This is a genomic window from Sporosarcina sp. Y1009, assembly GCF_057669865.1.
Genome location: NZ_JBYHFO010000012.1, coordinates 1 through 57,671 on the forward strand (window position 1 = coordinate 1; position 57,671 = coordinate 57,671).

The window sequence follows — 57,671 nt, forward strand, 5'->3', positions numbered from 1 at the left end:
GAACACTTTTGCTGATGTAGTAGGAAACCCCCACTTCAAAACGGTACGTTTTAAGTGGCGGGAGGTTCATTCAAAGGTAATTGTTTGCCAGCAAAAGACCATTACCAGTTAGGTAATGGTCTTTCTTTAGGTGTGCCCGGCATGGGCTATAACTTGGTGGTGAAAGTCCACTACAGACTTGGCAGTAGGAACTGTTAGCTTAAGGCAAGGGTGTCCACCGTGAGGTGGAATCTGAAGGAAAGCCGGCGGCGAAATCCCGAACTGACGGACAGAAACTGTATATAAGGCTGAATTGGAATGGATGAGTTTGCCTAACATAACGAAGTCCAATACTGCACAAGTTCCATACAGTAAATACAGCAGTTACATGGGATGAAGGTTATAGCTCTTACCCGGGGAGGTCTCACGGACGAGTGAAATTCGGTTGAAATAAGATCTATCGTGAGAAGTCAGTAGAAGCCATAGTAGTTTCCTTACGGAAATGAAGGGTGGAACAATCTTAAATCTTGGAAAACAGGGAGGTGTAGACATCACCGCCGAAACGCAGAAAACATCGTGGTAAAAACCCAAAGATGGCTGACTATGGAGAGATAGGTTGAAAACCGAAGGGTATATAGGAGTGCGTAGGGATGTCGACATGGATATGAAAGAACAGGATGGTATCAACTTAATCGATAAAGTTATTGGAGACGGAAATCTTTGGAGTGCATATAGGAAAGTGAGAAGTAACAAAGGTGCCCCTGGGATTGACGCCATTACCGTCTATCAATTAAAAGGACATATGGAAAAAATACTTTCAATCATTAAAAAGAAAGTTGAGGGATGGTACGTACCAACCCCAGCCAGTCAAGCGAGTTGCCATACCTAAATCAGATGGGTCTAAAAGAAACTTGGGACTCCCGACAGTACTGGATAGAGTGGTGCAACAAGCTATTCTACAGGTCATTGAACCAATCATTGACCCGGAATTCTCAAAGAACAGTTTTGGTTTCCGAAAAGGTAGGAGTGCTTATCAAGCCATAAAATTGGCAGAGCAATTCTACCAAGAAGGATACCGAGTTGTGGTGGATTGTGACCTAAAGAGTTATTTCGATACGATACATCATCAAAGAGTACATGCGTACTTGGAGGAGTTCATCTCAGATAAGGTTGTTCTGAAACTGGTCTGGAAATTTCTTTGCTCAGGAATTCTTGATAAAGATATCTCTATCTCCGATGCTTGCAAATGTCTACTTGAATAAGTTAGACAGAGAACTGGAAAAGAGAGAGTATCGTTTTATCCGGTATGCGGATGACTTTGTCATCTATGTCAAAAGTAAACGTGCGGGAGAACGAGTGATGGAAAGCGTCACCCGCTTCATCGAAAACGATTTACAGCTCTCTATTCACCAGGAAAAGAGTAAAGTCCGTGGTGCAACCCTGGCAACGTTTCTAGGGTTCAATATTCAAAACCTCATGGGAAAGTTGAATGCCGACCAAGCAAGTCGGCGAAACAACGTTTTAAAATAAACTGAGGAAATTAACAATCCGCAAACGACCCGGTACAGTCTTGGAAATCATTAAAAAGATTAATCAGGTTACAGTTGGATGGATTAACTATTATGGTGTAAGCAGAATGAAGACTTTCATCCTGAAAACCCAGCAATGGTGATTTTCCAACTGTGCTAACTTGAGAAAGAAAGAGGTGCTTGCGTTGCAAATGGTTTTGATTATTTTTGCGATTAATATTGTCTATGTAACATTTTTTACGGTTCGCATGATTTTAACGTTAAAAGGGTATAGGTATATTGCAGCTAGTGTAAGTATGGTTGAAGTAGTAGTTTATGTAGTCGGTCTTGGTTTAGTCTTAGACAATCTCAACGAGGTTCAAAATCTAATTGCTTATGCCGTCGGTTATGGTTGTGGCGTGATTATTGGAACGAAAATCGAAGAGAAGATGGCATTAGGTTATATAACAGTTAATGTCATTACAAAAGACGTAGATAAACTTCTGCCGAAAATGCTCAGAGAGCAAGGATATGGTGTAACAGACTGGTCAGCAAATGGTTTAGAAGGTAACCGATCTGCCCTTCAAATTTTGACGCCGCGTAAATATGAACTAAAACTTTATACGGTTATTAAAGAATTAGATCCGAAAGCATTTATCATTTCTTATGAACCGAAAGCGATTCACGGCGGATTCTGGGTAAAGTCAATTAAGAGAGGTAAATTGTTTAAATGAAACAACAGAAATTTAAGTGGTTTGAAGTTGCTGAAAATGAGACAATCGATTCATGCCTGAAAAGGATGGAGCAAGAAGGATATACAGTTGTTGCTAAAAAGGAAGAACCTATTTTTACAAATCTAAATGGAGAAATTGTCCCGTATCGTCAGGTAATAAAGTTTAAAGGTGCTTTGAAATGAAAAGGCGAACGATTAACAACTGAACGAATTAAATGTTCGTTTTTACGTTGACGAATACGGGTTTTACTGATAAAATGGTTAAGGTAATAGAGAATCCCCATATATACTGAGGAATTGGCTTCAGTGTTTCTACCAAGACACCTTAATGTCTGGACTATGCGGGAAAGCGACTTTTGAGAAATAGTAGCGAGAGGTGTGTGTCCGTATGAATGAGTACAGTCATCTTAACGCATATTATATATCCTCGAATGAGTCTCTTTTCATGTTTAGTGAAAAGCGGCTTGTTCGAGGTTTTTTTTGAGTAAATTAGCTGAAGTTTTTACTTTTATCTTAAAGGAGCAGATTGATAGTGGATCCTAAAATTGGCGTTATTATGGGCAGTAAAAGTGATTGGGAAACGATGAGACATGCGTGTGAAATTTTAGATGAACTTGAAGTTTCATATGAAAAGAAAGTTGTTTCAGCGCATAGAACTCCAGATTATATGTTTGAATATGCAGAACAAGCTGTAGAAAGAGGATTGTCGGTAATCATTGCTGGTGCAGGCGGAGCTGCGCATTTACCAGGGATGGTCGCAGCTAAAACTTTGCTCCCAGTAATTGGTGTACCGGTACAGTCTAAGGCTCTTAATGGCATGGATTCTCTGCTTTCAATTGTACAAATGCCGGGCGGTGTTCCGGTTGCGACAGTTTCTATCGGAAAAGCAGGTGCAACGAACGCTGGTCTTCTTGCCGCTCAAATACTTGGCATTACAGATGAAGAGTTAATGAAACGTATAGATGAACGTCGATTGAAAATGAAGGAAATGGCACTAGAAAGCAGTGGTGATTTAGTTTGAAAACAATATTACCAGGGAAAGTTATTGGAATTATTGGCGGTGGACAACTTGGGCGCATGATGGGATTAGCCGCTAAAGAGGCGGGTTTCAAAATTGCGGTACTAGATCCAACCGAGGATTCTCCGTGTGGACAAATTGCAGATTTTCGAATTGTTGCCCCGTATAATGATGTAGACGCATTACAAGAACTTGCGCAAGTAAGTGATGTAATTACGTATGAATTTGAAAATATTGATTATGAAGGCTTAAAACAGTTAAGTGAGGCAACCTATGTACCACAAGGGGCTGAACTCGTTCGAATTACACAAAATCGCATAAACGAAAAAGCGGAAATAACAGCATCTGGTGCACCAGTTGCCAACTATATTACAGCTGAAAACTTCGAAGAATTAAAAGCTGAAATTGAAAAAATAGGTTTTCCATGTATTGTTAAAACTGCATTAGGTGGCTATGACGGTAAAGGTCAAGTTAAATTGAATTCACTGGAAGATATAAGTGAAGCAGAGTCTTTATTTCAAAACTCCCCTTGTATAGCGGAGGCATTTGTTCCATTTGAAAAAGAAATTTCAGTTATTATTCAGCGTAATGCCGCTGGCGAATCGTACTGCTTGCCAGTTGCTGAAAATATTCATATGAACCATATCTTGCATGAGTCAATTGTGCCAGCACGGGTAGATGAAAGTGTTTTGGTCAAAGCTGAAGAAGCAGCCACTCAAATTGCGAATCACTTAGATATGATCGGTACGCTAGCGGTAGAGATGTTCGTGTTAAAAGATGGTGAAATTATTATTAATGAATTAGCGCCAAGACCACATAATTCAGGGCACTATTCGATAGAGGCTTGTAATGTATCGCAGTTTCATCAGCATATTCGAGCGATTTGCGGTTGGCCGTTAAGAAAACCAAAGCTATGGGAACCGTGTATCATGGTCAATTTACTTGGAGAGCATGTCGAACCTTTAAATCAGGTTGTTCATAAGTACCCTAATTGGTCAATTCATTTATATGGTAAAGCAGAAGCGAAATTGAGTCGTAAGATGGGGCATATTACGATTATGACGGATAGCATTGAATCAACACTTAAAGAAATAGAAATGGCTGGTATTTGGTCATAAAGAAATTTATCAAAGTAAATTAAACTTCATTCAGGAGGAACTAACATGACAAAAGTAAATGTATATGTAACACTTCGCGAAAGTGTTGTTGATCCACAAGGTATTGCAACTACAGATGCACTAAAATCTATGGGCTTTACTGAGGTAGGAAGTGTTAGAATCGGTAAACTAATCGAACTTAAACTTGATGAGACAACAACTGATATTGATGCGCGTGTGAAAGAGATGTGCGACAAGCTTCTGATTAATAAAGTGATTGAAGATTATCGTTATGAAATTGAGGAGGCTTGAATCCAATGAAGTTTGCTATTCTTGTTTTTCCTGGTTCAAGTTGCGACGTTGATATGCACCACGCGATAAATGAAGTACTCGGTGAAAAAGCAGATTATGTTTGGCATACGGAAGCAGATTTAGGTGGTTATGATGGAGTCATTATTCCGGGTGGCTCATCATATGGAGATTATCTTCGTCCAGGTGCGCTTGCTAAAGGTTCACCTGCCATTAGCAGTTTATTGGAATTTGCTGAAACGAATAAGCCTATTTTGGGTGTAGGGAACGGTTTTCAAATCTTAACAGAACTGCATCTTTTACCTGGTGCCTTTCTTCAAAATAAAGAACTGCTGTTTAAATCGGGTCATGCAAAACTAATTGTACAAAACAACGAAACGGTTTTTACATCAGAATACGAACAAGGTCAAGAAATTACGCTTCCTTTTGCGCAAGCATACGGAAATTACTATGTCGATGATGAAAAATTAGCTGAGCTAAATGAAAATAGACAAGTCGCGTTTACATATCAAGACGACAACGATAGTGGGAGCACGGCAAAAATTGCAGGTGTTTTAAACAAGCGAGGCAATGTGTTTGGAATCCTACCATTACCTGAGCGTGCAATTGAAGAAATTCTCGGTGGTACCGACGGATTACCTCTATTCAAGTCGATTTTGAAAGGGTGGAATGAAAACAATGTCAGCCAATCATGAACCAAGTGCAAAGCAAATTCAAGATGAAAAATTGTATCGTCAAATGGGAATGTCTGATGAAGAATTCGAACTTGCAATAAAAAGCATGGGGCGTTTACCCAACTATACTGAAACAGGGTTGTTTTCGGCTCTCTGGTCCGAACACTGTTCATATAAAAGTTCAAAGCCAGTTCTAAAGAAGTTTCCAACAACAGGCGAACGCGTTCTTCAAGGTCCTGGTGAAGGTGCAGGAATTGTTGATATTGGCGATAACCAAGCAGCAGTCTTTAAAATGGAATCACATAACTCACCGTCCGCGATTGAACCATTTATCGGTGCAGCAACTGGTGCTGGCGGGGTTTTACGTGATGTATTTTCAATGGGTGCACGTCCAGTTGCACTCGTAAATTCACTGCGTTTAGGCGATTTATCAGATGAACGTGATCGTTTCTTATTTAAAGAAGCAGTTGCAGGTATTGCGAGTTACGGAAATGGTATCGGCATTCCAACAATTGCAGGGGAAGTTCAATTTGATAATTGCTATTCAAAACGTCCACTTGTAAATGCAATGGCTGTTGGTCTTTTAAATCATGAAGATATTCAAAAAGGTGTTGCCGCAGGTGTTGGCAATACGGTCATGTACGCAGGGGCGAAGACAGGTCGTGACGGAATTCACGGTGCGACAATGTCCTCTTCCGAATTAACAGTAGAAGAAGACGGCGAGGTACCAGTCATGCAAGCAGGGGATCCGTTCCTTGAGAAACTTGTGATGGACGCATGTCTTGAACTTGTTAAATCAGATGCACTCATCGGAATACAAGATATGGGAGCAGCTGGACTTTCTTCTGCATCCGCTGAAATGGCATCTAGTGCTGGATACGGTGTCGAGATGAATTTGGACCTTATCCCTCAGCGTGAAGAGGGAATGACGGCATATGAAATGATGCTCTCAGAATCTCAAGAACGTATGTTAATGGTTGTGAAAAAAGGTCGCGAACAAGAAGTGATAGATCTCTTTGCTAAATTTGGTGTTGAAGCCGTTTCGGTTGGGACAGTTACGGATGATAAAATGCTCCGATTACTCCATAACGGTGAAGTAGTAGCAGAAGTATCAGCGGACGCCCTTGCTGAAGATGCTCCGGTTTACTATAAAGAATCAGCAGAACCAGATTACTTCAGAGAATTCCAAGCGATGGAAATGTCTGAACCAGTGGTTGACGATTTAGGCGAAACATTAAAAGCACTTTTACAACGTCCAACGATTGCGTCGAAAGAATGGGTTTATAACCAGTTTGATACGCATGTTCGTCGAAACACAGTAGTTGCACCTGGTTCATCTGCAGGCGTAATTCGGGTTGATGGTACAAACAAAGGACTAGCTATGACATCCGATTGCAACTCGCGTTATGTTTATCTTGATCCAGAAACGGGTGGAAAAATTGCAGTGGCTGAAGCAGCTAGAAATATTATTTCATCAGGTGCAGAACCGATTGCGATTACCGATTGCTTGAATTTCGGAAATCCTGATAAGCCTGAAGTATTCTGGCAGTTTGAGCAATCAGCAGCTGGAATATCAGAAGCATGTATTAAGTTAAATGCACCAGTTATCAGTGGGAACGTATCCATGTCAAATGAAGTGAACGGTGTTGCAATTTACCCAACGCCAACAATAGGGATGGTTGGTTTAGTCCATGATCTATCTCACGTTACGACGACTGAATTTAAACAATCGGGTGATGTAATATATGCGATAGGAGAAACTAAGCTTGATTTTGGTGGTAGTGAACTCCAACAAATGCAAGAAGGTAAAATTTCAGGACAAGCTCCTTCCATTGATTTAGATGTTGAAGCTTATCGACAAAAAGAACTTTTATCTGCCATTCAAAGTAATCTCGTTGAATCAGCTACAGACTTGTCAGAAGGTGGATTTGCGATAGCGCTATGTGAAAAAGCATTCGGAGCTGAGGGACTTGGTGTGGATGTAACAATATCTGGGGCGGCTGTCACTGCTTTATTCAGTGAATCACAATCACGTTTCCTTGTTTCAGTTAAGAAAGAAAATATTGAAGCGTTTGAAGCTGCAGTACAAGATTCGGTGAAAATTGGTGTTGTTACTGATACTGATCGAATTGTGATTAACGGAGAAGATACAGTACTAATTGACGGAACGGTTGAAGAGTTCCGATCTGCTTGGAGAGGGGCCATACAATGCTTGCTGAACTCAGAGGTTTAAACGAAGAGTGCGGCGTGTTTGGTGTTTGGGGTCACGAAGATGCAGCGCAGATCAGTTATTATGGTCTACACGCATTGCAACACCGTGGCCAAGAAGGCGCCGGCATTGTTACAAAGGATAGCAAAGGCCTTCATGTTCACAAAGGCGAAGGACTTGTCAATGAAGTGTTTTCCGGCGATGAAATAACCACCTTGACGGGAAACGCAGCAATAGGGCAAGTGCGATATTCATCGGAGAACGGACGTGGAATTGAAAATGTTCAACCACTTGTTTTTCGTTCAACGACGGGCAGTCTATCGGTTGCACATAACGGGAATATTGTGAATGCAGCAGAACTTCGAGAGCATCTGGAACGCCAAGGGAGTATTTTTCAAACGAATTCAGATACAGAAGTACTCGCTCATTTAATTAAAAGAAGTAATGGGTCGCCTAGACAACGGGACCGCGTGAAAAAAGCACTTGCCATGTTAAAAGGTGCCTTTGCGTTTGTCATTTTGACTGAAGATGGATTAATGATTGCACAGGATCCGAATGGTCTTCGTCCTTTGTCACTTGGGAAAATTGGGGATGCGTGGGTAGTTGCGTCTGAAACATGTGCGTTTGATATTATTGGTGCGGAAAGTGTTCGTTCCGTTGAACCAGGAGAACTCATTATTATTAATGATAAGGGTCTTCATTCGGAACGGTTCGCGCCAGCCGCTGATTCAGCGATGTGCTCGATGGAATATGTTTATTTTGCACGGCCGGATTCAGATATTGATGGTATTAATATTCACTCGGCGCGAAAACGTTGTGGTAAACAGCTTGCACGTGAAGTGAAAATTGAAGCGGATGTCGTTACAGGTGTACCAGATTCAAGTATTTCTGCGGCGATTGGTTTTTCTGAGGAAAGTGGAATTCCGTATGAACTTGGATTAATCAAAAGCCGTTATGTAGGTCGTACATTTATTCAACCGTCACAGGAGTTACGCGAACAAGGTGTCAAAATGAAGCTTTCTCCAGTGCGACAAGTTGTGAATGGAAAACGGGTTGTTATGGTAGATGATTCGATTGTACGCGGGACAACATCAAGACGAATTGTGAAGTTATTAAAAGAAGCTGGGGCTACAGAAGTCCATGTTGTGATTGCATCGCCTCCGCTTGTTAGTCCATGTTTTTACGGTGTTGATATTAGTACGGATTCAGAATTGATCGCGACAAATCGTTCGATTGAAGAAATTCGTGAATTAATAGAAGCGGATTCGCTAACATTTTTATCCCCGGAAGGCATGCTCGAATCGATTGGGCGACCGGATAATACGAAAAATTGCGGGCAATGTCTGGCGTGCTTTACGGGCGAGTATCCGACTGAAATATATTCAAATACAGTTTTGCCACACGAAAAAGAATTTGTTAGATAGGGGGCTTTTCCATGTCGAATGCTTATGAAAAAGCGGGAGTCAATATTGAAGCGGGTTATGAATCGGTTGAGCGTATGAAATCCCATGTTGCGCGCACGGGTCGAAAAGGAGTCGCAGGTACTTTTGGCGGCTTCGGCGGAATGTTCGATTTGTCGGCACTTGATTTTAAAGAGCCGGTACTAATCTCCGGTACAGACGGTGTTGGTACGAAATTGAAATTAGCTTTTATGGCTGATAAACACGATACAATCGGTATTGATTGTGTCGCGATGTGTGTGAATGATATCGTGGCACAAGGTGCGGAGCCGTTATACTTCCTTGATTATATTGCGCTTGGAAAAGCAGTACCTGAAAAAGTTGAAGACATTGTAAAAGGGATTGCGGACGGCTGTGTTCAGTCGGGTGCAGCATTGATCGGTGGAGAAACGGCTGAGATGCCTGGACTTTACGACGAAAATGAATACGATCTTGCCGGTTTTGCAGTTGGCGCTTGTGAAAAAAGTGATGTTGTAACAGGCGATAAAGTAGTCGCGGGCGATGTATTAGTTGGGATTGCTTCAAGTGGGATTCACTCGAACGGATTTTCACTCGTTCGTAAAATTGTCCTTGAAGATGAAGGTTATGAAATTGATAGCTTAATCGCAGGGTATGAAGAACTTGGAACGGTTGGGAATGCGCTTCTTGAACCAACGAAAATCTACGCAAAGCCTGTAATGGATATGCATAAACAACTTGAAATCCATTCAATGGGACATATTACGGGCGGTGGGTTCTTTGAAAACCTTCCACGTATGTTACCTGATGGACTTGCAGCAGAGGTTGAACTTGGTTCGTGGGAATCTTTGCCAGTGTTTAAAATGCTAAAAGAAAAAGGCGCTCTTTCTGATAAAGATCTATATAGCGTATTTAATATGGGCATTGGATTTGTCATTGCTTTACCTGCAGAAGATGCTGAAAAGGCATTACAAATCGCAATGGAACATGGTGAAAAAGCGTTCAAAATTGGTCGTGTGATTGCAGGAGAAGGCGTCGTGTTTAACGGCGAGCATGACGGGAGCTTAGCTTAATGACACGGAAAACAAAAATTGCTGTATTCGCTTCTGGGAGCGGAAGTAATTTTGCAGCAATCGAAGAAGCCTGCAGAAACGGTGAATTATCTGCAGAAATTGCTTTAGTTGTGACGAATAAGCCTGAGGCGTATATCGTAGAACGCGCGCAAAAAGCCGGTATTCCAGTGGCAGCGTTTCGTCCTAAAGAATACACGTCTAGAGAATCATATGAAACAGCTATTCTCGACGTACTTCATGAAGCAGGGGCGGAATGGCTTGTGCTAGCAGGCTATATGCGGCTTGTTGGGCACACGCTTCTCGCTGCCTACTCATCGCGAATCGTCAATATTCATCCTTCGCTTCTGCCTTCTTTTCCTGGAAAAGATGCTATCGAACAGGCGATTGAACATGGTGTAAAAGTTACAGGAGTTACCGTTCATCTTGTCGATGAAGGAATGGATACCGGACCGATTCTCGCGCAACATGCAGTGGAAGTTGTTGACGGGGATGTTGAAAAGACGGCCGAAGCCATTCACGCTGTTGAACATTTCTTATATAAAGATACATTGAGTGAATTGTTCAGTCGGTCGTGAAATAGGATGCGTCATAAGTCACGACTTGCAAGCAAATTTTAAAACTACTAATTTTATACAAAACGGAGGGTTTTATTCGTGAAAAAACGTGCACTGCTAAGCGTGTCGGACAAAAGCGGGATTTTGGAATTTGCAAAAGCGCTAGAAAGTCTCGGCTATGAATTATTATCTACAGGTGGAACGATGAAACATTTGGCGGACAACGGCGTTGCAGTAACAGCTGTTGACGAAGTGACGGGATTCCCTGAAATTATGGAAGGACGCGTGAAGACGCTTAACCCACTAATTCACGGTGGATTACTTGCAAAACAAGATGATCCTGCTCATCAAGCACAAATGAAAGAGCACGGAATTCAGCCGATTGATATCGTTTGTGTTAACTTGTATCCGTTCAAAGAAACAATTTCAAAACCAGATGTTTCGACTGAAGATGCAATTGAAAATATCGATATCGGCGGCCCAGCAATGCTGCGCGCATCTGCGAAAAACCATGCATATGTAACGGTGATTGTCGATGCAACTGATTACGAGCAAGTTCTTGAAGAAATAAAGGCAGACGGCAAAACGACGAACGAAACGCGCAGACGTCTTGCGGCGAAAGTTTTCCGTCACACAGCGGCTTATGATGCACTGATTGCAAGTTTCTTAACAGATCTTGCAGGAGAAGAATTCCCGGAACAAGTGACTTATACATACGAATTAAAACAACCACTTCGTTACGGTGAAAATCCGCATCAAAAAGCAGCGTTTTACAGTCGTCCACTTGGTTCGGACTTCTCAATTGCGTATGCAGACCAGTTACACGGTAAAGAACTTTCGTACAATAATATTCAAGATGCGAACGCTGCAATTCAAATTGTTAAAGAATTTGATATTGCCGCGGCAGTAGCTGTTAAACATATGAATCCATGCGGTGTTGGTACTGGTGAAACAATCTTCGACGCTTTTAATAAAGCATACGAAGCAGATCCAATGTCCATTTTCGGTGGTATTATTGCCTTAAACCGTGAAGTAGATGCGACAACTGCGGAGAAATTATCAGGGATATTCCTTGAAATTATCATTGCGCCATCTTTCACAGAAGATGCCATTGAAATTCTAACGAAGAAGAAAAACATTCGTCTTCTCACAATTTCTTTTGAGCAAAACAAAAAGGACAGCTGGAATACAGTTTCTGTTGAAGGCGGATTATTAATGCAAGAACCTGATGCATTCGGATTTGCTGATGCAGATATTCGTGTTGCGACAGACCGTGAGCCGACGGAAGCAGAGTGGGAAGCGATGAAACTTGGCTGGGCAGTTGTGAAACATGTGAAATCTAATGCGATTGTTGTTTCGGATGATCATATGACGCTGGGCGTTGGTGCGGGGCAGATGAACCGTGTTGGTGCAGCGAATATTGCACTTACCCAAGCGGGCGAGCGTGCAAAAGGTGCAGCACTTGCATCCGACGCATTTTTCCCGATGGACGATACAGTCGAAGCGGCAGCAAAAGCAGGCATCACGGCAATTATCCAACCGGGCGGCTCTGTAAAAGATGAAGACTCAATTAAGAAAGCAAACGAATACGGGATTACAATGGTAATGACCGGCGTTCGTCATTTCAAACACTAAGGAGGGATCTGCATTGAAAGTACTCGTTATCGGGAGCGGCGGTCGTGAGCATGCGATTGCCAGACAGTTCAATGTCTCCCCTTCAGTTAATAAAGTATTTGTTGCACCTGGTAATGATGGCATGAAAAGCGATGCTGAATGTGTAAAGATTAGCGCGACAGATTTCGAAGCACTGGCTTCATTTGCGAAGGAAAACGATATTGATTTAACATTTGTCGGTCCTGAACAACCTTTAGCAGAAGGAATCGTTGATTATTTTGCTGAACGTGGATTACAAGCCTTTGGACCGACGAAAGCGGCGGCGCTAATCGAAGGAAGTAAATCATTCGCGAAAGAACTTATGGAGAAATATAATATTCCGACAGCTGGTTACGGAACATTTACAGATGCGGAAGAAGCGAAAACATTCATCCGTGAAAAAGGTGCGCCGATTGTCGTCAAAGCAGACGGTCTGGCAGCTGGAAAAGGTGTAATTGTTGCGATGACGCTTGAAGAAGCGCTGAATGCTGTGGACGACATGATTGGCAATCAAAAATTCGGAGAATCCTCATCGCGTGTTGTTGTCGAGGAGTTCCTAGACGGCGAAGAGTTCTCGTACATGTCGTTTGTCCACGCAGGACAGATTTATCCAATGGTCATTGCGCAAGATCATAAACGTGCATATGACGGCGATAGAGGACCGAATACAGGTGGAATGGGTGCCTATTCACCGGTTCCACAAATTTCACAAGAAGTTGTGGATGAAGCCTATGATAAAGTCGTCGTTCCGACAGTTGAAGCAATGGCAGCGGAAGGGACTCCATTTACAGGGATTTTGTATGCAGGTTTAATCCTCACTGAAGATGGTCCTAAAGTGATTGAGTTTAATGCACGCTTCGGCGACCCAGAAACACAAGTCGTTCTACCACGTATGGCATCTGATTTTGGTGAATTTATGGCAGCACTCATGGCGAGTAAACCATTCGACTTAAAATGGAATAAGGATGCAATGCTAGGCGTTGTTGTTGCTTCCGATGGTTATCCTGAAGACGTTGTTAAAGGCAATGTATTACCAAACTTAGACGTACTTTCCGAACGAGGATTAGATGTTTTCCATGCGGGAACGAAATTGCATGACGGAAACTTTGTCGGAAACGGTGGCCGCGTCATTCTAATTACAGCAAAAGCAAGCACTTTAAAAGAAGCACAGAAAAATGTATATGATGGTTTATCACAGCTGAAATGGGACGGGTTTTTCTACCGTACTGATATTGGCTGGCGAACCTTTGAATAAATCAAAGTCCACTCTCTCGATTATCGAGAGAGTGGATTTTTTTCATTGAAGGAAGGTTTAGAAAATACAGTTGCAGGATTTTCTGGGACATCTATACTTATAGATAATGCGATTATGGAAAGGTGAATAAATAATGGTCTTGAAATTCAATAATGTAGAGAAAAGATTGGGTGACTCACTCATTTTTCCTGCATTTAACCTACATATTAATGGAAGCCAAGTAACAGCCATTCATTCAAGTTTGAATGTACGAAGTACGCTTTTGCAGATGTTAACTCAAAAAATCCCTGTAGTAATGGGTGAAATATTGATAGGCAATATCAAAATGTCAAAAGTAAATCTTTCTGAAATCGGATTTTCATTTCTTGATGAGGGGCTGTATGAACGTTTAACAGTTGAGGAACATCTTAAATTATACCGTGACCTATACAGTTCGAGCGTGTCGATTCCGTCGATACTACGAAACGTTCATCTTGAAGAAAAACGAAGTATTAGGGTGAAAAAACTCTCTTATTCTGAACAAAAACGAATATTATTCGCGAAGCTCCTCATTCAAAATCCAGAATTGTTCATCTTTGAAGAACCTGACCAAAATGTCGATTTTGAAACACAACGTATTTTTATGTTAATCGTTGAACAACTGCGAAATGCAGGAAAAAGCGTGCTGCTCCTCACGAGTAATATGGAGAGCGCAATTACAATAGCAGACCAGGTATTTAAATTGGATGAGAATGGTTTGCAGGAAATACAAATGGCAAATGAATCTGAAAAAGAAGAATCCGAGAATCAGCAAAGTGATGAAATATCTCAAGAAGAGATTCAACCCGTTCGTTTTGAAAAAATCCCGACGAAAGTGAACGATAAAATTGTTCTATTTGATCCACCTGAAATTGATTATATTGAAAGTAACGATGGACAGACATTTTTACATATTAAGGGAGAAGAATTTCCCACGACATTTACATTAAATGAGCTCGAAAACCGCCTTCAGCATTTTGGTTTTTTTCGCTGTCATCGATCGTATATTGTGAACCTCCAAAAAGTTCGGGAGGTCATTACATGGACCAGAAATAGTTATAGTCTTGTTTTGGATGACGAGGAAAAATCGTCAATTCCGCTTTCAAAATCAAAAATGGGCGAATTAAAAGCGATGTTGGGCCTAAAATAAGCACCATTCACCCCTAAAAAGGCTCTTTTCATCGAAAATATGCTGTCATTCCTATAAAAAGAGCTTAATCTGAAGTTGGAAGTAGAAATCAGAAAAAAGCATTTTCAGGAGGAATAGCAATGGAAAATATTATCGAAGTAGAGAATTTAGAAAAAATATTTGCAAATCAAACCGCACTTGAAGACGTAAATTTCCATGTTAAAAAAGGAGAAATTTTCGGCTTCTTAGGTCCGAGTGGTTCTGGAAAAACGACAACAATTAAAATATTGACAGGTCAATTAAACCAAACAAGTGGAAAAGCAACGGTCTTCGGAGAACCTGTTTCAGGAATGAAAAAAGGAGAGTCCAGAAAGAAAATCGGTGTACTCACCGATAATAGTGGTCTATATAGTAGGCTATCAATTTTTGATAACTTGAAACTGTACTGTGAGCTTTATGAAGTACCATTAAAACGGATTGACGAAGTATTAGCGATTGTGAATTTGGAAAATGAAAAGAAAAAGGTTGTTTCAAAATTGTCGAAAGGTATGCTTCAGCGTGTGATCCTTGCACGGACACTGTTACATGAACCTAAGTTGTTATTCTTAGATGAACCAACGTCTGCACTTGATCCTGTAAATTCACAACATATTCATAATGGACTCCGTGAATTGAATGCACGGGGAACAACGATTTTCCTGACGACACATGATATGAATGAAGCAGAGCTGCTCTGTGACCGGGTTGCATTTTTAAATAAAGGACAAATTCGTTTGATGGATGAACCAGGAAAACTTAGAAAACAATATTCAGATTCTACGGTAACTGTTGAACTGAAAAATGAGGAAAAAGTTGTGCTGCAGACAACAGCAGAAGGTGCACAGCAAATGTTTGATTATATGTCATCGAATAACGTTGTAGCCATTCATTCAAACGAACCAACTTTAGGCGATATTTTTGTCGAAGTGACAGGGAGGAAATTATCATGAACTTTTCAATGAAACGTGCAAATGCAATACTTCAAAAGGACTTCAAGGATATATCAAGAAACTCAGCTGTTTCGGTAACAGCACTTATGCCACTCATTTTGGCCTTTATCTATGGGAAAATGGGCGATATGACGATTGATGCACATTATATGATTATTAATTTTACGTTGGTAACAGTTGGTTCATTTGTTCAATGTAGTCTAATTGCAGAAGAGAAAGAGAAAAACACACTTCGTGGATTAATGCTTTCACCTGCTTCGACGTTGGAAATACTCGGTGGAAAAAGTTTATTAAGCATAATCGCTTCTATAATTATTGTCTTATTCGGAATTATGTTGACGGGATACCAGCCAGAGAATGTTGTCGTTATAGCTGTTGCAATCTTATTCACTTCTTTCTTTTTCATAGGTTTGGGGACGCTTCTTGGGTTACTCGCTAAATCAGTGATGGAAGCGTCTGTAATTGTTTTACCCTTTATGTTTATATTCGGCTTTGGCTCGATGTTCTCAATGTTTGCTGACAAATATCCAATTCTAAAAGTGATGGATTATACACCAAACGCACAGCTTGTAATCCTTGCAAAGAAGGTTGAAAGTGGTGTTGGTATAGTTGAGGTATTACCGAGTTTTGGAATTATTGCGCTTTGGATTATCGTAATTGCACTCATAACCATTACTGTTTTTAAAAAGCGAATGACAGACTAACCCTGAAAAACACACCTATGATTATTTTAAGTATTTCATTTGCAAGTCTTATTCAATGTTAAACCCAATTTCGGGATATTTGCGGACCGATTCGTCCATTATATCCTTGCGCGATACTCTTGTCGCACGATAGCTAGTTAAATAAAGAGATTCCACAAACGTTGTGATCAACGTCTGTGGAAACTCTTTTTGTTCAAGCTATTTATTGTTCGTTATCTTATTTTTCCTACTGGATAGTAAATAGCCAACCGAAAATATAATGATCGTCGCTACTAGAAGGAGAATGCTTCCTGTTTGGACCGTGATACTTGGATTATTGAACAATGCGGAAAACTCTCCGTTGGTGACCTTGCTGATATTCAAATACGTAAACGGGGAAAAGTGAACCTTACTGTCCAGCAATTCAGTACTTCCGATATAACCAATAACCGCTAGTAAAATCGTCGTTGCAAAAACACCCATCTGACTTTTTATAAATAACGAGAAAAGGAAAGATAAGCTAATCAAAAACATTAAAATGCAAAGGAACAATGCTATACTTTCCATCAAGTAATCTCCCAATGGAATAAAATGTCCTCCGCCTTCTGATGTTCTTACCCCTGTATACTCTGTAGTTTCCATTAGGTGTTCGCTTACATATCGTAAAACTGGATAGTTCCAATCTCCAAAACGATTGAACACTGTTCCGACGAGGATAACTAGGCCAAATAAACCAATGCTACTTATGAGTGCAAAAATTGTTGCAAAAATTCCTTTACCCAAAAATATTTTTTTCTCGGCAATTGGTTGTGTTTTTAATAATTGAAGCGTCTGCTTTTTTCCTTGTTCACTTGAAAACCCGGCGCCAACTAAAAAGAACAATAATAGTAAAGGAATAAAGTAGAAGTAACCTTTTAAATAGATGTAGAGTGAAAATAATCCACTGCTATCTACTTTTCGATTTCGCGTTTCCCATTCCTTTTTTTCAACAACCAAATCTCCCCAATTATTATGAATTGTGGGGACAAATACTCCAGTGAAAACGGGCCGGATGTTATGTGCCATCAGCCATTCTTTCTCTGCCATACTAATTGCCAAAGTAAACTTCCCAAAAGTATCTGCTGAATGATTAAAAAACGCATTAGAATCAAATTCCCCATTTGCATAACGGTTTTCATATAGTTGATATTCATAAAAAGGAATCCAATCTTGCTGCTTATAGGCTGTGATCGCTGCCTTCTCCTTTTCTGATGTTTCGATAAAAAAATCAATTAAATAATTCACATCTGCTATAGATTCTTCTCTTCGATAATATTCGGCCATCTCTTTTTCCCCGGCTTCCTCCGCAGCCTTTGCCTTCACTGGAAATGAAGCTAGTTCCTCCTCATAATAGGTAACTGCTTCTTCGGATGACTTACTCAATTTATCTAGATTAGCCATATACTCAATTTCTAATTCTTTTGCCTGCTGGTTAATAGCTATAAAACCAAGAATAACAACCAAGCTTAGCATGATGTAAAGTTGCTTCAGCAACCCATTCCGCCACATTTTTCTCCGTTCGAATACACTAATATTCCATATCGTTGTCCTATACTTTTTTGTAGTTCCTTGACGATATGGTTTCTTATTTTCACTGAAGCCAAATAAATTTAAATCTTTCTCCGGCAACAATGTTGCAAAGGCTACAAGTATAAGACTCCAAAATAAAGCTGCGACTGGATACAACAAATCCATACGTTGCGGAATTTCACCAAGAATTTGCGAGAATTGAAAAAAGTAAAATGGATTTAAAGCTGAATGTAAAGAGGCATTTAAATCTGTCGCAAAATAGCCTATCAGCACGGTAAAACCGGTCAGCATGAATGCGCTAAATGAATTTTTCACCCATGTGCTTATTAAAAAGATAAGACTAAACGCAAATAAACTTGCACAAATAAATAACAGGACATTACGGAATAAATAATCCAGTATTGAAATGATTGCAAAATCGTCACCTGTAGTCACCAGTAATGGGTGTTGAAAATTCATTGTTTGGTCTCCGAAAATAACCGGGATGATTAGACCAATACCAACGACCATTGCTATAAAGGTAATGATTATTGCAAGTGAACTAACATATTTACTAACCATTAGTTTCCATTTGGAAATAGGTTGTGTTCTTAGTGTCAGCCAGGTATTTTGTTCTTTTTCAACTGTAATTGTATTTCCAAAGAATAATAATAAAATAAATATCCCAATTATACTAAAAAAGACTTTTGTATTATCTTTTAAAATGAGCGCTGGAGATAGCGAATACTCCTCATCAACATGCGGAAGATTATGTGCAATTAACCAATCGTTTTTCTGAAACGCATAATCCCTTTCAATTCCTTTTAAGGAGTTAAACTCACCGCCAAATTGTTCGAACTGTTGTAAGTTCATTAAAAAATCTGCTTCAAATGCAGGTGTTTTATCCCATTCGTTATTATAGATAGCGCTTTTCCACTGAAATAAAGCTGTTGCCATTTGATTTGAATACTTGAATTGCTCTGCTTGAAAATCGTCAAGATCGTTTTCTCTAGTAAGAGCATTCAACTCCATATATATGTGATCGGACTCATCAACATAGGGTCTAATCTTCTCAAATGCACGATCTTTTATTAAAGATTGTTTGGAAAAGTTTTGCATGAAGATACCAATACTACATAATAGTACGATTAGAAAAATCCAAAGGACCTTTTTCTGACGCCATAATTTTGTTATTTCAAACTTGACTACCTTCATAATGTCGTATCTGCTTTCCTGAAAATCTTTCTGTACCGTTCTTCGGATCCTTGAATCCTTTTCTCAATGTCGAGTAATGCGATGTCATCTTTAGCTAAAATATGTAAAACAGTTTCCAAAGTGGCTTTTTCACTATAAACTCGTAATTTATCGTCCATAATTTCAAATAGGATGTTTTCATGTTTTAAAACAGTTTGCGCTTTTACCAGGTCACTTACAGCAAATTGATATGAAACTTTTTCATGTTGCTGTATGTCTTCTTTAATTAAGCTGCCATCTTTCAAAAACAATACAGTCGAAGTTACCCGGTCGATTTCAGCTAAATTATGCGAAGACAAAAGAATAGTTGTTCCATTTTTATATAAGTCCAATAAAAGTTCACGCACACGGATGGCACTCGTTGGATCTAGTCCATTCAATGGTTCGTCCAAAATTAATAATTTAGGTTGATTGACGATAGCCATTGCTAATAGTAAATGTTGTTTCATTCCGAGTGAATGATTTTTCACTTTTTTATTCAAATAGCCAGTAATTCCGATTCGATCAGCAGTTTCCATGATTTGTTGTTTCGAAATTCCTTGTACATCACCGATGAATTGAAGATGATCATAACCGGTTAAATAATCATAGAGCACCGTATTATCTTGCATATACGACATTTCTTTAAAGATATTTGGATCTTTGTTGTTTTTATTAAGAATTTCAACTTCACCACTATCCGCATGTAGTAGATTCGTTATGATGTTCAGTAAAGTAGATTTTCCGGAACCATTCGGGCCAACCAATGCGATGATTTGCGGTTTCTCAATTTCAAAAGAAATTCCTTTTAACACTTTTTCTTTACCATAGGATTTATGTACGTCTTTGACGGTTAGAATCATTAAATTTCCTCCCCTTTTAGTTAATAAATTAACTCTTCTATATAATATGTCTTTTTTAATTGTAACATACTGGAAACAAGTTAAGAGGGAAACTTCAGAGGATATGAAAAGAAACATATCTATGACATTCCCATATGGACTACTAAATCCAATGGAAAAAACATAAATATGTCCTTAATATAACTTTTTATTTAGCAGACAGCTCTTTTTCTTTATAGTTGTTTATTTTTTTATAAATGATATAGCCTGCTAATCCAAGTTGTAACAATGGAATAAACACGAGTAGTTTTCCAATCGAGGAACCAAAAATGTAACAGATAAAGAGTTCAGCAACGGCTCCTACGATAAGGGGGTATAAATCTTTCTGTAGATATCCGAGAATCCCCCATAGTGCTAAACCAGTAAATAGTACCAGTAATACTGGCCCGATGATGTCCATAAACATATTTTCCCCTCCTCTATTTGGTTTTAAAAATCCATCTGATGAACTTCGTGATACTTCCAAATCCAGCATTAAATTGAAACTTATCTATCATTTTATCAAATCCTATCTTATTCAGTTCTCCTCTATTCGTTATAATTGTATAAAAAACCTTCTTTTTAGGGGCTTCACTCACTACTTTTATCATCTCTGCTGTGCTACGATTAATAAAAGAAATAGTCATAAAAGGAGCGATTTCAATGTGGGGGCATACTGAAATTCAGGAACAACTACATATTATCGACGGTAAAAAAGCACCAAATCTTGTGATTGTTAACGCTACATATTTACATTCCATTTATAAAAAATGGTTGACTGGGAACATCTGGATCACGGGGGACAGGATTGTTTACGTTGGGAAAGAGATGCCTGCCATACTAGAAAACACAGAAATTGTAGATGCGACGGGTAAGAAAATTGTTCCGGGCTATATTGAACCACATGTCCATCCTTTTCAGCTGTATAATCCACGAACATTTGCAGAGTACGCGGGCACTCTCGGAACGACGACGTTTATCGCGGATAATCTTACGCTATTCATGTCGCTGAAGAATGAAACCTCATTCTCACTCCTAGACGAATTAAATAAATTGCCGTTTTCATTCTACTGGTGGGCACGGTTTGATTCGCAAACGGTTCTTCAGAATGAGGCGGAGCTATACAATCTAGCATCGATTAAAGAATGGCTAGAACGGCCTGAAGTGCTGATGGGCGGCGAATTAACGGGGTGGCCTCGGCTCATGGGCGGGGATCCTGCTATGTTCGCTTCTGTTCATGCAGCAAAGGCAGCGGGTAAAAAGATTGAAGGCCATTTACCAGGTGCTTCGGAACGAACGCTAACGCGAATGAAACTACTAGGAATTGACGGCGATCACGAAGCGATGACAATAGAAGAAGTTGAAAACAGATTATTACACGGCTATGCGGTCACGTTGCGTCATTCATCCATCCGACCTGACCTTCCAAACTTATTAAAGGAAATGGTCGAAAAAGAGTTGGATGTTTTCGACCATGTAATGATGACAACAGACGGCTCGACACCAGCTTTTCACAGTGATGGCGTTATGGATAAATGCATTCGCGTGGCGCTAGAATCTGGCGTTCCTCCAATCGATGCGTATTTAATGGCGTCTTATAATGTTGCGCGTTATTACGATATGACAGACCTGCATGGGATTATTGCGACTGGGCGATTTGCGACTTTAAATTTCTTGATGGACGAACAAGATCCAGTACCTACAGATGTTTTATCGAAAGGTGTTTGGTTGAAACGAGATCATGAAGTTACAAAAGCATTTCCACCGATTGATTGGTCTGTCATTCCGTCATTTAAACCCGAATTCAATCTGTCTGAAGTAGATTTTAACTTTGACGTATCAATTGGTATTCAAATGGTAAATGATGTAATTACTAAACCTTATACAATAACCATTGATACTTCGGTTGATTGTCTTGATAGTAGCCACGATGAGAGTTTTCTAATGTTGATCAATAAAAAAGGAAAATGGCGCGTGAATACTTTATTGAAAGGATTCGCTACGCATGTACAAGGGTTTGCAACATCCTATTCCAATACAGGTGATATTATTATCATTGGAAAAGACAAGTCTGCAATGCGAACTGCATACAATGAAATCAGACGGATTGGTGGAGGAATGGTCCTCATTGAAAATGGACAAACCGTTTCTACACTACCGCTCCCAATAGGCGGCGGGTTATCGGCAGAACCGATGGAAAAGCTGATTGAACAAGAGCTAGAACTTAAATCAGCATTAAAAGATCGTGGTTATCATTTTACCGATGCTGTATATACATTTCTATTTCTTCAATCAACCCACCTACCGTTTGTCCGAATTACGCAGGTTGGCGTCTATGATGTGATGAAAAATGAAATACTAATTCCCATGACAGAAAGATAGGTGCAGAGGATGAAAAGTAAACAATATACCCTTATATTTATTTTGCTAGCGCTATTACTAGTATCTGCTTGTAGTAAAAAAGGAGAGCAGCCTACAGAACCTGTAGATGAAAATGATAATCTAGAAGAAGTGGAAGAGCCTGCTGAAGAAGTTTTGTATCAAGCGCCATTTACAGGTCTCATGAGTGAGGAAGAAAGTGTCAGACGTCCAGTAGCAGTGACGATTAATAATCATCCACTTGCAAGACCGCAATCCGGACTAAGTGACGCGGATATTGTATATGAATTTATAACAGAAGGAAATGTGACAAGATTATTGGCGGTTTTCCAAAGTGAACTTCCTGAACAAATCGGACCAATTCGAAGCGCACGAGATTATTTTGTCCATATGGCGAAGGGACTTGACGCATTTTATGTCGCACATGGCTATAGTCCAGATGCACTCGCACTGCTAAATTCAGGCTATGTTGACCATGTGAATGGTATGCGTTATGATGGAACGTTATTCAAAAGGTCAACAGATCGAAAAGCGCCGCATAATTCCTATATTTCAAATGAAAGCATCATAACAGCGGGGGAAACAACAAATTCCTCGATGGAAATAAACAAAATGCCGTCACTTTCTTTCCATGAATCTATTGAGAGTGTTAAAGTAGAAGATAGAACATCATCGGTCGTCATTCAAAACGGTACACATCCAAATTTCACAAGTACGTATACGTATAATGAGGATAATGGCATATACGACCGAACAGTAAACGGCGTTTTAACGATTGATCACACAAATGACGAACAGGTTGCCCTGTCAAATGTACTTGTGTTTGAAGCGGAGCATCAAACAATCGACAATGAAGGTAGACAAGCCATTGATCTCGAATCTGGCGGCAGGGCTCTTCTATTCCAAGCAGGAGTCGTAAAAGAAATTGAATGGGTAAACCTAGACGGCAACTTAACACCATGGGACAATGGCGACCCCGCAAAACTCGTCCCAGGTAAAACATGGATTCACATCGTTAAGACAAATGCAGGTATTGAGACCAATGTTTCGTATACCCTTAGTGAATAGGAGGCCACATAAAATTAAAAGGGCAACTTCCTATTCCTATTAAAATTTTGAGGAATCTCCTCGTATTACTAATAACCAGCGGGAGGCATCCACAAGCGCCGAAGCGTTTTTTATGGCAAGTTCTTAAGTATAGCTTTTTCATTACCCCCTGGCGAATAGATTTGGAAGAGAGGGAAATCGTATGCAATTAAACAAAATACGCGGACATCAAACAGACCAACTATTTAAAGCAATCCTTGAACTAGAAACAATTGAAGAGTGCTATGAGTTTTTTGATGATCTTTGTACAATCAGCGAAATGCAATCACTCTCACAAAGACTTGATGTCGCACAAATGCTCAATATGAAAAAAACGTACGATACAATTCAACAAGACACCGGTGCTAGCACTGCAACCATCTCACGTGTTCGACGATGTGTTGACTACGGCTCTGGTGGCTACAATAAAATACTAAGTCGCCTTTATCCCGCAAAGGATGAAGAAAAAACAAAATAGTAAAACTTAGTCAATTAACCAGACGGAGAAAGAATCTGTCTGGTTTTTTTGCTATACTATAAGAACGAACATTGAAGGTTAGGTGGATAATAATGGACATCACTACATGGCGTCACGCCTTTAAATTAGATCCCGCTAAAACAATTACGAACGAAGAAATAGAACTTCTTGCAGAATCAGGCACAGACGGTATCATCGTCGGTGGATCAGATGGCGTCACAATCGATAATGTACTCGACTTACTCGTGAGAATTAGACGATATTCAGTTCCGCTTGCACTCGAAGTGTCCACTGTAGAATCGGTGACACCTGGTTTTGATTACTATTTTATTCCAACGGTGTTGAACTCGACGAAAACGAAGTGGATTAACGGTCTCCATCACGAAGCGCTTAAGGAATACGGACATATGATGGATTGGGATGAAATCATCACGGAAGGCTATTGTATTTTAAATCCAGATTGCAAAGCAGCGAAATTGACCGGTGTCACAAAAGTTCCTGATGAAGAAGATGTGATTGCCTATGCACGTATGACGGAACATCTTTTTAAACTACCCGTCTTCTATATGGAATACAGTGGAATGTACGGAAATCCAGAACTCATCCGAGCTGCTTCCAGAATTCTTGAAAACACGAAATTATTTTATGGCGGCGGTATTCAAAACGCTAATGATGCAAAAGAAATGGCAGAAATTGCGGATACAGTGATTGTTGGAAATGTGGTCTATGAAAATTTTAAAAATGCACTTTCAACAGTCAAAGCAGTAAAATCAGTTTCCGTCACGCCACAATAAGTGTATAATTAAAGAACGAATGTTCTGGAAGGGCGATGTATGATGAAAACAATTGCAGAGAATCTATTAACGGGTATGAACCCCGAGCAAATAAAAGCTGTTAAAAAAACAGAAGGACCACTATTGATTATGGCGGGTGCTGGTTCGGGAAAAACTCGAGTCTTAACACACCGAATCGCGTATCTCGTCGTGGAAAAAAGTGTCTACCCATCCAATATCCTAGCGATAACCTTTACCAATAAAGCCGCTAGGGAAATGCGGGATCGAATCGATGACTTACTTGGTTCAGGTACGGGTGAACGGATGTGGGTATCGACATTTCACTCTATGTGTGTACGCATACTGCGCCGCAATATTGACCAATTAGGCTATGCAAAATCCTTTACGATTCTCGACTCGTCAGATCAACTAACAGTCGTGAAAAATGTACTCAAAGAACTAAATTTAGATCCAAAACAAAATGATCCGCGCATGTTATTAAACACTATAAGCAATGCGAAAAATGAGTGCATTGACGCAAAATTATACCGCGAGCAAATGAACCAATTTAATCCTTATGAAAAAACCATTGCTGATGTGTATGACAGCTATTCAAGACGTCTACGTCAAAATCAGTCCCTCGATTTTGACGACTTAATCATGTTAACAATTGATTTGTTTAAACGGGTTCCAGATGTGCTGGAATTTTATCAAAATAAATTCCAGTATATTCATGTGGATGAGTATCAAGATACGAACAATGCCCAATATCAACTCGTTAACATGCTAGCAGCTAAATTTAATAATTTATGTGTCGTCGGTGACTCGGATCAGTCTATTTATCGCTGGCGTGGTGCAGATATTGGTAATATTCTTTCCTTCGAAAAGGATTATAAAGATGCAGAAATGATTATGCTTGAACAAAACTACCGTTCAACAAAAAGGGTATTGCAGGCAGCGAACGATGTCATTTCAAACAACACGACACGGTATGATAAAAATCTTCGGACAGATAATACAGAAGGCGATCCGATTTATGTTTACAAAGCAAGTGATGAGAAAGACGAATCCCAATTTGTTGTTGGAAAAATATTAGAATTACAAAAAGAAGAAAATTTGAAACTCGATCAGTTCGCAATCCTATATCGAACGAATGCCCAGTCGAGGGTGATTGAAGAATATCTAGTGAAATCGAATCTTGACTATACGATTGTTGGCGGTACGAAGTTCTATGATCGGAAAGAGATTAAAGACTTACTTTCCTATTTAAGACTGATTTCGAATAATGAAGATGACCTTGCGCTTGCAAGAATCATCAATGAACCGAAACGCGGGATTGGTGCGACATCATTTGAAAAAATGGCAAGCTTTTCAATCATGCATGATCGTTCAATTTTCGACTCGCTACAAGAAGTCGATTTTATGGGAATTACACCACGAACTGCAAACGAAGTGGCGAAGTTCCGCGAAATGATACTCGGCTTTTCGAAGATGGCAGAATTCCTACCCGTATCAGAACTTGTTGAAGAAATCTTAGATAAGTCTGGCTATCGAGACATGCTGAAAAAAGAAAAGACAATTGAATCAGAGAGTCGACTTGAAAATATTGAGGAATTTCTATCCGTTACCAAATCATTTGAAGAACGATCAGATGATGAAGATAAATCACTCGTCGCATTTTTGACCGACCTAGCGTTAATTGCAGATATAGATTCACTTGATAAAGAAGAGAACAAAGATGCCGAAAAAGTTGTGTTAATGACAATGCACGGGGCAAAAGGGCTGGAATATCCAGTTGTGTTTATTATTGGTATGGAAGAAAACGTATTTCCACATTCTCGTTCAATGGCTGACGAAGAGGAAATGGAAGAAGAAAGACGTCTAGCTTATGTAGGAATTACGCGAGCTGAACAGAAGCTATACTTAACGGCGGCACGTTATCGAACGTTATACGGCCGCGCAAGTTATAATCAACCATCTCGTTTTATTGGAGAGATTTCTGCGGAGATTACAGAAGAGTTATCCGAAACGACTGGCTTTTCGATTGGTGGTCGTGCACAAAACCGGACGGCTCCATCAGCAAGGCGCTCTGCTGTGACGAGACCGGCTTATAAGAAAAGTGGCGGCGAGCGAATGGGATGGAATGTTGGTGACAAAGCGAGCCATAAAGTTTGGGGAACCGGTATGGTTGTCAGTGTAAAAGGATCTGCTGAGGATGTAGAACTTGACATCGCATTTCCAAACCCTGTAGGTGTAAAAAGATTGCTCGCAAAATTTGCTCCGATTGAGAAGGTATAATTTTCCGAGGAGGAACGAAATGAAAGATAAGATTGAACTTGAGAAACGAGTGGAAGAGCTAAACAAACTCCTCCATCAATACGGCCATGCATATTATGTACGCGATAAACCGCTCGTATCTGATGCAGTATATGATGAGTATTTTAAAGAATTATTAAAGATAGAAACTGAAAACCCGGATTTACGTTTTCCAGATTCGCCTACACAACGCGTGGGCGGAGAGATTCTATCAGGGTTTGGCAAAGTAGCCCATGAAAATGCCATGCTCAGTTTATCAAATGCGTTTACAGAAGAGGACTTACGTGATTTTGACCGAAGAGTTCGCGGGGCAACTGGCGCAGAAGTCTCCTATATTTGTGAACTCAAAATTGATGGTCTTGCGATTTCACTGCGTTATGTGGATGGCCAATTTACGCAAGGTGCAACCCGTGGTGACGGAACAGTTGGTGAAGATATTACGGCCAACTTACGAACAATTAACGCTGTTCCACTCCGATTACAAGAACCTATTTCCATAGAAGTTCGAGGGGAAGCGTATATGCCCAAAAAATCCTTCGTAAAATTGAACGAAGCACGTGACGAATCGGGCGAAGAACCGTTTGCGAATCCTCGTAATGCAGCTGCAGGCTCGCTTCGTCAACTTGACCCGAAAATTTCAGCTAGCCGAAATCTCTCTATTTTCATTTATGGGATTGGTGGAGACGGTGGCGAATACGGTATTGATGGGCATTCTGATGCACTGAATTATTTAGATACACTCGGCTTTAAAACCAATCATGAACGACGACGCTGCCAATCAATCGACCAAGTCATTGACTATATCAATGAATGGGGTAGTGCCAAAGCGGATTTGGATTATGAAATTGACGGTATTGTTGTGAAAGTCGATTCATTTGAAGACCAAGAACAACTGGGGTTCACAGCCCGCAGTCCAAGATGGGCGACTGCTTTTAAATTCCCGGCCGAAGAAGTTATCACCAAGTTAATCGACATTGAACTCAGTGTAGGGAGAACCGGCGTAGTGACACCAACTGGTATTCTTGAACCTGTCTTAGTTGCTGGATCTACAGTGGGGAGAGCAACACTTCATAATGAGGATTTAATCACAGAAAAAGATATTCGAATCGGGGATACTGTAATCATCCGTAAAGCTGGCGATATCATTCCGGAAGTTGTCGCGCCCATTGTGGAAAAGCGCTCAGGAGATGAATTGCCGTTTAAAATGCCTGATAATTGTCCGGTTTGCGATTCTGAATTAGTTCGACTAGAAGAAGAAGTTGCCCTGCGTTGTGTAAATCCGAAATGTCCGGCGCAAATGAAAGAAGCCATTATTCATTTCGTTTCTAGAAACGCGATGAATATCGAAGGCATTGGTGAGCGTGTCGTTGAACAGTTATACCATGCAGAACTTGTTCGCGATGTTTCTGACTTGTATACCTTAACGCGAGAACAACTGATTGACTTGGAGCGTATGGGTGAAAAATCGGTTTCGAATTTATTGACCGCGATTGAGAGCTCTAAAGAAAATTCTTTGGAAAAAGTTCTATTCGGTCTAGGTATTCGTCATGTTGGGGTCAAGGCGGCGAGTATTCTTGCAGAAGAATTTGAAACGCTGGACAAGCTGATGTTAGCAGATGCGGAGAAACTCGTTACAATTCATGAAATTGGCGATAAAGTCGCAGAATCAATTACGACTTATTTTGCCAATGAAGATGTTCGAGAAGTTTTACGTAAACTAGAACTATATGGGTTAAACCTAACGTATAAAGGACTAAATAAACAGGAAGTCCCGACTGAGGGTCCTTTCGCGGGTAAGACTGTCGTTCTCACAGGGAAGCTATTTGAAATGACGCGCGGGGAAGCAAAAAAAGAAATTGAAGCAATGGGTGGAAAAGTAACGGGAAGTGTGAGTAAAAACACCGATCTTGTCGTTGCTGGAGAAGCTGCGGGTTCCAAACTTATTCGAGCACAAGAGCTTGAAATACTCGTTTGGTCTGAAGCACAGCTAATTGAAGCACTCGGAGCAGAGGAGTAAACCTGATGAAAAAATATTTAGTAATTCCTGGCCTGGTTTTCCTTTTGCTAATCGGAGGATGTATCCCCATACTCGGCGGGGATGAGGAAGATCTAATCCAAGACAATGAAGAGAGCCTTGAGGAAACAGTAATCATACCGGATGTTCAGATAAAAGATGAATATTATCAAACGTTATTGCCGTTTAAGAAAAGCGCAAGTCGTGGCTTAACTGCTGAAAACCGTGCAGCAACAAAATATGATGTTCAAGAAGTCGAGGAAGGGCTCTTAAGGATTTCAACGCAGCATTTTGATACGAAAGATTTTTATTTTCAAGAAGGTCAGTACATTGACGAAGATACTGCGAAAAAGTGGATCCAAAGAGAGAGCGAGAAAAACGAGGAAGGCCTAAATCCGAAGCGACCGGCCGGGGACCCTTCCGATGAAGATATAGCTAAAACTGCCCCAGACTATCTTTCGCATATCGTTGAACAAAACTATTTGGTCATGTCCAAGGATAAAAAAGAAGTACAACTTGCTGGTATATCAATTGGGCTTTCGTTAAAATCCCATTATTATAATGTGGGCGGACGTCAAATTGCTGAAATTCCAGATAAAGATATTGAAGAAGAAGGAATGCGCATGGCTGAAGAAATCGTCAATCGACTGCGTGCTCGTACAGGACTTGAAGATATTCCCATTGCAATCGGTCTTTTCAAAGAAAATAATCGATCGTCGATTTTACCGGGTGCTTATTTTGCAACAGCCTTTGCTGAGAAAGGTAAAGCTTTAACAGGTTGGAAGCGGATTGACGAAAAGTATGTCCTGTTTCCGGCATCATCAAGCGATGAGAATTATCGAGATACAAATACTGCTTTTAAAAACCTTAAACAAGCAATTGATGATTATTTTCCAAGCTTTGTGAATGTGATTGGACGTGGCTATCATAAAGAAGGGAAGCTCCATTCCCTAACGATTGAAATTCCGATACAGTTTTATGGGACTAGTGAAACGATTGGTTTTGTACAATACTTAGTGAGCATCATGCCGCAGTATCTTCCAAATGTTTATACAGAGGTCAGCGTGACGTCAACTAATGGACCAGAAGCATTAATTATAAAGGAACCAGAGAAGGACGAACCATTTGTTCATATATATGCCTATTAATTGAACTGAGCAGAAACCGCTCGTTAATAAATCATGTAAATGGTGTTATGATAAGAGTATGAATGGACTAAAAGGAGGATTATCAATGACGAAATTATCAAAAGAAGAATTACTTGAAGTTGCAGATCGTGCAATGCTTGCCATTACGGAAGAGGAAGCAGAGATTTTAGTTGGGGATTTGGAATCATTCATGGGTTATGCTGAAAAACTAAATGAATTAGACTTTACTGATGTTGTTCCAATGACACACGCACTTCAACAAGTGAACGTTATGCGCGAAGATGTAGAACGGGATGTTTTGGACCGCGAGGAAATGCTGAAAAGCGTAAAAGAACATCAAAACGGAGAGATTTTAGTACCAACAATCCTTTCAGAATAAGGACGAGGAGGAAAACAAATGACATTATTTCAAAAAACGACTGCTGAACTTCAGTCGCTGTTACATAAAAAAGAAGTATCTATAAAAGAACTTACAGAAGCGACATTTGCTCGAGTTGCTGAAACTGATAACGATGTACAAGCTTTTATCTCTACCAACGAAGCAGAAGCATTAAAACGTGCTGAAGCGTTGGATAAGGAGCCGATGGAAAACCGAGGTCCTCTGTTTGGTCTACCAGTCGGGATCAAAGATAATATTGTAACAAAAGGAATTACGACAACAGCAGCAAGTCGTATGTTAGAAGATTTTACGCCTGTATACGATGCAACAGTTGTTGAGAGATTAAATAATGCAGGAATGGTCTCAATCGGGAAATTAAATCTCGATGAATTTGCGATGGGTTCGACAACTGAAACCTCCGCATTTAAAACAACACATAATCCATGGAATTTAGAACATGTACCAGGTGGCTCGTCTGGTGGTTCTGCAGCGGCTGTTGCAGCAGGACAAGTTCCTTTTGCATTAGGTTCAGACACCGGTGGCTCTATTCGCCAACCAGCGTCATTCTGTGGGGTTGTAGGGATGAAGCCAACCTATGGTCGTGTTTCCCGTTCAGGACTTATCGCACTTGCATCGTCACTCGATAACATTGGACCAATTACAAGAACAGTCGAAGATAATGCACTGCTTCTACAAGCGATTGCTGGACTTGATGCCAAGGATTCATCGTCATCTGGGAAAGATGTTCCAAATTACAAAGAGCATTTGACAGGTGATATTAGAGGATTAAAAATAGGCGTTCCAAAAGAATATTTCGGAGAAGGTGTTAGCGAAGAAGCAAAAAATGCTACCCTTGAAGCGCTTAAGGTTCTTGAATCACTCGGTGCAGTGTGGGAAGAAGTTTCCCTTCCCCATACAACATATGCACTTCCAGCTTATTATTTTATCTCTTCTGCCGAAGCATCATCGAATCTATCGAGGTATGACGGCGTACATTATGGCTATCGTTCAGAAGATGCGAAAAACCTTGATGAGATTTACAGAAAGTCACGTGCAGAAAGCTTTGGACTCGATGTAAAACGACGTATTTTGATTGGTACTTATACGCTAAGTGCTGGCCATTACGATGACTATTATAAAAACGCGCAGAAAGCAAGAATGTTAGTGGCTCAAGACTTTGCAAATGTATTTTCGAAATATGATGTTATTATTAGTGCAGCAGCCCCGTCAACCGCTTATGAAATTAATGGGGAACCAGCAGATATTGTCACAAAATATATGAGCGATATTTTGACAACACCAATAAACCTTGCAGGCGTACCAGCAATATCAATTCCATGTGGATTTTCAAACGGACTTCCGTTAGGCTTGCAAATCATCGGAAACCACTTCGATGAAGCAACAATTTATAAAGTGGCACACGCCTACGAACAAGCAACTGATTTCCATAAACGTACTCCAGCCATCTGGGAGGGAAGATAATCATGAATTTTGAAATCGTAATTGGACTTGAAGTTCACGTTGAACTAAAAACAAACACTAAAATATTTTCTTCTGCACCATCCCATTTCGGTGCGGAACCAAATAAAAACATTCATGTAACCGACTTGGCTTATCCAGGCGTTATGCCCGTATTGAACAAAACAGTCGTTGATTTTGGCATGAAAGCAGCAATGGCACTAAATTGTGACATTGCGGATGTTATGCATTTCGATCGAAAACATTATTTCTACCCGGATAATCCGAAAGCTTACCAAATCTCTCAAGAAGATCGTCCTATCGGCGAAGGCGGTTGGGTAGATATTGAAGTGGATGGTAAAAAGAAAAAGATTAGATTGAACCGTATCCATCTTGAAGAAGACGCGGGTAAACTAACACATACAGATTACGGATATTCTCTCGTCGATTTAAACCGACAAGGGACACCACTCATTGAAATCGTATCAGAAGCAGATATCCGTTCAGCAGACGAGGCCTATGCTTTTCTGGAAAAGTTAAAAGCAATCGTTGAATATACTGGCGTATCAGATTGCCGTATGGAGGAAGGTTCACTTCGCTGTGACGCCAATATTTCATTACGTCCAGTGGGCCAAAAAGAATTTGGCACAAAGACAGAATTGAAAAACTTGAACTCCTTTAACTTTGTTCGAAGAGGAATTATTAAAGAAGTTGAACGTCAAAAGAAAATCTTACTTTCAGGCGGTATCATTGAACAAGAAACGCGTCGTTACGATGAGTCGACTGGCGAAACCGTCCTTATGCGTGTAAAAGGATCAGCGAATGATTACCGTTTCATTAATGATCCAGATTTACCTGAAGTGCATATTGATGAAGACTGGAAAACGCGTATTCGTGCAGAAATTCCAGAACTTCCGGATGCGCGTAAAGAACGTTATATCAATGAACTCGACCTACCAGCATACGATGCAATGGTCTTGACATTGACGAAAGAAATGTCTGATTTCTATGAAGCGACAGTTGAAGCGGGTGCAGATCCAAAATTGGCATCTAACTGGCTAATGGGTGAAGTGTCTGCATATCTCAATGCTGAACAAAAAGAGCTTGCAGAAACAAAACTAACGCCAGAAGGGCTTACGAGCATGATCAAGCTCATAAAAGATGGAACGATTTCTTCGAAAATTGCGAAGAAAGTATTTAAGGAGCTAATTGAAAAAGGCGGTAACGCTGATGATATTGTGAAGGCGAAAGGGCTTGTCCAGATTTCGGACGAAGGCACACTTCGCACGATGGTCGCCGAAACGCTAGCAGCAAATCCGCAATCAATTGTTGATTATAAAGACGGAAAAGGCCGCGCACTCGGCTTCCTAGTGGGTCAAATTATGAAGGCATCAAAAGGACAAGCGAATCCACAACTTGTCAATAAAATCCTTCTTGAGGAAATTGAGAAACATTAATTTAAATAAAACGTCCTAAAAATGACTGGTTCAGTCCTTTCTTAGGACGTTTTTTTATTCTTAGCCTTCTAAACCGAACCTTGGAAGTTGAATCACACTTGTGGAAAACGTACAATTGATGGAAGGGAGTGTGTTGTCAATGAAAACTGAAAAACAATATTTCGACGAAGCAATTTCACTCAAAGCGTATATGGATAAAATGGAGAGTCATAAAGAAAATTCACATCGGATTTATGAGCAATTCGAATGCCCGAAAGACGATGAATTTATCAAACTATTGAAGACAGTAAAACCTGATATACTTGTTATTACTGAGGACTGGTGCGGAGACGCCATGATGAATAATGCGATTCTACGAAAAATTGCGGAAGCAGCAGATTTAGATGTTCGCGTAGTCTATCGAGACGAGGATACGACGTTAATCGATCGACATTTAACGAACGGCGGTAGATCAATTCCAATTTACTTACTACTGGGAAATAATGAGAAAGTACAGGCGAAATGGGGCCCTCGCGCTAGCCAACTTCAAGACTATGTATTAAAGCTTAGAGAATCATTGCCATCGAAGGATGCGCCTGATTATCAAGAAAAACAAAATGAGTTTATTGCTCGAATTACTGCAGAATACACGACAAAACAAGAATATTGGCTAGCTGTTTACGAGGATATTCGTAAAACTTTCTTACCAGTATTACAAAACGTGTAAATTAAAATGTAAAGAAAGAAAGGGAATTCGGATGAAACGTGCCCGTATAATCTATAATCCAACAGCTGGTCGTGAAGTTTTTCGAAAACATCTAGGTGATGTGCTTGAACAGCTTGAAATGGCCGGTTATGAAACATCCTGTCATGCAACAACAGGAGAAGGCGATGCAACAGAGGCAGCCAAAATAGCTGTAGAACGAGGCTTCGACTTGATTGTTTGTGCAGGCGGCGATGGAACGCTTAACGAAGTCGTAGCAGGCATTGGCCCATTTGAAAAACGCCCGAGAATTGGACTTATTCCAATGGGCACAACAAATGACTTTGCGCGCGCTTTGCGAATTCCTCGCGATATTAAAGGTGCACTCGAAATCATTCTCGAAGGAGATACAATTCCCGTCGATGTAGGGTTAATGAACGAACGCCATTTTATTAACATTGCTGGTGGCGGTAGAATGACCGAGCTTACCTATGATGTCCCAAGCCGTTTAAAAACGGTACTCGGCCAATTAGCCTATTATTTAAAAGGCATTGAAATGTTGCCGTCGATTAAATCTACACACGTAAGAATTGAATACGACGGAGAAGTCTTTGATGATGAAGCGATGTTGTTCCTAGTGGGGCTAACAAACTCAGTTGGCGGCTTTGAAAAGCTTGCCCCTGAATCGAGTTTGAATGACGGTAAATTTACATTGCTTATTTTAAAGAAATGTAATATTGCCGAATTTATACGAATTGTCTCACTTGCGTTACGTGGTGAGCATATAGGTGATCCGCTTGTTATTTCAAGCAAAGCAGAAAAAATTGTCGTGACGTCACACGAAGAAGAAGTTCTCCTTAATTTGGACGGAGAACATGGTGGCGCATTACCTGCAACATTCGAAAACCTCTACCGCCATATTGAGATGTTCGCGCCATTAAGTGAATTAAGAGAACAAGATTTAGTATGAATGGCTCAATAATAAAAAAGTTGTCTGCACGTCAATGAATTGACGTGCAGACAACTTTTTACGTTAAGTAGGTAATGGCTTCATCTTGATTTCCCGCGAGTTCAGGAACTTCGCTTACAGGCACAAAGCGATGACAAAATGTCATGCCCTTATCTTTTCCATCTCCTCGGACAATAAATTCCCATTGCTCATCGTTATCACCAATATAGGAGAGATGAAAAATCGTCCGTTCATAAATCTTATTTTTATGTTCAGGAAAATAATTATTCTTCGTTATTTTCCCTTTAAGTTCTAAGTTTTCTCGGGTAATCCCTGTTTCTTCCTCGATTTCGCGGTATAACGCATCGATAATTAGTTCATCACTTTCAATTGTTCCACCGGGAACTTGCATGCCAGCATCAGGGTTATCTTTTTGAGTGAAAACAAGGATTTCCCAATCTGGTTCTTCGCCTCGAGTAATGTACGCAAGTACTTTTCTACTAGTTTTCATTCCTATCACCTCTCGTGCTTATTGTTCCATTATAGCAAGTATTCATACTGTTCTCAAGTCATTGTAACTGGAATATTGAGCGTAATTAATGTTCTGCTCTGCAGATTATATTGCTTTTTGTCAAGTAATAATTGTAATGGCTAGTCCTTAAGTAACGTTGTGAAGATAACTTTATAAAAGGTGTAGATAAACGCAGGGATTTGTCGGATATAGTCATTATATCTACGGATTTCCACCGTTAAACGTCGGATATATTTCGCGACGCCCTATCTTCGTGGTAAACTAAAAGCATATGAATTTTGGAGGAATAGCAATGTCTTTTACTGTAAATAGAAATGATCGCCTCAACGTCTATGTGGAAGATTTAACGCATGATGGGTCCGGTGTAGCAAAAGTGGATGGCTATCCACTTTTCATTCCCGGCGCACTTCCAGGTGAAGAGGCTGAAATACAAGTGATGAAAACGATGAAACGATACGGTTTCGCAAAATTGCTTAACGTAACAAAAGAGTCGCCAGACCGTGTTATACCACCTTGTCATGTGTTTTGGGAATGCGGCGGCTGCCAATTGCAGCATTTATCCTATGAAGGACAACTGCGGCAAAAACAAAAAACGGTCCGCGATGTCATGGAGCGAATCGGAAAAATTCCACATGTACCCGTACATCCTGTCAAAGGAATGGACGACCCGTGGCGCTATCGAAACAAATCCCAAATCCCATTCAGTGAAAGAAACGGGGAAGTTGTTTCGGGCTTTTACCGATCGCGAACGCATCATATCGTCGACACGGATGTCTGTATTATTCAAGGCGAAGAAGCCGACGAACTTATGTCCACGTTGAAACATGAAATGCATAGCATGGGGATTGAAGCATACGACGAACGAACGCACCGCGGCATGCTACGTCACCTAATTGTTCGAAAAGCACGTGCAACTGGCGAATTAATGGTTGTTCTTGTCACTCGTTCAAAGAAGTTTCCGCAAAAGGATGCAGCGATTGAACTCATTAAACGTGTCGTTCCTGAAGTGACATCCATTATGCAAAACGTCAACAGTGAAAAAACGAACGTGATTTTTGGCGATAAAACATTCCTACTAGACGGAAAACCGTTCATCGTCGATACAATAGGCGATATTAAATTTGAAATATCGGCACGCTCATTTTACCAAGTGAATTCCGAGCAAACTCAAGTTTTATACGGACAAGCACTTGAGTACGCACAGCTCACTGGAAATGAAACTGTCATCGATGCTTATTGCGGTATCGGTACAATTTCACTATTCCTCGCCAAAAATGCGAAAGAGGTTTACGGCGTCGAAATCGTTCCACAAGCAATAGAAGATGCAAAACGAAACGCTGAACTGAATGGCATCGACAACGCCCATTTTGAAGCGGGCCCAGCTGAAGAGGTAATTCCTAAATGGTACGCCGAAGGTAAACGATTTGATGTACTCGTCGTCGATCCCCCTCGAAAAGGCTGCGATGAGAAATTATTGGATACGATTTTGGAATATAAACCGAAACGCATTGTCTACGTATCATGTGATCCAGCAACGCTTGCACGGGATTTACGGATATTAGAAGATGGTGGGTATCGTACGCAGGAAGTACAGCCGGTTGATATGTTCCCGCATAGTAGTCATATAGAGATAGTTACTTGGTTGGAGTTAGATGTGTCTAGTTAAAATAAACTCTTACGATTTCCATCCCGATTTTGCTGAAAAAAAAACACTTATTATTTCTGAATATATTTCAATAAAACCCCGGGTTTAATCCACAACAATCCGGGGTTTTTCTATGTGGAAAGCCACAGAACTCTGTTAGAACTCCAGTACTAATCCAATAGTTTCGAGTTATAGTATAATGAATACACGTATGACACAATTTAATATTGATTTAAATATAAAAAATACTATGTGAATGGGGTATGAGTATGAGTACAAAGTTAATTAGGGAAGTCGAACAAATATTAAAAGAAGCCATGAATGAACTTGAATCAAGTAAAGGACTCGTCGAGGTAGCTGTAAGGAAATTACTAAGAGCATCTAAAATGCTTAATGATAAAGAATTAACTGACTGGTGTGAGATACAGCTTGGTAACAGTGGGTTTATTATAGAATTAAAGAAGCTGTTGAAAGCTTATGAAGAATCTAAGGAGAACGAGATTGATAAGATAGTTGAGCTGAGCTATTAGAAGAAAAAGGATTAAATAGACAGAAACATTTTCCGTTTGATGATTTGGAAATAAAGATAAACGAGAGTAGTGGGGGATATAAAGGGATAGGATTTATAGAGGAGAAATATAAAGATTTAATTAAATTGAAAAAAGGTAATGATGGTACATACTATAAAAGTAATTTAAATAAACATATAAAATATGTAGGAAATAAAACTTATGAACACGCTACATCATTATATAACAGGATAATACTAAACGAAGCACCTAAAACAAGTTTTGATATTTTAAGAGAAGCTATTGATGATAAGCTTTTAGATGTTAACCCTGTATTAGCAGAAAAACTAATGGTAGCTTTTAAAAGAGTTTCATCAGATGATTCCGAAGAATGGTCACAGGCTTTAACAACTTGCAGACGTTTTATAGAAGAATTGGCGGATACAATATATCCTGCATCTACAAAAGAGATTAACGGCAGGAAGTTGGGGAAAACGCAATATATTAATCGGATATGGGCTTTTATGGACGAAGCAATTGAAAGTGATACAAACAAAGATTTAGCAAAGGTACATGTAGATTTAATGGGAAGCTATTTACAAAGAACACATAAGCAAACAAATAAAGGTGTGCATACGACTCTGACACGAGTTGAAGCAGTGAAGGCTGTTTTTCATACATATTTAATGGTTGCTGATATTTTAGAGTATTTGGGAGTGGTAGAAGAAACAGAAAAAGGTTTGGATATCTTTACGGCATCATTAGATGAATTACAAAGTTTTTTAAATATATCAAAGAATACTGCTAAAGAAATAGTGAAATATAGAGCTATTAACGGTAGTTTAACAAAAAATGATTTAAAAGGGATTAAAGGTATTGGAGAAAAAACCTTGAAGGTAGCTATTGAAGTTTATGGGATAGAATAAATTAAAAACTCGGCTTTCTATTCAACCCAAGTTAGCGTAGGGCATATTTGGTACTTATTATGTTGCCTTTATCTAATATTGGAGAGATTATCGTCATCATAAGGTGTAATCATAAATTTAATTTTAGACTGTGTGTTTAGATGAAGTGTTTTGCAATCTGTTATTAGAGTAAACGGTGTTTGTGCCGAAATAACAGATCGTTTTCCTTTCCTTATCTGTTTATTTTAGCTAAAGTGAAAGTTTTTTTGTAGAGGCACCTACCAGTAAATCCATTGATCCGTAAAAGTGAATTTTTAACATGTTTAAAATATACACTATTTCTATAACTCACACATTATACATAATGAGCAAAACAATACTTAATGCAATTACTTTAATAGGGGGAAAAGTATTTTGAAAAAATTACAAATTTTTGTATCCTCAACGTATTTAGATTTAATAGAGGAAAGACAAAAGGCGGTAGAGGGAATTTTAAGAGCTGGGCATATTCCTGCTGGAATGGAACTGTTCAATGCTACTAGTAAAAGTCAATGGCTGATTATTGAAGAATGGATAAAAGAGTCCGATATTCTTATTTTAATACTGGGTGGTAAATATGGTTCAATAGAGCCGGTAAGTAGGAAGAGTTTTACGCACTTGGAGTACGAATATGCATTAAAACAAGGAATACCTGTTTTTGCTATTGTATTGAATGAACAGTATCTAATTAATAAGAAAAGTGAAAACATCGGACTGGAAATATATGAGCGTGAGGTTAAGCAGCCGAATGTTGATAAATATAATAGTTTCAGGGAGTTAATGTTATCAAATTTAGTAGCTTTTGTTGGAAATATTAGTGAAATTGGAACAGAAATATCTCATTCATTGCAAGATTTTATGAAAAAGGACAAGAGTCAGTATAACTTTAAAGGTTGGGTTAGAGGGACAGATTATGAGCTAAAAAAGGAAGAGATACCAGCATTGAAAAATAATAAGTTGCAAGAAATGAATGAGACATTGCTTAAAGAGGTTATTGGTACTCTTGAACAAGAAAGCTTTATTGACACAATCGAATACATATCTAGTTATTGTTCATACAAGCGTGATAGTACAGAGAAATTGCATGAATTTATTTATAATTATACTCAGCCATCAAAAAGGTTTTTTAATGACGAGTTACAAAGCTTATTCATTGCATTAATAAAAAAACTAGATGATTACACTGACCATTTGGCAATAAATTTCTTCCCAAAGAATGATAGACAATACTTATATCCAGAATTAAATATTGATTATCAATGGGTAGATTCTGAAGGAGTGAAAATGTATGATAAGCATTTACAAAGTTTATATAAAATCTCTCGGGAAACTATTGAGGAAATTAAGAGTTTCGTCCACGAGTCGAGAATTATTTTATACAAATAATTGCACGAATGCAACTCCTATAGAGGGATATGCAATAATTAAGGGTGTAGGTGAATACACGCACGACTCATTATTTGTCTACCGTAGTCACTCGTCACCCGTAGAAGTCCTTTATTGGTTGGGGTTGGTGTGAGTTCGAATGAAAGGTACCTGTGCAAGAAATAAACAAGAAAGATTAAACATTCGCGTTTACTAGAAAAAAATGTGTTTGTTTGAACTAATGTGAAAATTTTCTGCACAGGCACCTACTACAGACACCCCAAGCGATTAATTTATAGTATTAATTTAAAATATTATGAAACGGATGAATCTTAGGCACGTTATTTGATCTTGATTTTACTTTTTTTATTATTTGATTGTATGATATTATATTATTAATGCTACCTAGTTCTGCCCCAGTCAGATAAACAATCTCTTCAATTGGGTAATTGTGTTCAAATAATTTATTTATAAGATAGGTCCTGATAAATGAAGGTGATAAACCATTCCAGTTCATATTATCTGTGTCAACTTCTTTAATCATGTCGAAAATATAATTAACCACGTTAGTAGAAATGCTTTTATATTGATTACTGTACTTTGTATAAAATAAAGAATCTCCTTTGATACCTTTTTGATTATTCTCCTTTATCAACATGCTAATCAATGTTTGCAATTTAGATGGGAGTGAAAGTTCTCTTTCTCCAATAATTAATTTTTCTTTTTTATAGCAATCAATTGTTAAGTTTATCAAAGTTGATCTTTCAAAACCGAAACAAATACATAAAAGGAAAATAGTTTTATTTCTCGTTGCATCTTTCCTTTTATCATACAGGTCTAATATTAGATTAATGTTTTCTTCTTTTAGAATGTCGCTTATGTCGGCGGTCCTTTCTGAAATAATCAAGTTGGAAATTAATTTACTTTTCACTTCGTCAAATCCATGTGCTCGTATTTGTAAGGTTTGAAAAAATGATCTTATATGAGAATACTTGTTGGTGAAGGTTTCAATAGAATCAATTGATTTCACACCTTTTTTTTCTTTTTCGTAGTTAAGAAAGTCTTCAAATTCATCTAATCTAATTTGTTCTAATCCTCTATACTTTTTTTCAAGATCTGAATAGAATATAAAAAAATTCATTAGTGTTCCTTTATACACATTCCAACTAGCACCCCCATCTGGATACTTTAGTGCTTTAAATCTTGCAATGTCTCTAAAGTAATTGGTGATTTGTTTGTCAAATATATTTTCTTTTCTATAGTATTTAATCAGATTACTATGTTTCTTATTGAATATATCTATGTCAAAAACAACTTTGTCTATCATTAATGACCTAAGTGGATTTGGAATAACATCTATGCCGTTATTAAACAATACATAATTTTTACCATTTGTAAGAATTCCCCATGATAATCCTTTTTCATATAGGTATTCAGCTAATTGACTTTGTTCCTTTTCACCTAGTTTGTTATTTGCTGATTTCACTTCAATATATAAAAAAGTAATTTCATCTATTTTTACGGCAATATCCGCCCGCCCATTCTTGTGATATTTCGGGTGCTCATAATAAAACTCGGATGGATCATACCCTGTCATTTCTAAAAACTTTATTACTACATGATTTTTTATGTTTTCTTCATTTGTATCCTTGAATTTATTGTACATCTGCTTAAGACTATTTAAATCTAAATCAATTGATTTCACTATTAATCCCTCCAATTGCTTCTAGTTAAAATAATATGATGCATTGTAAAATTTTACTGTTATTGCGATATTTCAATCATAATGTAGTATAGGAATACACGCACATCTCATTATTTTTCTACCGTCAGCACTCCTTACATGGGGAGTGTCTGGCTTGGTTGGAGTTAGCTGTTGTAACAAAATAATAAACACTTCCGATTCCTATGTTTAACCCAATATTATCCTGGTTTCCCCCAATAGGGTTCCGGGATTTTTTGTTGCTGAAAACCACCAAACCTCTCTACTTTCCCAGCAAATTTTCTTCTCTATTCCTAGTGCTTCCTAACATTAACCAATATACGAGTAAAAGGCTCTTCTTAAGAGGGCAACAGAAGGTATATAATTTAAAGACAAGGCTTCAAAAAACATGTAATGAGGAGCGATTTTGATGTTAAAAAAATTTTTAGTAGCCTTACTCTGTATAGGATTGATTGCTGTTGTTTATTTTTCGGCATCACGTCCAACAACATCCTTGGAAAGCGTCTGTGAAAGGTTAGCCGAACAATATGGGGATTGTGAAAAAATTATTTTTATAGACGGAACTTCAAATTTAGTTTTTGCCGACAGTGAGATAGGGATTATACCTGTTCTGATGAGTAAAGGCTTTACTGACATAGAAAAGGTTATTAATCCACTATATTACCAAGAATACAGAGAAGAAAATAAACCGATTAGCTGGCAAGCGTCTCGTAATCTTCAAAAGGATTTGTCGCTAATTAGCGGGTTTTCTAGTGACGATGCAAAAACTATAATAATAAACAGTGAAGGGAATATACAGCCGAACCGGATTTTCATTCGTGATGACTTATGGTTCTGGTATGTTACTATTCCCAAAAATGAAGTGATCTTACCAGTAGATGTAACAGCTTTCGATATAAATGGTCAAATTATCTTTGGTAGAGATGAAGAGGAGTAATGATATAAAGTTATCTAATTATGACAATTCACGGATGTATCTTAATAAATCTCGGAATTGATCCATTACAACTCTCGGATTTTTCTATGTGGAAAGCAGGGCTCTGTGAGAACCCCAGTACCAATCCAATAGGATTTTCTTTCACCGAGTCTCTCGTTGAGACATGTTTTTAATTCTTTCAATAAAAGTTAATATGATACTGTCTTTACGAATTCAATTAGCACTTCTTCACTTTTATCGTCCCATTTAAAGGCTATTGGAATTCGAGTAATTTTATAAATTGGATCAGCATGACCACTTATTGTTAAGAACCATTCATGCTGATCATCGAGTGAACCCTCGTTTGTATCTGCGAAAGGGGATTTGGGGTCTATTTTATAACTAAAAACTTCTGGCTTAGGGTCCTCTCCAATATAAGAAAATGTGTAGCTTAAATGGGTCTCAGATACATAGACTTCAGAAGTTGAAAGTGCTCCTACTTCTAGTACTACACGTCAATTCTTACTTTCACCTTCAAAAATAGCTCCTGTAGGTTCCTCTCTCATACTCGTACAAGCTACTAAAATTAGCATTATTAAAGTAAAGAATATAAAGTTTTTAAGTTTAATAAAAATCACCATCCTTTTGCATTTTAATTAAATGATAAATATATTTTGAGAAAAGGAGGTATTTCGAAGTCTCCATCTAAAGTTATAATACCACAAAATTCATTGAATTCGGATTTCATTTCTATTTATACAATAGGTACGAGTTAATAAAATAAACAATGATACTAAAATCTAAGTATCGGAATGTTAATATAGGAGATTTAAATGGTTATTAGGGGACTAAATAAAGGTGAAAAACTTCCAATGGAATTGTTGCTATTGGCCGACCCTTCAAGAGAGAGTGTTGAGGAATATATAAATAGGGGCGAATGTTTTATAGCTGAATCCTATAAGCGAATTATAGGGGTGTATGTATTACTTCCAACAAGACCAGGGACAGTCGAGCTTGTTAATATTGCAGTGATAGAAGAAGAACATGGTAGAGGTATAGGCAAACGATTGGTACTGGATGCAATTAAGGTAGCTAAGACAAAAGGGTACAAAACGATTGAAATTGGAACTGGAAATTCTAGCATAGGGCAACTGGCCCTATATCAAAAATGCGGATTTAGAATAGTTGGTGTTGATATAGACTTTTTTGTTAAGCATTATCCAGAAGACATTTTTGAAAATGGTATTCAGTGCAGGGATATGGTTCGTTTATCTCAAGATTTATAGTTTGAAAAAATTCTTCAACAAACGGGTGCAATCCTCAAAGAAGGAGAAGCACCTTTTTTGTCGAATTTAGACAATAGGGGCAGGTAGGTGAATGAGGAAAGTTTTTATAATTGGAGGGATTTTTATGTTATTTCATTACCATTTTTGGACTCCTTATGTGGAAGATACAGAGAGATTCTATTTAGAACAGGGATTTAGAATATCACAGCGTATTGGAAAGTTTCAAGGAGATTATCAGTCATTTAATCCTCCATTAGATTGGGACGATTTTAGGGATAAAGATATTACATTCAGAATAATAGAAGCAAGAAAAGGCGCGATTAATATTACCTTTGGCTTTGGAAAAAAAGTAATGTTTGACCATATTGGTTTTTTGGTAAATGCTAAAGAGCACGATGAGATTTGCAATAGAGCAACTTTGATGCAATCGATGAACCTTCTGGTAAAGCAAGAATCGAGGAATTGGAGTTATCTGTTAAATCTAAAGGGATCGAGAAAATATTATTCCAATTGCTTGATAAGAAGGTAGCTAATGTCCACACCGTAAAAGGGGATATAGTTACAATTAACAAAGCTTTTATGAAAGGAGTTTCAGTAGAGAATCAGAAGGATCCTAATGGTGTACAGATAGCTGGAATTTAAAAAGTTATTAAACTATAGGGTGTGCCATCCTTTTTTGTCGAATTTATGGTGCAATTTATTTCAACTAGATTAATGAATTTTACATATGAATATAATACATAAAAAAGCAATGAAGAGAAGAGTAACTGTGTTCAAGCATAACAGAGAACTCCAGCGGCTGGAAATGGAGGATGTAATAACACATTGAACCAAATCTCGGAGCTACACATGGGAAGTTTGTTTTAGATCATGTGTCGGGTTCTCCCGTTAGAGAGACAGAGTATGAACATAATCTTATTAGTATGTGGTACTTGAAAAGGTTTCTGTGGTAACGCAGAAACAAACTGGGATGGCACCACGAACTTCTAAATTCAAGGAGTCTCGTTCTCAAGGTTGATAACTTTGAGGGGGAGATTCTTTTTTATTGAAAAATAATGTTGAATTTAGGGGGAAATAATGCAATGGAATTTATGAGAATGAATAATCCGGTATTACTTTTATTAGGCATCGGGGTCTCCAATTTAGGAGCTTGGGTTTATTTAATTGCACTTAACTTAATTGTATTGGATATTACGGGTTCTCCACTAGCAGTTGCAATTCTTTATATATTAATACCTGTAGCAACACTATTTACAAACTTTTGGTCTGGAAGTTTTATTGACCGGTTAAACAAAAGAAATTTAATGATTTTTTTAGATGTAATTAGAGCTATACTCGTATTTGCACTTCCATTTATAGAGTCAATTGTTCTGATTTATGCGTTTATATTTGTTGTAAATATAGCGAGTTCAGTTTTCGGGCCAACGTCTATGGTCTATATGACTAAGTTAATTCCAAAAGGTGACCGGCAAAGGTTTAATGCACTTAGAAATTTTATTAATTCATGCGGATTTATATTAGGACCTTCTATTGCAGGCTTACTGTTCATGTTTGGGTCCCCATATTTAGCAATTCAACTAAATTCCATGGCGTTATTTATATCAGCTGTAATTATTCTTTTACTTCCCAATTTAGACTTGATAAGTGAGAAAAACATTTCAGAAAAAGTTAGCATTGAATTAATTGTAAATGATTGGAAAAAGGTTATTGGCTTTAGTAAATCAAATATCCATGTGGCCTTGGTTTATGTTCTCTTTAGTGGAATCATTGTATTTATGTCTGCATTAGATTCTTTAGAAGCTGTATTTGCAACAGAGGTTCTCTCGTTATCTGAAAGTACTTATGGTTTTCTTGTCAGTGTAGCAGGAATTGGACTCATAACAGGTTCATTGATCAATGCTTTATTCGCCAAGTATCTGAAACTAAATGTTTTAATTGGGGTAGGAACTATCTTCACGCCAGGTGGCTATTTAATATTTGCTTATTCAAATGATTTTATCTGGGCAGCTACTGGATTTCTTACATTAACATTCGCATTGTCGTTTGCAAACATAGGTTTTCTAACTTTCTATCAAACCAATGTACCAGTAGAGATTATGGGAAGGTTTACAAGTGTTTTTGGTATGTTGGAGGCCTTGTTAGTCATCGTATTTACAGCTGCAATTGGGCTGTTTGCTGAACTATTCGACATTCGAGTGATTTATATTATAGGTTCGTTTGCCTTTTTAATCCTAGGAGTAGTAATTAACATGATTGTGATGAATAGATCGAATAGAAATTATTATAATCATGAAGTAGTTGAGTAGAGGATTTCAAGATATAATGAGCCCTTGACAGTGAGTGTATCTGTAAAACAATATAAACATCACTCGGCGATAATAAACCCTTCCGATTTCCATATCTAACTCAATAGTATCCCGGTTTTCCTCAATAGGATTCCGGGTTTTTTCTTGTCCAAAACCACCAGCCCTCTTCTTACATTTCCAATACCTTTTTCCTCTATCCCTTGTAGTTCCAGATTGTATTCGATATGCTAATCAAAACAGAGAACTGTACAGGATGATTCCAATGGTTATATTAAAAAACAAAGGTCGGAAGTAAATGTATAAAGACGGTGCTAGTCATGAAAGTTGAATTTGAAAATAAAGTTATAGAATTTAATGTTCAGTATGGAAGAGGGAAGAAGCTGTCCATTCATATAGATTCGTTTGGTTTCATAACTCTTAAAGTTCCTAAAGACACAAGCGAAGAAATGATTGTTGGTACAATAAAAAGTAAAGGGAAATGGATACTAGGGAAACTCCATGAAATTGGAATAGCTCGAGAAACCCCTAAGGCAAGAGAGTATCACGCCGATGGGAAGTTCTTATACCTCGGGAAAGAGTATTTTCTTCATGAATTAATAGATTGTAGTGAGTTAAATGCAGAGGCACTTGAAAGAAATCTCAAGAAGTTCTATATCGCTAGTTGCAGAACGATCGTAGAAGAGCGGATAAAAATCTATCAAAAGCAACTGAAAGTTAAGCCTAAAACAATTGAAATAGTAGAGTCTACAGTCAAGTGGGGTAGTTGTAGTTCGGATAGAAATCTAACCTTTAATTATCGTCTAGCTATGGCCCCAATTGAAGTCATCGATTATGTGGTAATCCATGAACTATGTCATTTAGTTCATATGAATCATGATCGATCATTTTGGAGACGAGTTGGAAGTATTATGCCGGATTATAAAGAAAAGGAAGAGTACTTGGAAAGACATGGGCATGCTATGTCACTTTAAAAAACGGTTACATTTCGAGAGGAATGGGCCGTTTTTGTTTGAAAACTTCTACTCTCTTGCTTTGATAATTGCTTGAATTTAATCCCGGGGTTTGATCCAATATAACTCGGGGTTTTTCTATGCGGAAAACCAGAGGATTCTGGGGGAACTCCAGCACTAATCCAATATTTCTCTCAAGGGTAGACCAGCAGTGACACCTGGGTATATCTGGGTTTGCCCTTACCACCTCGTACTAGTCAATGATTCTAAGCATTGTTGAAACACAACAAATAAGCATTCCTCTAACTATTCTTTCGAGAAAAACTGAAAAGATACTTTCACCTCTTTCTTTTTTTTACTTTCGTGACTCTCTTATTTCATCAATTATTGCATATAGTTCAGCATAAAAGAGTCTAATATTTGTATCTGAATACGCAAAAATAAAATTGTTGACGGTAGCAACTGTTCGTTCATTATTGAAAAAATCGTTGGATACATCCAGTGCCGATTGTTCGAAATATGGCTCATCTACGATATATACATAGACATCATTATCTTCGATTAGAAAAATATTTTGTTCTTTAGCTGTGCCTAGTTGATACTCTTCATTCACGGGTAAAACCTCATATGAAATCTCATGTTTTTGAAATAGCTCTTCTAAATCACTTAAAGTTGTGTATTCTTTATGCTGAAGAAAAATATAAGCAACAATTATCCCGATTACAATGATAAGTATTGCAGAAATGGTTTTTATTTTCAAAATCCCCACACCCATCTCTCCTTTTGATAAAACCTATTTGATTAATAATAACACAATGTTCTGTTCATTCGACTAGATAATAAAAACTTATACATAGTAGAGATAAGAATTTAGATTGGTTTGTAATACTTCATCCATAAAGCGGGATATGGGATAAAAGAAGAAGGATAAAAGAATGCATGTTGATTTAGGATTGCCATTAAGGGATTTTGAATATATGGTAAAGTTTACGAGGATCTGCAAGATTTCTGTAATAGAGTTTTTAAATTAACGCACTCTTAGTGCAATAAAGAACCAAAATGAAAATTGGATATCAAATGCTTATGTCTTTTAAATAAAGGAGGCTGTTTATGCGATTGTTATCTGCTGTTCTTATATTATTCTTAATAACTTCTATATTGATTGGGTGTGCAGGAAGTCCTGGACAGAGTGAAGGAGGAGTTTTAAGTAAGGAACAAGTATTAAAACAAAATACAGAAGCAGACATCTTTGAATTTGATGGGAAAGTTTATAAAACGGATGTAGATTGGATTGAAGAGGAAGAAATAATAAAAGATGAACAAGTAGGGAAAATATCTGAAGGGATGGCTAATAAATTACCCGTTGGTGCAAAGATTTTCGCATCAAAAGAAAGAAAAGATATTTTGATTGTTGAGTATGATGGGAAAGAAAAAAGGTATTTGCTTCAAGTTGGCGAATAAGGTTGTTCCCCTTCAACAAACGGGAAAGGATAGTTGAAGAATATTCGGGAAAGATACCTATAAAGAAAAGGTAGGTGGACTTTATTGAAGAAAAAACTCTGCGTCCTTTTTTGTATCCTATTTCTCGTAAATAATACTGTTGTTTTTGCGAAGCAAGAAGTACCTAACCAAGATTTAGCCAGCCAAATAGCTGCAGCAAAGAAGAATGCCAATCAATCTTTTTTGGAACAATTGATGACTCATTCATTAGTGCATAGTGATGTTCAAGACATTAAAGTTGAAAATAGTTCCGGATTTCAGCGTGTATTCAGTATCAATGATGGTTTTCAAGAACGTGTACTCAGAAAAGTGGTATTCTGGCTTAATAATTCTGACCGAGTAAATGGAGCAATCGAGGCATCTTCAGATAATCCATCCAATAAATTGACGTTAAAAATGACAAATGATGAAGTGATCACTATTGAACCCGCTTATACATGTGTAGTTGAGAATAAACGCAAAACCTGCACAGCTAAAGAAGGGGAATTAATCGTTTCGGAAAACAGACAAAAAGTACGATTAAAGTCACAGTCTCTTTATGATTGGCTCATGGTCGGGTGGAGAAAAGAATTGGACGGATCTACTAAAGAAGAGTTACTTGAAGAAGCATTGTTTACACGTTATTTATATCATCTGGGCCCATCTTATTCGGAGTTTTTTATGTGTCCCAAAATCAAAATTGAACCCATTGATGGAGATCCCAGGAGACATCTCATTTTTGGCAGTGCTTTAAACTATTCAGGACATCACGGTGGAGATTTTGATAAACTTACTTTTTCTGTAAGTGATTCTAACCTAACAGGATTACAAGTGACAAACGTCAAAATAAAGGAACATATTTCGCAAGAAGAAAGCGAAAAACAATGCCAAACGTTTGAGTAAATATAGTTCTTACGAAAGAGGCGTTTCTTTCAGCGAAGGGAACGCTTCTTATAGTTTTCAATGATACAATCTAGATGTAGAGTTGCTAGTAAATTATTTTGAATTTATGTAAATTGCAAGACTCGTGAAATTTTAGTTTACAGTCCTTATTCTCCGTTAATAAACAAGAGGGAGAATAAAAAAAGAAGGAATGTCACTCCTTCTTAGAAAAAATTTGTTCATAATCTAACATTAAACAATTTTCATGGCTTGAGAAAAAGTTGCTGTGCACTAAACAATCATGAAAGTTTAAACATTCACGATTGTTACATACACAGCTACCTGAAAAACTATTTTTCAATTTCAATGACGATTTCCTCTAACTGGAACTCCTCCTCTGCTGCATTGCTGTCCTCATTTCGGTAGATAGAACCGTTTTCTTTTGTGCCATCTTTTTCTAACAGCCGTACGACTGGCGTGACGATTAGCATTGTCGCTTCAGGATTCAATTTTTCAAATGTATTGGTATGGTGAAGTTGTGTGAACGAATTGCTGTATCCACCATTATGCTTGTTCGTATACACATTGCCCAAATCGTCTTTTACGATAATATCGACTAATACAAAATCCCAATTTTCCTTTACCTCATTTGATAGCTCTTCATCATAATAAAGTAGAAAAGACATCGGGGTATAGACAACCTTCTTGACTGTCACATCAACACCATTACTATCTGCATTTAGATTGACCAGTTGCTCTATGTTATCGGTGGAACTTAGTTCAAAACTGAAGGCCCAATTACCAGTTATCGCTTCGCTACCTAATGCTGAATCTGGAACAACGCTTTCAATCAAAAATTCAAAACTGCCTTTATCCACTTGATCCTCTGTTAATAGGTGAGCGGTCGTCAGACCAACATACTTGTTTTCACCGCTTTTCAATAGTTCATGTCGCGTTGAATAAATCATTGAAGGTGAATCAAGAATAGTGGGTATGCCAGTCAATACAGGAGACTCCCCAAGATCCATTTCACTCTCGATTGTATACGTCATGTATAAGGCTTTTCCGTCGAATATGACTTCATTCATCGTTACGTTTATACCGTTATCCTCTTTTGCAATCGTAAGGGATTCGGAATTTTCCTCGTAACTTCCATAAAGTCCGTCACCATTAAATAATTGAAACAAGTTGCCTAATATAGGAATTTCCTGGGCAAATGAGGTGTAAGATAATCCGAATAAAGAGGCTGCAGATATTCCGATGGAAATCGATGCTGCCGCCGCTATCTTCCGCCACCTGACAGGCTTTTTCTTTCTGATTTTTCCTTTTAGCTGCATCTTCACTTTTTCTTTTTCTGCTTCACTGACTTCCACTTCTTCAAGTCGACTGACACCCATATCGATATCGTTTAAGTGTTCATATACGTCCTTCATATAAAACCCTCCCATTATGACGAATCTTCTTTTTACCGCGATAAATTCGATTGTCGATAGCGGACTTGCTTAAACTCATCTTTTCTGCAGTTTCCTCGGATGAAAAGCCTAAAAGGTATTTCATGATGAAAATCTTTCGATCAATTGGATCTAATTGATTGAGCAGGTCATTGACGGTGTCTCCCACATCTACTTCCATCGATTCCAGAATGGGGCGGTTTTCCAAAAACTCGGTAGGAATTTCATGATTCTTTACTTCTTTTCTGTAATAATCGATAGCCTTGTATTTTGCTACGGCACAAATCCAGTTCTTGAAACCATTTTCATCCCCGCCGCGAAACTTCCTGGCGTTCTGCCAAACTGATAGAAAAACATCATTCACGCACTCTCCGACTAGCTCTTCTCGTTGAATGGGTCTTAGAACTTGTTGAACAACACTTTTAATGAGTGGTAAATACTGATCAACAATATAGTCTAAAGCATCTTCCTTTCCCGATTGGAGACGTTTGATAAAGTTGGATTCATTTGACTTCATAGTTTTCGCCTCTTTTTCTTTGTAAAAGCTTCTACACCCTATATAACGAAAAGAAAATAGCTTTATTCGCAACTATAACAAAGTATTTATAAGTATATTTGTGAAAATTGGTGCCGTTGCACGAAACATGAACAAATAGTGGGAATAGTTATAGGGCCTGCTAAGGAACAAGGGAAAGAACACAAAGAAGAAATGACTAATGTCACTCCCTCTCAGAGACTAATATTCCATTTTCATTGCGTTAGGCTTATTTAAATTTTCCCAGCCTACTGTTAATTAACTTTGTCTATTATTTCAAGTTCAACTTCCTTATTAGGTTCCTGTTTCATCTTTACTCTAACAGTTCCTGACTCGTGCTTTTCTACATATTCACTTAACACAATCGATTTAGGATTTCCTGCAGTGTCCAAATAGTTTAGTGTTAAACTGAGTTGGAAATCCTCCTTTGAATACTTAATACTTCTCTTTTTACCTGTTGGTATTAGATAAGTGTGTTCTTCTTGAGGCGTAAGCCAAACCTTTTGTTCCGACTGAGTATCATTGTGTACTAAGATTTTAATATCGCCCCTGAAGATAAAATTAGAAACTAGATAGACCAATACGATAGAAACTATAATTAGGATTGCTGCGCTTTTCAACTTCATTCTACCTCACTCCTTTTTCCTATATAGAAGTCGGAATATTTCTATAAGGTTAATGTTATTGACTCTTACAAAGAGATATTTGTTTCATTTTTAAGAAAGAGTTGTGCAACCAATTGTTCAATTCCAAGTCTTTATACCAAAGTTGAAATGTTTGTGTTTGGAAATAATAATTCCAGGAGAAGGGGTTTTTACATGTTTACACCTAAAAACAAAAAGTTGAATGTGATGATTAGTATGAGTATGTTGCTGCTTGTTGTTATAGCTAGCGTAGGTACATATTATCTTAACTACTACAAAGTAGATTTTAATAAACAGTTGCCCATGGTTGTTGCGGTGGATCCTGACAATAAAGACCTTGAAAGTATTGCCTATGGGTTTTGGATGGAATTAACGAAGCCATATACAGAAGAGAATGTGAGCCCATGGAAAAGAATATCGGACGTTCGTTACGACAAGATTCAATTACTTGCGGGGGATGAAACTGAGTTTGCAATTGGTGTTACCTTTTCAGCGAAGTTAGAAAAGAAAAATTGGTCCATTCACAATAACTGGGGAAAGGTGCAAGAGGATGGAACAGTTCAAGATATTCAATGGACATTGAGGATTAAGCAGGTTGAAGAAAACAACTATTCGCTAACTCAGATTGAGGAGACTGCAGACGCTGTTTCCGGGCTTCCGCCTGTTATGGATACGTATCAAAAGGATGCAGGTATTGCCGTGCCCGATGAGAATAACCGCTATGAGATTCAAAATGGTCAACTGAAGGTGACGTATAACAACGGGGATGACTGGAAGTATGTGCCGACTACTCTTGATGAATTGTTTGCGGGAGATTATAGCGGTTCCAAAGAATACTTGATAGATGGTAGTTATGTGATTTCTCAGGATAGGACAGCATTTGTAATAGGTGAAGAAATAGTGAATCAAGAAGATTTTCCGCAGACCCAGTTCAAGATTTTACAAACTACGGATGAGGGGAAAACATGGGAAAAGTCCGATGTCACAGATTTGCCTGGCGTTAGGGCTCGATTTCTTGGTTTTACATCAGATGAAAATGGTTATTTGATCATAAGTTATGACCGGTCGATGGGCTTTGAAGGGAATGCTATTTACAAAACGGATGATGGCGGAGAAAGTTGGAAACACGCGGGGACTGTTGAAGAGACATATCGACACGTCACGGGCGGTGGATTTAGTAATGAGAATCTTGGATTTATGTCGTTTGGTTCCGTTAGGGAAAATGATGAACCGGAACGTCCATTTCTTTTTCGAACGACCGATGGCGGCGAGCGTTGGGAGGAGATTGACATCCCGATACCCATTGAATATCAAGGGATTTTTACAATAGCCGAAATTCCGGCGATTGATGGGACACAAGGATTTTTACTCGTGAACCAGGGACCTAACGGGGATTATCAAGGCGGTAAAGTTTTGGCAAGATTTACGACAGTAGATGAGGGAGCCACATGGTTCTTTTCAAACTTGGTTGATCCGGATAATGTGATTGATAATTAGGTGTTTGATTTCGGAAACCTTTGCAAAAAAACTTTTGATATATATAAAGGATGTATAGAATGAGAATAAAATATGATTTAAAGAAATCATTTCCTCCCAAAAGAATCGAAGAAGTAGATTATATATTAGTACATTATTTAGAAGGAATAAAAATCTCTAAAGAAGATCAACGTATAAAAATTATATTAGATGATTACTATGCTCCAGAAATGAAGCTGATCAAGGGAGTTTATATCATCTATAAAAAACCAATTCTAGAATTACTTGAGGGACGAATTCACTCGATTAATAGCTATGAATTTACTAACTTTAAAAAGAAGCATAGAACTATTTCGGATGAAGACATAGAATATATACTAGAGATGGCGACAGTTGTAGTGCTTGCGAGTAAGAATGACCAAATACTGACAACATATTTTATTGCTGGTAGAGGAGGAAAATTAGACAGTATCTTGAACTTATGTCTAGGTTACTCAAAAGATTTTGAGGATAATAAGTTTAAAGCAAGTTTACAAAACTTTTTTAATGATATTGAAGCAGTTAAGCAGATGGGTTTATTAGAAGAAATAATTGGAAATGAGTAGATAATCATTAGAGGTAGAGTGGCAATCTTAACGTTCAGTGATTACAACTTAAATCCATTGTTAGTAAATGAGAATATTGCAAATTCAATTTTCATCAATAGATTTTGGATGGAGGAGGGATTCAATGAATTTAGGAAATCCAATAGCAAGTGGAAATACTGCTGATATCTACTTATATGACAATAAAGTTGTGAAAGTTTTTAATGATTACTTACCGGAAACGGAATCCATATTTGAAGCAAATAAGCAAAAACATGCCTATTCATGCGGTCTTCCTGTACCTGAGATTTTTAATGTCACGAAAGTAAATGGAAAGCAATCGATTATTATGGAGTATATTGAGGGAAGAACTTTAGGCGAACTATTATTGGAGGATATGGAGAAGGCTGAATATTACTTAAGTATTTCTGTTGAAGTTCAACAAAAGATTCATAGCATTATCCCAGATACCATTGAACCCATGTTTGATAAATTATCCCGTCAAATTGTCGCTGCTCCTATTCTCGAAACAAGTCAAAAATCGTATCTATTGAAGAAGTTGAAATCAATTACATTTGAGAACAGGCTTTGCCATGGTGATTTTCACTTATTTAATTTAATTTTGACAGATAACAAAGTGGTCGTCATAGATTGGGTTGATTCGAGTGCGGGGGATATTCGTGCTGATGTCTATCGGACATACCTATTGTATGCCCAGCTTACCGTCGAATTAGCTGAATTGTATCTGCGACTATACTGTGAAAAGAGTGGACTATCAAGATCAGAAATTATTCAATGGGCGCCAATCATTGCAGGCGCAAAGTTATCTGAAGTGCTCTCACTGGAGAATTCGGAACGGCTTATTAAAATAATAAATAGCTCGTTATGATTAAAACTTAATAAGCTAAAATTAAAGAATCGAATTCAAAGAAAACCACATTTTATATTGGCGTAAGTGTGGTTTTCACAGGTCGCTTTACTCTTTGGCTTGGTTCAATGGTAAGATGGGTTCTTCCTCGCTATATCGTGAATATGTCGTTTCAGGAAAACCAACTTCTTCACACGTTTTATCCTCGCAACTAAATATATAGGTTTGCTGATCCGTTCGAACACTCACACCATAATGAAATGGAAATACCCCGCCTTTATTCCGATCCAGCCCAGTCGAATCCTCCCTATCTAGAATTATTATTTAATTCGCGTAAAAAAACATTTAATTCATCATCAGATTGAAATTTATAAGCATGTCCATAGCAGATTGGTCCATTGCCAGTGTGATCTCTCTTGGGAAATTTAAGGAAAGCAGTATTATGATTTAACCCAGAAGATTTTTCCTCTAGTTCTTTATTAACTCCAACTGTTTTTGGATTTAAAACAATAGTAATCTCTTTATTTGGAAGTGAATAAATTACTTCATCGTTTACAATATTTTTAAATTCAACAGCTTTTGATGTTTCTTTCATCGTTTTGAAATTGTTTAAACCAAAAGTATTTTGTACATTACCCATATTACAATTCACCTCTTACTGTATTTTTGCCTAAATCTATTATAAGTTATCTTCAGAAATATGCTACCATTCTATGTAGAGGCTGAACAACAATAGTTAAATGTATGATTTAGAAGATTAGTCTATCAAATCCATTTGTCCAATTTAGGAAAAGGAGAAGTACAATTATGCAAAAACATTGTTGTGAAGATATGGACTATCATGCAAATTTTGAGTGCGATCTACATGCAAGTCCTTTTGAATGTCCTGACAAGATCATTATATTTGATGAAAAGAATAAGGACTATGGATTAATCATTCATGATGGTGGTACCTCATGTATCGGGATAGATTTTTGTCCTTGGTGTAGTAAGAAATTGAAATAGGGAGGCTGAAAATCGTTATGAAGAAACTACAAAAAGGAGATAGGATTGGTATATTTACTCCGTCATCTCCGGCTTCCGTTACAGCAAAGGTTAGATATGAACGCGGAAAAGCATTTCTAGAGGAAAAAGGCTTTCAAATTATTGAGGGCAGTTTAACAAGTCAATCCGAAGGTTACCGTTCAGGAACGCCAAAAGCGCGAGCTGAAGAATTAAATGAATTATTAAGTGATCCGACGATTAAAATGATTATGTCGATGATTGGCGGCACGAATTCGAATAGTATACTTCCGTATATCGACTACGATGCATTTCGTGAAAATCCAAAACTCGTCGTTGGTTATTCGGATGCCACAGCAATATTACTGGCTTTGTATGCGAAGACTGGCATACCTACATATTATGGACCGGCATTAGTCCCTTCTTTTGGAGAATTTGAACCTTTAGTACAGGAGACATACAGATTTTTTGAATCTTATTTTTGTGAAAATCCAGCGCTGCCATATGAAATCCCGATGTCTGAGTTTTGGTCAGATGAACCTGTTAATTGGCTAGAAAAAACGCAGGAAAAACCACTTTATTCAAATGAATGGTTGGGATTTAATGATGGCATAGTGGAGGGAAGACTAATTGGCGGCAATAATAATGCGATGTATGGCTTTATAGGGACTGAATATTTTCCAACCATTCATGAGGGGGATATTCTATTAATCGAAGATAGTATGAAAGATGCTTCGATTGTTGAAAAGAATTTTGCTATGCTAAAACTACATGGTGTTTTTGATAAAATCGCTGCTATTATTCTTGGCAAACATGAATGTTTCGATGATTTAGGAACAGGGAAACAACCGATTGATCTTTTGCTAGAACAACTAGATGGAAGAACCCTTCCGATATTAGCTGAATTTGATACGTGTCATACACATCCGATGCACCCTATCGCAATCGGCAAAAATGTAAAGGTAGATACTAAAATGAGAAAAGTTTGGTGTATGGAAGAATGGAAATAAGCACTAATTGAAAAGAACCCAGGTCAGCGATCTACCCTATCTCCCGGTTTCCTGAATAGGATTCCGGGTTTTTTAACAAAATGCCATTATTTAAACTGTTTCACTTCGTTTTCCCAGGCAGTGAAAAAAGCTTCAACTGTTGCATATCTATCTATCTTTTCTTTTTCAACTGCTTTTAATGCAATCTTATAAAGTTCCTTACTTGCATCCCATTTACTCATTGACCGATCGAGTTCCCCGCCTATTAACCCAAATGCAATCGCACCCATATTATATACGTTAGTCCGCTCATCAATTTCAGCACCCATTTCAAACTCTTCTGGTGACATAAATCTTGAAGAACCCCATAGTCTGCCCATTGTATTGACATATGGCTTTTTTCGATAAAAATCAATATCACAGATCATCATGCGATTTTTCTCGAAATTATATAAAATACTTCCATCATAAAAATCAATCGCTACATAATCCTTTTTCTCAATAG

Annotated in this window: 59 protein-coding genes, 1 riboswitch and 1 other annotated feature (1 of these 61 running past the window's edge); of the genes, 47 read left to right on the forward strand and 12 right to left on the reverse strand. The window is 38.2% G+C overall.

The features are described from left to right. The first annotated feature begins 637 nt into the window (after nucleotides 1–637). The 19 genes from AC25Y1_RS13940 (at nucleotide 638) to AC25Y1_RS14030 (ending at nucleotide 16,320) form a co-directional block, all read left to right on the forward strand. Nucleotides 638–868 (forward strand): hypothetical protein, encoded by a 231-nt coding sequence (locus tag AC25Y1_RS13940; RefSeq protein ID WP_488148603.1) that lies wholly within the window; start codon nucleotides 638–640, stop codon nucleotides 866–868. Nucleotides 869–917: 49 nt separating this feature from the next. After that, on the forward strand, nucleotides 918–1,241 hold the full coding sequence (locus AC25Y1_RS13945) for a reverse transcriptase domain-containing protein (protein WP_488148604.1): 324 nt from the start codon (nucleotides 918–920) through the stop codon (nucleotides 1,239–1,241). Then, nucleotides 1,234–1,509, forward strand: a complete 276-nt coding sequence (locus tag AC25Y1_RS13950; RefSeq protein WP_488148605.1) for a reverse transcriptase domain-containing protein — start codon at nucleotides 1,234–1,236, stop codon at nucleotides 1,507–1,509. Before AC25Y1_RS13945 ends, AC25Y1_RS13950 begins: the two co-directional genes overlap by 8 nt. A 1-nt stretch (nucleotide 1,510) precedes the next feature. Then, nucleotides 1,511–1,651, forward strand: a complete 141-nt coding sequence (locus tag AC25Y1_RS13955; protein WP_488148696.1) for a group II intron maturase-specific domain-containing protein — start codon at nucleotides 1,511–1,513, stop codon at nucleotides 1,649–1,651. A 48-nt stretch (nucleotides 1,652–1,699) separates the two neighbouring features. Then, nucleotides 1,700–2,221 (forward strand): DUF2179 domain-containing protein, encoded by a 522-nt coding sequence (locus AC25Y1_RS13960; protein WP_488148697.1) that lies wholly within the window; start codon nucleotides 1,700–1,702, stop codon nucleotides 2,219–2,221. Then, a complete protein-coding gene (locus AC25Y1_RS13965; RefSeq protein ID WP_488148606.1) occupies nucleotides 2,218–2,403 on the forward strand; it encodes an NETI motif-containing protein in 186 nt (61 codons plus the stop codon). Before AC25Y1_RS13960 ends, AC25Y1_RS13965 begins: the two co-directional genes overlap by 4 nt. Nucleotides 2,404–2,480: 77 nt before the next feature. Beyond that, a riboswitch (purine riboswitch) is annotated at nucleotides 2,481–2,580 on the forward strand. A gap of 172 nt (nucleotides 2,581–2,752) precedes the next feature. Next, entirely contained in the window at nucleotides 2,753–3,241 is a 489-nt protein-coding gene (gene purE / locus AC25Y1_RS13970) for a 5-(carboxyamino)imidazole ribonucleotide mutase (RefSeq protein WP_488148607.1), read from the forward strand. Next, a complete protein-coding gene (gene purK, locus AC25Y1_RS13975) occupies nucleotides 3,238–4,356 on the forward strand; it encodes a 5-(carboxyamino)imidazole ribonucleotide synthase (RefSeq protein WP_488148608.1) in 1,119 nt (372 codons plus the stop codon). The genes purE and purK overlap by 4 nt, the downstream gene beginning before the upstream one ends. Nucleotides 4,357–4,401: 45 nt before the next feature. Next, on the forward strand, nucleotides 4,402–4,647 hold the full coding sequence (gene purS / locus AC25Y1_RS13980) for a phosphoribosylformylglycinamidine synthase subunit PurS (protein WP_488148609.1): 246 nt from the start codon (nucleotides 4,402–4,404) through the stop codon (nucleotides 4,645–4,647). 5 nt (nucleotides 4,648–4,652) lie between these two features. Next, on the forward strand, nucleotides 4,653–5,339 hold the full coding sequence (gene purQ, locus AC25Y1_RS13985) for a phosphoribosylformylglycinamidine synthase subunit PurQ (RefSeq protein WP_488148610.1): 687 nt from the start codon (nucleotides 4,653–4,655) through the stop codon (nucleotides 5,337–5,339). Next, entirely contained in the window at nucleotides 5,323–7,551 is a 2,229-nt protein-coding gene (gene purL, locus AC25Y1_RS13990) for a phosphoribosylformylglycinamidine synthase subunit PurL (RefSeq protein WP_488148698.1), read from the forward strand. Before purQ ends, purL begins: the two co-directional genes overlap by 17 nt. After that, a complete protein-coding gene (gene purF, locus AC25Y1_RS13995) occupies nucleotides 7,527–8,951 on the forward strand; it encodes an amidophosphoribosyltransferase (protein WP_488148611.1) in 1,425 nt (474 codons plus the stop codon). The genes purL and purF overlap by 25 nt, the downstream gene beginning before the upstream one ends. 11 nt (nucleotides 8,952–8,962) lie before the next feature. Then, nucleotides 8,963–10,018, forward strand: a complete 1,056-nt coding sequence (gene purM / locus AC25Y1_RS14000) for a phosphoribosylformylglycinamidine cyclo-ligase (protein ID WP_488148612.1) — start codon at nucleotides 8,963–8,965, stop codon at nucleotides 10,016–10,018. Then, complete coding sequence (gene purN / locus AC25Y1_RS14005; RefSeq protein ID WP_488148613.1) at nucleotides 10,018–10,593, forward strand: phosphoribosylglycinamide formyltransferase; 576 nt, start codon at nucleotides 10,018–10,020, stop codon at nucleotides 10,591–10,593. The genes purM and purN overlap by 1 nt, the downstream gene beginning before the upstream one ends. Nucleotides 10,594–10,671: 78 nt before the next feature. Then, nucleotides 10,672–12,207 (forward strand): bifunctional phosphoribosylaminoimidazolecarboxamide formyltransferase/IMP cyclohydrolase, encoded by a 1,536-nt coding sequence (gene purH, locus AC25Y1_RS14010; RefSeq protein WP_488148614.1) that lies wholly within the window; start codon nucleotides 10,672–10,674, stop codon nucleotides 12,205–12,207. 13 nt (nucleotides 12,208–12,220) lie between these two features. Further along, a complete protein-coding gene (gene purD, locus AC25Y1_RS14015; RefSeq protein WP_488148615.1) occupies nucleotides 12,221–13,480 on the forward strand; it encodes a phosphoribosylamine--glycine ligase in 1,260 nt (419 codons plus the stop codon). 133 nt (nucleotides 13,481–13,613) lie between these two features. Next, nucleotides 13,614–14,648 carry a LytTR family transcriptional regulator DNA-binding domain-containing protein gene (locus AC25Y1_RS14020; protein WP_488148616.1) on the forward strand — a complete coding sequence of 345 codons (1,035 nt, stop codon included), beginning with the start codon at nucleotides 13,614–13,616 and terminating at the stop codon, nucleotides 14,646–14,648. Nucleotides 14,649–14,767: 119 nt separating this feature from the next. Then, nucleotides 14,768–15,616, forward strand: coding sequence for an ABC transporter ATP-binding protein (locus AC25Y1_RS14025; protein ID WP_488148617.1), 849 nt, complete (start codon nucleotides 14,768–14,770; stop codon nucleotides 15,614–15,616). Then, nucleotides 15,613–16,320, forward strand: a complete 708-nt coding sequence (locus AC25Y1_RS14030; RefSeq protein ID WP_488148618.1) for an ABC transporter permease — start codon at nucleotides 15,613–15,615, stop codon at nucleotides 16,318–16,320. The genes AC25Y1_RS14025 and AC25Y1_RS14030 overlap by 4 nt, the downstream gene beginning before the upstream one ends. A gap of 198 nt (nucleotides 16,321–16,518) precedes the next feature. Here AC25Y1_RS14030 and AC25Y1_RS14035 read toward each other — a convergent pair whose 3' ends face one another. The 3 genes from AC25Y1_RS14035 to AC25Y1_RS14045 all read right to left on the reverse strand — a co-directional run bounded on the left by AC25Y1_RS14035 (nucleotide 16,519) and on the right by AC25Y1_RS14045 (nucleotide 20,388). Beyond that, a complete protein-coding gene (locus AC25Y1_RS14035) occupies nucleotides 16,519–19,062 on the reverse strand; it encodes an ABC transporter permease subunit (protein WP_488148619.1) in 2,544 nt (847 codons plus the stop codon). After that, nucleotides 19,059–19,943 carry an ABC transporter ATP-binding protein gene (locus AC25Y1_RS14040; RefSeq protein ID WP_488148620.1) on the reverse strand — a complete coding sequence of 295 codons (885 nt, stop codon included), beginning with the start codon at nucleotides 19,941–19,943 and terminating at the stop codon, nucleotides 19,059–19,061. The genes AC25Y1_RS14035 and AC25Y1_RS14040 overlap by 4 nt, the downstream gene beginning before the upstream one ends. A 187-nt stretch (nucleotides 19,944–20,130) precedes the next feature. Next, nucleotides 20,131–20,388, reverse strand: coding sequence for a hypothetical protein (locus AC25Y1_RS14045; protein WP_488148621.1), 258 nt, complete (start codon nucleotides 20,386–20,388; stop codon nucleotides 20,131–20,133). Between the two features lie 236 nt (nucleotides 20,389–20,624). Here AC25Y1_RS14045 and AC25Y1_RS14050 point away from each other — a divergent pair, with 236 nt between their 5' ends. From AC25Y1_RS14050 to AC25Y1_RS14105, 12 genes are all read left to right on the forward strand, one after another. Beyond that, nucleotides 20,625–22,343, forward strand: coding sequence for an adenine deaminase C-terminal domain-containing protein (locus AC25Y1_RS14050; protein ID WP_488148622.1), 1,719 nt, complete (start codon nucleotides 20,625–20,627; stop codon nucleotides 22,341–22,343). Nucleotides 22,344–22,352: 9 nt separating this feature from the next. Next, nucleotides 22,353–23,408, forward strand: coding sequence for a DUF3048 domain-containing protein (locus AC25Y1_RS14055; protein ID WP_488148623.1), 1,056 nt, complete (start codon nucleotides 22,353–22,355; stop codon nucleotides 23,406–23,408). 181 nt (nucleotides 23,409–23,589) lie between these two features. After that, nucleotides 23,590–23,904, forward strand: a complete 315-nt coding sequence (locus tag AC25Y1_RS14060) for a YerC/YecD family TrpR-related protein (RefSeq protein ID WP_488148624.1) — start codon at nucleotides 23,590–23,592, stop codon at nucleotides 23,902–23,904. Between the two features lie 89 nt (nucleotides 23,905–23,993). Continuing rightward, nucleotides 23,994–24,698, forward strand: coding sequence for a heptaprenylglyceryl phosphate synthase (gene pcrB / locus AC25Y1_RS14065; protein WP_488148699.1), 705 nt, complete (start codon nucleotides 23,994–23,996; stop codon nucleotides 24,696–24,698). A gap of 42 nt (nucleotides 24,699–24,740) precedes the next feature. After that, complete coding sequence (pcrA, locus tag AC25Y1_RS14070) at nucleotides 24,741–26,975, forward strand: DNA helicase PcrA (protein ID WP_488148700.1); 2,235 nt, start codon at nucleotides 24,741–24,743, stop codon at nucleotides 26,973–26,975. A gap of 19 nt (nucleotides 26,976–26,994) precedes the next feature. After that, nucleotides 26,995–29,010 (forward strand): NAD-dependent DNA ligase LigA, encoded by a 2,016-nt coding sequence (ligA, locus tag AC25Y1_RS14075; RefSeq protein ID WP_488148625.1) that lies wholly within the window; start codon nucleotides 26,995–26,997, stop codon nucleotides 29,008–29,010. Between the two features lie 5 nt (nucleotides 29,011–29,015). Then, nucleotides 29,016–30,155, forward strand: a complete 1,140-nt coding sequence (locus AC25Y1_RS14080) for a CamS family sex pheromone protein (RefSeq protein WP_488148626.1) — start codon at nucleotides 29,016–29,018, stop codon at nucleotides 30,153–30,155. An 85-nt stretch (nucleotides 30,156–30,240) separates the two neighbouring features. After that, nucleotides 30,241–30,534 (forward strand): Asp-tRNA(Asn)/Glu-tRNA(Gln) amidotransferase subunit GatC, encoded by a 294-nt coding sequence (gene gatC, locus AC25Y1_RS14085; protein WP_488148627.1) that lies wholly within the window; start codon nucleotides 30,241–30,243, stop codon nucleotides 30,532–30,534. A gap of 18 nt (nucleotides 30,535–30,552) precedes the next feature. Then, on the forward strand, nucleotides 30,553–32,016 hold the full coding sequence (gatA, locus tag AC25Y1_RS14090) for an Asp-tRNA(Asn)/Glu-tRNA(Gln) amidotransferase subunit GatA (protein ID WP_488148628.1): 1,464 nt from the start codon (nucleotides 30,553–30,555) through the stop codon (nucleotides 32,014–32,016). A 2-nt stretch (nucleotides 32,017–32,018) separates the two neighbouring features. After that, complete coding sequence (gatB, locus tag AC25Y1_RS14095) at nucleotides 32,019–33,449, forward strand: Asp-tRNA(Asn)/Glu-tRNA(Gln) amidotransferase subunit GatB (RefSeq protein ID WP_488148629.1); 1,431 nt, start codon at nucleotides 32,019–32,021, stop codon at nucleotides 33,447–33,449. Nucleotides 33,450–33,588: 139 nt separating this feature from the next. Then, nucleotides 33,589–34,155, forward strand: coding sequence for a thioredoxin family protein (locus AC25Y1_RS14100; protein WP_488148630.1), 567 nt, complete (start codon nucleotides 33,589–33,591; stop codon nucleotides 34,153–34,155). Between the two features lie 31 nt (nucleotides 34,156–34,186). Beyond that, complete coding sequence (locus tag AC25Y1_RS14105; RefSeq protein ID WP_488148631.1) at nucleotides 34,187–35,101, forward strand: diacylglycerol kinase; 915 nt, start codon at nucleotides 34,187–34,189, stop codon at nucleotides 35,099–35,101. Between the two features lie 58 nt (nucleotides 35,102–35,159). Here the strand turns inward: AC25Y1_RS14105 and AC25Y1_RS14110 are convergent, their stop codons facing one another. Continuing rightward, nucleotides 35,160–35,591, reverse strand: a complete 432-nt coding sequence (locus tag AC25Y1_RS14110; protein ID WP_488148632.1) for an NUDIX hydrolase — start codon at nucleotides 35,589–35,591, stop codon at nucleotides 35,160–35,162. Nucleotides 35,592–35,904: 313 nt separating this feature from the next. Between AC25Y1_RS14110 and rlmD the strand changes: the two genes are divergently transcribed. The 4 genes from rlmD to AC25Y1_RS14130 all read left to right on the forward strand — a co-directional run bounded on the left by rlmD (nucleotide 35,905) and on the right by AC25Y1_RS14130 (nucleotide 40,096). Next, the gene (gene rlmD / locus AC25Y1_RS14115) at nucleotides 35,905–37,278 is read left to right on the forward strand and encodes a 23S rRNA (uracil(1939)-C(5))-methyltransferase RlmD (protein WP_488148633.1); all 1,374 of its coding nucleotides are present in this window, start codon (nucleotides 35,905–35,907) and stop codon (nucleotides 37,276–37,278) included. A 248-nt stretch (nucleotides 37,279–37,526) separates the two neighbouring features. Next, the gene (locus tag AC25Y1_RS14120) at nucleotides 37,527–37,787 is read left to right on the forward strand and encodes a hypothetical protein (protein WP_488148634.1); all 261 of its coding nucleotides are present in this window, start codon (nucleotides 37,527–37,529) and stop codon (nucleotides 37,785–37,787) included. A gap of 44 nt (nucleotides 37,788–37,831) precedes the next feature. Further along, a complete protein-coding gene (locus tag AC25Y1_RS14125) occupies nucleotides 37,832–38,692 on the forward strand; it encodes a helix-hairpin-helix domain-containing protein (protein WP_488148635.1) in 861 nt (286 codons plus the stop codon). Between the two features lie 393 nt (nucleotides 38,693–39,085). Beyond that, nucleotides 39,086–40,096, forward strand: a complete 1,011-nt coding sequence (locus AC25Y1_RS14130; RefSeq protein WP_488148636.1) for a DUF4062 domain-containing protein — start codon at nucleotides 39,086–39,088, stop codon at nucleotides 40,094–40,096. A gap of 280 nt (nucleotides 40,097–40,376) precedes the next feature. On the opposite strand, the gene AC25Y1_RS14135 is transcribed toward AC25Y1_RS14130, so the two are convergent. Then, a complete protein-coding gene (locus tag AC25Y1_RS14135) occupies nucleotides 40,377–41,780 on the reverse strand; it encodes a type I restriction enzyme HsdR N-terminal domain-containing protein (RefSeq protein WP_488148637.1) in 1,404 nt (467 codons plus the stop codon). 427 nt (nucleotides 41,781–42,207) lie between these two features. Between AC25Y1_RS14135 and AC25Y1_RS14140 the strand changes: the two genes are divergently transcribed. The 5 genes from AC25Y1_RS14140 to AC25Y1_RS14160 all read left to right on the forward strand — a co-directional run bounded on the left by AC25Y1_RS14140 (nucleotide 42,208) and on the right by AC25Y1_RS14160 (nucleotide 47,277). Further along, complete coding sequence (locus AC25Y1_RS14140) at nucleotides 42,208–42,735, forward strand: hypothetical protein (RefSeq protein ID WP_488148638.1); 528 nt, start codon at nucleotides 42,208–42,210, stop codon at nucleotides 42,733–42,735. An 812-nt stretch (nucleotides 42,736–43,547) separates the two neighbouring features. After that, complete coding sequence (locus AC25Y1_RS14145; RefSeq protein WP_488148639.1) at nucleotides 43,548–44,000, forward strand: N-acetyltransferase family protein; 453 nt, start codon at nucleotides 43,548–43,550, stop codon at nucleotides 43,998–44,000. Between the two features lie 124 nt (nucleotides 44,001–44,124). Continuing rightward, nucleotides 44,125–44,529 (forward strand): hypothetical protein, encoded by a 405-nt coding sequence (locus AC25Y1_RS14150; RefSeq protein WP_488148640.1) that lies wholly within the window; start codon nucleotides 44,125–44,127, stop codon nucleotides 44,527–44,529. Between the two features lie 213 nt (nucleotides 44,530–44,742). After that, nucleotides 44,743–45,013: a binding site (T-box leader), on the forward strand. A gap of 69 nt (nucleotides 45,014–45,082) precedes the next feature. Continuing rightward, nucleotides 45,083–46,306 carry an MFS transporter gene (locus AC25Y1_RS14155; protein WP_488148641.1) on the forward strand — a complete coding sequence of 408 codons (1,224 nt, stop codon included), beginning with the start codon at nucleotides 45,083–45,085 and terminating at the stop codon, nucleotides 46,304–46,306. 317 nt (nucleotides 46,307–46,623) lie between these two features. Next, entirely contained in the window at nucleotides 46,624–47,277 is a 654-nt protein-coding gene (locus tag AC25Y1_RS14160; protein ID WP_488148642.1) for a M48 family metallopeptidase, read from the forward strand. Between the two features lie 334 nt (nucleotides 47,278–47,611). Here AC25Y1_RS14160 and AC25Y1_RS14165 read toward each other — a convergent pair whose 3' ends face one another. Beyond that, nucleotides 47,612–48,025 (reverse strand): hypothetical protein, encoded by a 414-nt coding sequence (locus tag AC25Y1_RS14165; protein WP_488148643.1) that lies wholly within the window; start codon nucleotides 48,023–48,025, stop codon nucleotides 47,612–47,614. 341 nt (nucleotides 48,026–48,366) lie between these two features. Here AC25Y1_RS14165 and AC25Y1_RS14170 point away from each other — a divergent pair, with 341 nt between their 5' ends. Further along, a complete protein-coding gene (locus tag AC25Y1_RS14170) occupies nucleotides 48,367–48,717 on the forward strand; it encodes a hypothetical protein (protein WP_488148644.1) in 351 nt (116 codons plus the stop codon). Between the two features lie 84 nt (nucleotides 48,718–48,801). Further along, nucleotides 48,802–49,638 carry a hypothetical protein gene (locus AC25Y1_RS14175; protein ID WP_488148645.1) on the forward strand — a complete coding sequence of 279 codons (837 nt, stop codon included), beginning with the start codon at nucleotides 48,802–48,804 and terminating at the stop codon, nucleotides 49,636–49,638. A gap of 329 nt (nucleotides 49,639–49,967) precedes the next feature. On the opposite strand, the gene AC25Y1_RS14180 is transcribed toward AC25Y1_RS14175, so the two are convergent. The 3 genes from AC25Y1_RS14180 to AC25Y1_RS14190 all read right to left on the reverse strand — a co-directional run bounded on the left by AC25Y1_RS14180 (nucleotide 49,968) and on the right by AC25Y1_RS14190 (nucleotide 52,229). After that, nucleotides 49,968–51,050 carry a DUF4179 domain-containing protein gene (locus tag AC25Y1_RS14180; RefSeq protein WP_488148646.1) on the reverse strand — a complete coding sequence of 361 codons (1,083 nt, stop codon included), beginning with the start codon at nucleotides 51,048–51,050 and terminating at the stop codon, nucleotides 49,968–49,970. Further along, nucleotides 51,034–51,585 (reverse strand): sigma-70 family RNA polymerase sigma factor, encoded by a 552-nt coding sequence (locus AC25Y1_RS14185; RefSeq protein WP_488148647.1) that lies wholly within the window; start codon nucleotides 51,583–51,585, stop codon nucleotides 51,034–51,036. The genes AC25Y1_RS14180 and AC25Y1_RS14185 overlap by 17 nt, the downstream gene beginning before the upstream one ends. Before the next feature lie 272 nt (nucleotides 51,586–51,857). Then, entirely contained in the window at nucleotides 51,858–52,229 is a 372-nt protein-coding gene (locus AC25Y1_RS14190; RefSeq protein ID WP_488148648.1) for a hypothetical protein, read from the reverse strand. Nucleotides 52,230–52,421: 192 nt separating this feature from the next. On the opposite strand from AC25Y1_RS14190, the gene AC25Y1_RS14195 reads away from it, so the two are divergent. From AC25Y1_RS14195 to AC25Y1_RS14205, 3 genes are all read left to right on the forward strand, one after another. Next, nucleotides 52,422–53,744 carry a WD40/YVTN/BNR-like repeat-containing protein gene (locus AC25Y1_RS14195; RefSeq protein WP_488148649.1) on the forward strand — a complete coding sequence of 441 codons (1,323 nt, stop codon included), beginning with the start codon at nucleotides 52,422–52,424 and terminating at the stop codon, nucleotides 53,742–53,744. A gap of 59 nt (nucleotides 53,745–53,803) precedes the next feature. Further along, nucleotides 53,804–54,328 carry a hypothetical protein gene (locus tag AC25Y1_RS14200; protein WP_488148650.1) on the forward strand — a complete coding sequence of 175 codons (525 nt, stop codon included), beginning with the start codon at nucleotides 53,804–53,806 and terminating at the stop codon, nucleotides 54,326–54,328. Nucleotides 54,329–54,452: 124 nt separating this feature from the next. After that, entirely contained in the window at nucleotides 54,453–55,196 is a 744-nt protein-coding gene (locus AC25Y1_RS14205) for an aminoglycoside phosphotransferase family protein (protein WP_488148651.1), read from the forward strand. Nucleotides 55,197–55,283: 87 nt separating this feature from the next. Here the strand turns inward: AC25Y1_RS14205 and AC25Y1_RS14210 are convergent, their stop codons facing one another. Together AC25Y1_RS14210 and AC25Y1_RS14215 are read right to left on the reverse strand one after the other, a co-directional pair. Continuing rightward, entirely contained in the window at nucleotides 55,284–55,424 is a 141-nt protein-coding gene (locus AC25Y1_RS14210) for a hypothetical protein (RefSeq protein ID WP_488148652.1), read from the reverse strand. Between the two features lie 58 nt (nucleotides 55,425–55,482). Continuing rightward, nucleotides 55,483–55,815: a hypothetical protein gene (locus AC25Y1_RS14215; RefSeq protein WP_488148653.1), complete on the reverse strand. Its 333-nt coding sequence runs from the start codon at nucleotides 55,813–55,815 to the stop codon at nucleotides 55,483–55,485. 167 nt (nucleotides 55,816–55,982) lie between these two features. Here AC25Y1_RS14215 and AC25Y1_RS14220 point away from each other — a divergent pair, with 167 nt between their 5' ends. Further along, nucleotides 55,983–56,180, forward strand: coding sequence for a DUF6980 family protein (locus AC25Y1_RS14220; protein WP_488148654.1), 198 nt, complete (start codon nucleotides 55,983–55,985; stop codon nucleotides 56,178–56,180). Nucleotides 56,181–56,197: 17 nt separating this feature from the next. Beyond that, nucleotides 56,198–57,187, forward strand: a complete 990-nt coding sequence (locus tag AC25Y1_RS14225; RefSeq protein ID WP_488148655.1) for a S66 family peptidase — start codon at nucleotides 56,198–56,200, stop codon at nucleotides 57,185–57,187. Nucleotides 57,188–57,273: 86 nt separating this feature from the next. Here the strand turns inward: AC25Y1_RS14225 and AC25Y1_RS14230 are convergent, their stop codons facing one another. After that, nucleotides 57,274–57,671, reverse strand: the 3' end of a protein-coding gene (locus AC25Y1_RS14230; RefSeq protein WP_488148656.1) for a serine/threonine-protein kinase. It continues 478 nt past the right edge of the window; 398 of the gene's 876 nt are visible here — the last part of the coding sequence; the start codon falls outside the window, past its right edge; it ends in the stop codon at nucleotides 57,274–57,276.

Coding starts and splice junctions, on each gene's coding strand:
- gatB (WP_488148629.1), top strand. CDS start 32,019: ATGAATTTTGAAATCGTAATTGGACTTGAAGTTCACGTTGAACTAAAA.
- purF (WP_488148611.1), top strand. CDS start 7,527: ATGCTTGCTGAACTCAGAGGTTTAAACGAAGAGTGCGGCGTGTTTGGT.
- AC25Y1_RS14140 (WP_488148638.1), top strand. CDS start 42,208: ATGTTAAAAAAATTTTTAGTAGCCTTACTCTGTATAGGATTGATTGCT.
- AC25Y1_RS14040 (WP_488148620.1), bottom strand. CDS start 19,943: ATGATTCTAACCGTCAAAGACGTACATAAATCCTATGGTAAAGAAAAA.
- AC25Y1_RS14035 (WP_488148619.1), bottom strand. CDS start 19,062: ATGAAGGTAGTCAAGTTTGAAATAACAAAATTATGGCGTCAGAAAAAG.
- AC25Y1_RS14160 (WP_488148642.1), top strand. CDS start 46,624: ATGAAAGTTGAATTTGAAAATAAAGTTATAGAATTTAATGTTCAGTAT.
- purM (WP_488148612.1), top strand. CDS start 8,963: ATGTCGAATGCTTATGAAAAAGCGGGAGTCAATATTGAAGCGGGTTAT.
- pcrA (WP_488148700.1), top strand. CDS start 24,741: ATGAAAACAATTGCAGAGAATCTATTAACGGGTATGAACCCCGAGCAA.
- AC25Y1_RS14055 (WP_488148623.1), top strand. CDS start 22,353: ATGAAAAGTAAACAATATACCCTTATATTTATTTTGCTAGCGCTATTA.
- AC25Y1_RS14100 (WP_488148630.1), top strand. CDS start 33,589: ATGAAAACTGAAAAACAATATTTCGACGAAGCAATTTCACTCAAAGCG.
- AC25Y1_RS14190 (WP_488148648.1), bottom strand. CDS start 52,229: ATGAAGTTGAAAAGCGCAGCAATCCTAATTATAGTTTCTATCGTATTG.
- AC25Y1_RS14225 (WP_488148655.1), top strand. CDS start 56,198: ATGAAGAAACTACAAAAAGGAGATAGGATTGGTATATTTACTCCGTCA.
- AC25Y1_RS14030 (WP_488148618.1), top strand. CDS start 15,613: ATGAACTTTTCAATGAAACGTGCAAATGCAATACTTCAAAAGGACTTC.
- purL (WP_488148698.1), top strand. CDS start 5,323: ATGTCAGCCAATCATGAACCAAGTGCAAAGCAAATTCAAGATGAAAAA.
- AC25Y1_RS14120 (WP_488148634.1), top strand. CDS start 37,527: ATGAGTACAAAGTTAATTAGGGAAGTCGAACAAATATTAAAAGAAGCC.
- rlmD (WP_488148633.1), top strand. CDS start 35,905: ATGTCTTTTACTGTAAATAGAAATGATCGCCTCAACGTCTATGTGGAA.
- AC25Y1_RS14080 (WP_488148626.1), top strand. CDS start 29,016: ATGAAAAAATATTTAGTAATTCCTGGCCTGGTTTTCCTTTTGCTAATC.
- AC25Y1_RS14045 (WP_488148621.1), bottom strand. CDS start 20,388: ATGTTTATGGACATCATCGGGCCAGTATTACTGGTACTATTTACTGGT.
- gatA (WP_488148628.1), top strand. CDS start 30,553: ATGACATTATTTCAAAAAACGACTGCTGAACTTCAGTCGCTGTTACAT.
- AC25Y1_RS13960 (WP_488148697.1), top strand. CDS start 1,700: ATGGTTTTGATTATTTTTGCGATTAATATTGTCTATGTAACATTTTTT.
- AC25Y1_RS14195 (WP_488148649.1), top strand. CDS start 52,422: ATGTTTACACCTAAAAACAAAAAGTTGAATGTGATGATTAGTATGAGT.
- AC25Y1_RS14110 (WP_488148632.1), bottom strand. CDS start 35,591: ATGAAAACTAGTAGAAAAGTACTTGCGTACATTACTCGAGGCGAAGAA.
- AC25Y1_RS14205 (WP_488148651.1), top strand. CDS start 54,453: ATGAATTTAGGAAATCCAATAGCAAGTGGAAATACTGCTGATATCTAC.
- AC25Y1_RS14155 (WP_488148641.1), top strand. CDS start 45,083: ATGGAATTTATGAGAATGAATAATCCGGTATTACTTTTATTAGGCATC.
- purQ (WP_488148610.1), top strand. CDS start 4,653: ATGAAGTTTGCTATTCTTGTTTTTCCTGGTTCAAGTTGCGACGTTGAT.
- purS (WP_488148609.1), top strand. CDS start 4,402: ATGACAAAAGTAAATGTATATGTAACACTTCGCGAAAGTGTTGTTGAT.
- purN (WP_488148613.1), top strand. CDS start 10,018: ATGACACGGAAAACAAAAATTGCTGTATTCGCTTCTGGGAGCGGAAGT.
- AC25Y1_RS13940 (WP_488148603.1), top strand. CDS start 638: ATGGATATGAAAGAACAGGATGGTATCAACTTAATCGATAAAGTTATT.
- AC25Y1_RS14215 (WP_488148653.1), bottom strand. CDS start 55,815: ATGGGTAATGTACAAAATACTTTTGGTTTAAACAATTTCAAAACGATG.
- AC25Y1_RS14200 (WP_488148650.1), top strand. CDS start 53,804: ATGAGAATAAAATATGATTTAAAGAAATCATTTCCTCCCAAAAGAATC.
- AC25Y1_RS14060 (WP_488148624.1), top strand. CDS start 23,590: ATGCAATTAAACAAAATACGCGGACATCAAACAGACCAACTATTTAAA.
- AC25Y1_RS14105 (WP_488148631.1), top strand. CDS start 34,187: ATGAAACGTGCCCGTATAATCTATAATCCAACAGCTGGTCGTGAAGTT.
- AC25Y1_RS14050 (WP_488148622.1), top strand. CDS start 20,625: ATGTGGGGGCATACTGAAATTCAGGAACAACTACATATTATCGACGGT.
- AC25Y1_RS14150 (WP_488148640.1), top strand. CDS start 44,125: ATGTTATTTCATTACCATTTTTGGACTCCTTATGTGGAAGATACAGAG.
- AC25Y1_RS14180 (WP_488148646.1), bottom strand. CDS start 51,050: ATGAAGGACGTATATGAACACTTAAACGATATCGATATGGGTGTCAGT.
- AC25Y1_RS13965 (WP_488148606.1), top strand. CDS start 2,218: ATGAAACAACAGAAATTTAAGTGGTTTGAAGTTGCTGAAAATGAGACA.
- AC25Y1_RS14025 (WP_488148617.1), top strand. CDS start 14,768: ATGGAAAATATTATCGAAGTAGAGAATTTAGAAAAAATATTTGCAAAT.
- AC25Y1_RS14185 (WP_488148647.1), bottom strand. CDS start 51,585: ATGAAGTCAAATGAATCCAACTTTATCAAACGTCTCCAATCGGGAAAG.
- gatC (WP_488148627.1), top strand. CDS start 30,241: ATGACGAAATTATCAAAAGAAGAATTACTTGAAGTTGCAGATCGTGCA.
- AC25Y1_RS14145 (WP_488148639.1), top strand. CDS start 43,548: ATGGTTATTAGGGGACTAAATAAAGGTGAAAAACTTCCAATGGAATTG.
- AC25Y1_RS14220 (WP_488148654.1), top strand. CDS start 55,983: ATGCAAAAACATTGTTGTGAAGATATGGACTATCATGCAAATTTTGAG.
- AC25Y1_RS14020 (WP_488148616.1), top strand. CDS start 13,614: ATGGTCTTGAAATTCAATAATGTAGAGAAAAGATTGGGTGACTCACTC.
- AC25Y1_RS14170 (WP_488148644.1), top strand. CDS start 48,367: ATGCGATTGTTATCTGCTGTTCTTATATTATTCTTAATAACTTCTATA.
- ligA (WP_488148625.1), top strand. CDS start 26,995: ATGAAAGATAAGATTGAACTTGAGAAACGAGTGGAAGAGCTAAACAAA.